At 37.0% G+C, this 57,671-nt stretch carries 48 protein-coding genes, 2 tRNA genes and 1 pseudogene (1 of these 51 running past the window's edge); 28 read left to right on the forward strand and 23 right to left on the reverse strand.

Features of this window, described 5'->3' with window-relative positions; genetic code table 11:
• Positions 1 to 2: 2 nt before the first annotated feature.
• A tRNA-Lys gene (locus tag AC4IF5_RS00005) sits at positions 3 to 75 on the reverse strand.
• 469 nt (positions 76 to 544) lie between these two features.
• Here AC4IF5_RS00005 and AC4IF5_RS00010 point away from each other — a divergent pair.
• The 7 genes from AC4IF5_RS00010 to AC4IF5_RS00040 all read left to right on the forward strand — a co-directional run bounded on the left by AC4IF5_RS00010 (position 545) and on the right by AC4IF5_RS00040 (position 6,184).
• Complete coding sequence (locus AC4IF5_RS00010; protein WP_490730592.1) at positions 545 to 889, forward strand: helix-turn-helix domain-containing protein; 345 nt, start codon at positions 545 to 547, stop codon at positions 887 to 889.
• Between the two features lie 140 nt (positions 890 to 1,029).
• Entirely contained in the window at positions 1,030 to 1,461 is a 432-nt protein-coding gene (locus AC4IF5_RS00015; protein ID WP_490730593.1) for an RrF2 family transcriptional regulator, read from the forward strand.
• Positions 1,462 to 1,518: 57 nt separating this feature from the next.
• Positions 1,519 to 1,980, forward strand: coding sequence for a hypothetical protein (locus tag AC4IF5_RS00020; protein ID WP_490730594.1), 462 nt, complete (start codon positions 1,519 to 1,521; stop codon positions 1,978 to 1,980).
• On the forward strand, positions 1,961 to 2,737 hold the full coding sequence (locus AC4IF5_RS00025; RefSeq protein ID WP_490730595.1) for a class I SAM-dependent methyltransferase: 777 nt from the start codon (positions 1,961 to 1,963) through the stop codon (positions 2,735 to 2,737). The genes AC4IF5_RS00020 and AC4IF5_RS00025 overlap by 20 nt, the downstream gene beginning before the upstream one ends.
• A 17-nt stretch (positions 2,738 to 2,754) precedes the next feature.
• Positions 2,755 to 3,159, forward strand: coding sequence for a c-type cytochrome (locus AC4IF5_RS00030; protein ID WP_490730596.1), 405 nt, complete (start codon positions 2,755 to 2,757; stop codon positions 3,157 to 3,159).
• Between the two features lie 43 nt (positions 3,160 to 3,202).
• On the forward strand, positions 3,203 to 3,928 hold the full coding sequence (gene ric / locus AC4IF5_RS00035; protein ID WP_490730597.1) for an iron-sulfur cluster repair di-iron protein: 726 nt from the start codon (positions 3,203 to 3,205) through the stop codon (positions 3,926 to 3,928).
• Between the two features lie 12 nt (positions 3,929 to 3,940).
• Positions 3,941 to 6,184, forward strand: coding sequence for a nitric-oxide reductase large subunit (locus tag AC4IF5_RS00040; RefSeq protein ID WP_490730598.1), 2,244 nt, complete (start codon positions 3,941 to 3,943; stop codon positions 6,182 to 6,184).
• A 302-nt stretch (positions 6,185 to 6,486) separates the two neighbouring features.
• Here AC4IF5_RS00040 and AC4IF5_RS00045 read toward each other — a convergent pair whose 3' ends face one another.
• The 7 genes from AC4IF5_RS00045 to AC4IF5_RS00075 form a co-directional block, all read right to left on the reverse strand.
• Complete coding sequence (locus tag AC4IF5_RS00045; protein ID WP_490730599.1) at positions 6,487 to 7,017, reverse strand: hypothetical protein; 531 nt, start codon at positions 7,015 to 7,017, stop codon at positions 6,487 to 6,489.
• Positions 7,018 to 7,114: 97 nt separating this feature from the next.
• The gene (locus tag AC4IF5_RS00050; protein WP_490730600.1) at positions 7,115 to 7,903 is read right to left on the reverse strand and encodes an SDR family oxidoreductase; all 789 of its coding nucleotides are present in this window, start codon (positions 7,901 to 7,903) and stop codon (positions 7,115 to 7,117) included.
• A 128-nt stretch (positions 7,904 to 8,031) separates the two neighbouring features.
• Positions 8,032 to 8,628: a TlpA family protein disulfide reductase gene (locus tag AC4IF5_RS00055; RefSeq protein WP_490730601.1), complete on the reverse strand. Its 597-nt coding sequence runs from the start codon at positions 8,626 to 8,628 to the stop codon at positions 8,032 to 8,034.
• Positions 8,629 to 8,789: 161 nt separating this feature from the next.
• On the reverse strand, positions 8,790 to 10,538 hold the full coding sequence (locus AC4IF5_RS00060; RefSeq protein ID WP_490730602.1) for an ABC transporter ATP-binding protein: 1,749 nt from the start codon (positions 10,536 to 10,538) through the stop codon (positions 8,790 to 8,792).
• Entirely contained in the window at positions 10,535 to 11,278 is a 744-nt protein-coding gene (locus AC4IF5_RS00065) for a DUF6796 family protein (RefSeq protein WP_490730603.1), read from the reverse strand. The genes AC4IF5_RS00060 and AC4IF5_RS00065 overlap by 4 nt, the downstream gene beginning before the upstream one ends.
• A 155-nt stretch (positions 11,279 to 11,433) precedes the next feature.
• Positions 11,434 to 12,246, reverse strand: coding sequence for a siderophore-interacting protein (locus AC4IF5_RS00070; protein ID WP_490730604.1), 813 nt, complete (start codon positions 12,244 to 12,246; stop codon positions 11,434 to 11,436).
• A gap of 35 nt (positions 12,247 to 12,281) precedes the next feature.
• Positions 12,282 to 14,036 (reverse strand): ABC transporter ATP-binding protein, encoded by a 1,755-nt coding sequence (locus AC4IF5_RS00075; RefSeq protein WP_490730605.1) that lies wholly within the window; start codon positions 14,034 to 14,036, stop codon positions 12,282 to 12,284.
• Between the two features lie 139 nt (positions 14,037 to 14,175).
• On the opposite strand from AC4IF5_RS00075, the gene AC4IF5_RS00080 reads away from it, so the two are divergent.
• The 4 genes and pseudogenes from AC4IF5_RS00080 to AC4IF5_RS00095 all read left to right on the forward strand — a co-directional run.
• Positions 14,176 to 15,162 carry a helix-turn-helix transcriptional regulator gene (locus AC4IF5_RS00080; RefSeq protein ID WP_490730606.1) on the forward strand — a complete coding sequence of 329 codons (987 nt, stop codon included), beginning with the start codon at positions 14,176 to 14,178 and terminating at the stop codon, positions 15,160 to 15,162.
• Between the two features lie 503 nt (positions 15,163 to 15,665).
• Positions 15,666 to 17,996, forward strand: coding sequence for a TonB-dependent receptor (locus AC4IF5_RS00085; protein WP_490730607.1), 2,331 nt, complete (start codon positions 15,666 to 15,668; stop codon positions 17,994 to 17,996).
• 3 nt (positions 17,997 to 17,999) lie between these two features.
• Positions 18,000 to 18,815, forward strand: a complete 816-nt coding sequence (locus AC4IF5_RS00090) for a DUF4249 domain-containing protein (RefSeq protein WP_490730608.1) — start codon at positions 18,000 to 18,002, stop codon at positions 18,813 to 18,815.
• 256 nt (positions 18,816 to 19,071) lie between these two features.
• Positions 19,072 to 19,332 (forward strand): annotated as a pseudogene (locus tag AC4IF5_RS00095) (IS5 family transposase); the annotation flags it as partial.
• Between the two features lie 537 nt (positions 19,333 to 19,869).
• On the opposite strand, the gene AC4IF5_RS00100 reads toward AC4IF5_RS00095, so the two are convergent.
• Positions 19,870 to 20,523 (reverse strand): LuxR C-terminal-related transcriptional regulator, encoded by a 654-nt coding sequence (locus tag AC4IF5_RS00100; protein WP_490730609.1) that lies wholly within the window; start codon positions 20,521 to 20,523, stop codon positions 19,870 to 19,872.
• The gene (locus AC4IF5_RS00105; protein WP_490730610.1) at positions 20,507 to 22,234 is read right to left on the reverse strand and encodes a sensor histidine kinase; all 1,728 of its coding nucleotides are present in this window, start codon (positions 22,232 to 22,234) and stop codon (positions 20,507 to 20,509) included. Before AC4IF5_RS00105 ends, AC4IF5_RS00100 begins: the two co-directional genes overlap by 17 nt.
• Positions 22,235 to 22,953: 719 nt before the next feature.
• On the opposite strand from AC4IF5_RS00105, the gene AC4IF5_RS00110 reads away from it, so the two are divergent.
• From AC4IF5_RS00110 to AC4IF5_RS00125, 4 genes are all read left to right on the forward strand, one after another.
• Positions 22,954 to 24,141: an FAD-dependent oxidoreductase gene (locus AC4IF5_RS00110; protein ID WP_490730611.1), complete on the forward strand. Its 1,188-nt coding sequence runs from the start codon at positions 22,954 to 22,956 to the stop codon at positions 24,139 to 24,141.
• 13 nt (positions 24,142 to 24,154) lie between these two features.
• On the forward strand, positions 24,155 to 25,915 hold the full coding sequence (locus tag AC4IF5_RS00115) for a flavin monoamine oxidase family protein (protein ID WP_490730612.1): 1,761 nt from the start codon (positions 24,155 to 24,157) through the stop codon (positions 25,913 to 25,915).
• Between the two features lie 430 nt (positions 25,916 to 26,345).
• A complete protein-coding gene (locus AC4IF5_RS00120; protein WP_490730613.1) occupies positions 26,346 to 27,485 on the forward strand; it encodes a vWA domain-containing protein in 1,140 nt (379 codons plus the stop codon).
• A gap of 94 nt (positions 27,486 to 27,579) precedes the next feature.
• Entirely contained in the window at positions 27,580 to 29,037 is a 1,458-nt protein-coding gene (locus AC4IF5_RS00125) for a sigma 54-interacting transcriptional regulator (protein WP_490730614.1), read from the forward strand.
• A 108-nt stretch (positions 29,038 to 29,145) separates the two neighbouring features.
• On the opposite strand, the gene AC4IF5_RS00130 is transcribed toward AC4IF5_RS00125, so the two are convergent.
• Positions 29,146 to 29,688 carry a hypothetical protein gene (locus tag AC4IF5_RS00130; protein WP_490730615.1) on the reverse strand — a complete coding sequence of 181 codons (543 nt, stop codon included), beginning with the start codon at positions 29,686 to 29,688 and terminating at the stop codon, positions 29,146 to 29,148.
• Positions 29,689 to 30,120: 432 nt separating this feature from the next.
• Between AC4IF5_RS00130 and AC4IF5_RS00135 the strand changes: the two genes are divergently transcribed.
• Positions 30,121 to 30,264 carry a bacteriocin-like protein gene (locus AC4IF5_RS00135; protein WP_490730616.1) on the forward strand — a complete coding sequence of 48 codons (144 nt, stop codon included), beginning with the start codon at positions 30,121 to 30,123 and terminating at the stop codon, positions 30,262 to 30,264.
• 25 nt (positions 30,265 to 30,289) lie between these two features.
• The gene (locus AC4IF5_RS00140) at positions 30,290 to 30,436 is read left to right on the forward strand and encodes a bacteriocin-like protein (RefSeq protein ID WP_490730617.1); all 147 of its coding nucleotides are present in this window, start codon (positions 30,290 to 30,292) and stop codon (positions 30,434 to 30,436) included.
• A 218-nt stretch (positions 30,437 to 30,654) separates the two neighbouring features.
• On the opposite strand, the gene AC4IF5_RS00145 is transcribed toward AC4IF5_RS00140, so the two are convergent.
• Positions 30,655 to 31,671, reverse strand: a complete 1,017-nt coding sequence (locus AC4IF5_RS00145) for a helix-turn-helix domain-containing protein (protein ID WP_490730618.1) — start codon at positions 31,669 to 31,671, stop codon at positions 30,655 to 30,657.
• Between the two features lie 464 nt (positions 31,672 to 32,135).
• Between AC4IF5_RS00145 and AC4IF5_RS00150 the strand changes: the two genes are divergently transcribed.
• The 3 genes from AC4IF5_RS00150 (at position 32,136) to AC4IF5_RS00160 (ending at position 38,860) form a co-directional block, all read left to right on the forward strand.
• Complete coding sequence (locus tag AC4IF5_RS00150) at positions 32,136 to 32,732, forward strand: hypothetical protein (RefSeq protein ID WP_490730619.1); 597 nt, start codon at positions 32,136 to 32,138, stop codon at positions 32,730 to 32,732.
• A gap of 75 nt (positions 32,733 to 32,807) precedes the next feature.
• On the forward strand, positions 32,808 to 38,339 hold the full coding sequence (locus AC4IF5_RS00155) for a DUF8202 domain-containing protein (protein WP_490730620.1): 5,532 nt from the start codon (positions 32,808 to 32,810) through the stop codon (positions 38,337 to 38,339).
• A gap of 20 nt (positions 38,340 to 38,359) precedes the next feature.
• Positions 38,360 to 38,860 carry a hypothetical protein gene (locus AC4IF5_RS00160; RefSeq protein WP_490730621.1) on the forward strand — a complete coding sequence of 167 codons (501 nt, stop codon included), beginning with the start codon at positions 38,360 to 38,362 and terminating at the stop codon, positions 38,858 to 38,860.
• A gap of 115 nt (positions 38,861 to 38,975) precedes the next feature.
• On the opposite strand, the gene AC4IF5_RS00165 is transcribed toward AC4IF5_RS00160, so the two are convergent.
• Complete coding sequence (locus AC4IF5_RS00165; protein WP_490730622.1) at positions 38,976 to 40,004, reverse strand: helix-turn-helix domain-containing protein; 1,029 nt, start codon at positions 40,002 to 40,004, stop codon at positions 38,976 to 38,978.
• Between the two features lie 479 nt (positions 40,005 to 40,483).
• On the opposite strand from AC4IF5_RS00165, the gene AC4IF5_RS00170 reads away from it, so the two are divergent.
• The 4 genes from AC4IF5_RS00170 to AC4IF5_RS00185 all read left to right on the forward strand — a co-directional run bounded on the left by AC4IF5_RS00170 (position 40,484) and on the right by AC4IF5_RS00185 (position 44,044).
• Positions 40,484 to 40,900: a helix-turn-helix domain-containing protein gene (locus AC4IF5_RS00170; RefSeq protein ID WP_490730623.1), complete on the forward strand. Its 417-nt coding sequence runs from the start codon at positions 40,484 to 40,486 to the stop codon at positions 40,898 to 40,900.
• Entirely contained in the window at positions 40,876 to 41,229 is a 354-nt protein-coding gene (locus tag AC4IF5_RS00175; protein ID WP_490730624.1) for a helix-turn-helix domain-containing protein, read from the forward strand. Before AC4IF5_RS00170 ends, AC4IF5_RS00175 begins: the two co-directional genes overlap by 25 nt.
• Positions 41,230 to 41,904: 675 nt before the next feature.
• Positions 41,905 to 42,390, forward strand: a complete 486-nt coding sequence (locus tag AC4IF5_RS00180) for a helix-turn-helix transcriptional regulator (protein ID WP_490730625.1) — start codon at positions 41,905 to 41,907, stop codon at positions 42,388 to 42,390.
• 163 nt (positions 42,391 to 42,553) lie between these two features.
• Positions 42,554 to 44,044, forward strand: coding sequence for a phage tail-like protein (locus tag AC4IF5_RS00185; protein ID WP_490730626.1), 1,491 nt, complete (start codon positions 42,554 to 42,556; stop codon positions 44,042 to 44,044).
• Positions 44,045 to 44,434: 390 nt separating this feature from the next.
• On the opposite strand, the gene AC4IF5_RS00190 is transcribed toward AC4IF5_RS00185, so the two are convergent.
• Together AC4IF5_RS00190 and AC4IF5_RS00195 are read right to left on the reverse strand one after the other, a co-directional pair.
• Positions 44,435 to 44,773 carry a YnfA family protein gene (locus tag AC4IF5_RS00190; protein WP_490730627.1) on the reverse strand — a complete coding sequence of 113 codons (339 nt, stop codon included), beginning with the start codon at positions 44,771 to 44,773 and terminating at the stop codon, positions 44,435 to 44,437.
• Between the two features lie 39 nt (positions 44,774 to 44,812).
• Positions 44,813 to 45,379: a GNAT family N-acetyltransferase gene (locus AC4IF5_RS00195; RefSeq protein ID WP_490730628.1), complete on the reverse strand. Its 567-nt coding sequence runs from the start codon at positions 45,377 to 45,379 to the stop codon at positions 44,813 to 44,815.
• 808 nt (positions 45,380 to 46,187) lie between these two features.
• Here AC4IF5_RS00195 and AC4IF5_RS00200 point away from each other — a divergent pair.
• A complete protein-coding gene (locus AC4IF5_RS00200; RefSeq protein ID WP_490730629.1) occupies positions 46,188 to 46,451 on the forward strand; it encodes a SemiSWEET family transporter in 264 nt (87 codons plus the stop codon).
• 1,119 nt (positions 46,452 to 47,570) lie between these two features.
• Here AC4IF5_RS00200 and AC4IF5_RS00205 read toward each other — a convergent pair.
• From AC4IF5_RS00205 to AC4IF5_RS00215, 3 genes are all read right to left on the reverse strand, one after another.
• Positions 47,571 to 48,785, reverse strand: a complete 1,215-nt coding sequence (locus AC4IF5_RS00205; RefSeq protein WP_490730630.1) for a multidrug effflux MFS transporter — start codon at positions 48,783 to 48,785, stop codon at positions 47,571 to 47,573.
• A 103-nt stretch (positions 48,786 to 48,888) separates the two neighbouring features.
• Entirely contained in the window at positions 48,889 to 49,707 is an 819-nt protein-coding gene (locus tag AC4IF5_RS00210; RefSeq protein WP_490730631.1) for a helix-turn-helix domain-containing protein, read from the reverse strand.
• Positions 49,708 to 49,885: 178 nt separating this feature from the next.
• On the reverse strand, positions 49,886 to 50,452 hold the full coding sequence (locus AC4IF5_RS00215; protein WP_490730632.1) for a Crp/Fnr family transcriptional regulator: 567 nt from the start codon (positions 50,450 to 50,452) through the stop codon (positions 49,886 to 49,888).
• 951 nt (positions 50,453 to 51,403) lie between these two features.
• Between AC4IF5_RS00215 and AC4IF5_RS00220 the strand changes: the two genes are divergently transcribed.
• The 3 genes from AC4IF5_RS00220 to AC4IF5_RS00230 all read left to right on the forward strand — a co-directional run bounded on the left by AC4IF5_RS00220 (position 51,404) and on the right by AC4IF5_RS00230 (position 53,992).
• Positions 51,404 to 52,159 carry a hypothetical protein gene (locus AC4IF5_RS00220; protein ID WP_490730633.1) on the forward strand — a complete coding sequence of 252 codons (756 nt, stop codon included), beginning with the start codon at positions 51,404 to 51,406 and terminating at the stop codon, positions 52,157 to 52,159.
• Between the two features lie 469 nt (positions 52,160 to 52,628).
• On the forward strand, positions 52,629 to 53,066 hold the full coding sequence (locus AC4IF5_RS00225) for a MoaF-related domain-containing protein (protein ID WP_490730634.1): 438 nt from the start codon (positions 52,629 to 52,631) through the stop codon (positions 53,064 to 53,066).
• A 158-nt stretch (positions 53,067 to 53,224) separates the two neighbouring features.
• Positions 53,225 to 53,992 carry a hypothetical protein gene (locus AC4IF5_RS00230; protein ID WP_490730635.1) on the forward strand — a complete coding sequence of 256 codons (768 nt, stop codon included), beginning with the start codon at positions 53,225 to 53,227 and terminating at the stop codon, positions 53,990 to 53,992.
• Between the two features lie 215 nt (positions 53,993 to 54,207).
• Here the strand turns inward: AC4IF5_RS00230 and AC4IF5_RS00235 are convergent, their stop codons facing one another.
• The 5 genes from AC4IF5_RS00235 to holA form a co-directional block, all read right to left on the reverse strand.
• On the reverse strand, positions 54,208 to 54,612 hold the full coding sequence (locus tag AC4IF5_RS00235; protein ID WP_490730636.1) for a helix-turn-helix domain-containing protein: 405 nt from the start codon (positions 54,610 to 54,612) through the stop codon (positions 54,208 to 54,210).
• A 330-nt stretch (positions 54,613 to 54,942) separates the two neighbouring features.
• Positions 54,943 to 55,030, reverse strand: a tRNA-Ser gene (locus AC4IF5_RS00240).
• A 377-nt stretch (positions 55,031 to 55,407) separates the two neighbouring features.
• On the reverse strand, positions 55,408 to 55,785 hold the full coding sequence (locus AC4IF5_RS00245; protein WP_490730637.1) for a VOC family protein: 378 nt from the start codon (positions 55,783 to 55,785) through the stop codon (positions 55,408 to 55,410).
• 429 nt (positions 55,786 to 56,214) lie between these two features.
• The gene (gene trxB / locus AC4IF5_RS00250; RefSeq protein WP_490730638.1) at positions 56,215 to 57,156 is read right to left on the reverse strand and encodes a thioredoxin-disulfide reductase; all 942 of its coding nucleotides are present in this window, start codon (positions 57,154 to 57,156) and stop codon (positions 56,215 to 56,217) included.
• Between the two features lie 136 nt (positions 57,157 to 57,292).
• On the reverse strand, positions 57,293 to 57,671 hold the 3' portion of the coding sequence (holA, locus tag AC4IF5_RS00255; protein WP_490730639.1) for a DNA polymerase III subunit delta. The gene runs 659 nt beyond the window's last position; the window shows 379 of its 1,038 coding nt (coding positions 660-1,038); its start codon lies beyond the right edge, outside the window; its stop codon occupies positions 57,293 to 57,295.

The following is a 57,671-nucleotide window of genomic DNA, read 5'->3' on the forward strand; positions in this document are numbered from 1 at the left end:
TGTGACCCGGCTGGGATTCGAACCCAGGACCCATACATTAAAAGTGTATTGCTCTACCAGCTGAGCTACCGAGTCGGTCACTTATTTTTTTAAGTAAATCCCTTTGTTTAAGGGACTGCAAAGATAGGAAAACCCTCTTTAATTCCAAATTTTCTTATGCTTTTTTCTCGTAAAATTTCTACCAAAACAATTAAACAATTGTTTATAAATTAATTACGAAAATTATTTTTTCAGCAAAAAGTTATCTTAAAATAACCGGGGTCACATCCTCGTATAGTTTTAGTACTAAAAATTATCACAGTTTTCAGTTTGTTAGCTGTCCGATATGTATCAAAAAGACTGCCTTCTCAAAGACAGTCTCACCACTCTACTATAAAATTAGCTAAACCAGCTATACTTTTTGATTTTGATATAGATTAAAAGAGTCTTCTGTAAATAGATATCAGAGAAGCTGATTCCTTTTCACAAGCATACAAAAGAAATCCTTCCTAAAACCCATAAACAGCCTCTCCCAATCATTCTTCCCGCCACTCACAGCAAGCAGATGATGAAAATAGTTTCCTATCTTGAATGGAATATCGGGGAAACGCTTACTTTAAGTAATGTAAGTGCCGGATTCGGATTGAGTGAGCGTTCCATGTCCCGTTTGTTTAAAGCAGATATGGATATTTCCTGCCTCCAGTACCTAAAATCCTTCAGGATCATCAAAGCTATTGAACTGCTGTTAAATACTGATAAACCCATTAACGAAATTGCTGATGATGTTGGCTATAGTTCGATTAGCGCCTTCAGTGATACCTTTACCTTTCGGAAATTTACCCAATCAAGACCGTCTGATCTAAGGAAAAGAAGTAAAGCATTCCATAATCCTCCGGTAACCATTCCGTAAAACTTTTATAATATACTCAACCTCTGCTTTTTTGTCACTTCAACTTTTTATGAAATTTATCAACCTTCAAGTAAAATAAAAGAGTTTTTTATCTTTTATTAAAAATAAGTTTATATATTTGTCCTATAAAATCAGATACAATGTTTTCCAAAACCTGCGAATATGCTTTAAGAGCTTTAATTTATATTGCCCAGCAATCTAAAAATGACAGCAGAGTCGGAATCAAGGATATCTCAAAAAACATTAATTCTCCTGAACATTTTATCGCTAAAATCCTTCAGGATTTGAGCAGAAAAGGATTTGTACAATCTGTAAAAGGGCCGAATGGAGGTTTCTATATGGATCAGAAAAACCTGGACACCAGTATTGCTGATATTGTAAGGGAAGTTGACGGTGATAAATTGTTTTCCGGTTGTGGACTTGGACTTGACCAGTGTTCTGAACTTCATCCTTGCCCCCTTCATGATCAATTTAAAAGTATCAGGCAGGAACTTCGTATTATGCTTGAAACGTCTAAAATACAAATGTTCGTTGATAACCTGGATTTAAAATTGACTCATCTTAAAGCATGAAAAAAATTTGAATAAATAAAAGATAAAAAGATCTTAATATATTGAATAATAAAAAAAATGAAACTCTATCTTAAAAATCCTGTTGTCCTCATGTTATTCTGTCTGATGACAGGAATGTTTATAACAGTAAGCTTTATAGAAACTCCCCTTAAGTTTCAGGTTCATGGAATCACCCTTTCAACCGCTTTGGGGCTGGGAAAAATAATGTTTGAAATCTCAACAAAAATACAGGCTATCTTTCTGATCCTGATTCTGATATTCATGACAATCAGTCATAGCAACTATAAAAAATTGGATTTTATACTACTCTTTATTTTATTCTTCATCCTGGCCTTAGAACAGTTTTGGATGCTTCCGGTTTTAGATGCACGGGCAGATCTTCTTTCATCCAGTAAACCATTACCTTCTACTCCGCTGCATGATTATTTTATCTATGCTGAAACAGTAAAGGCCATCACTCTGATTTTGACTGTCATATTCCAATTCAAAACCCCACCTAATGAAAACAGACCCTATTGAAAAAATGTCCGCACACTGGCTGTTAGCTAAGATCGGTAAAAAAGTTCTGCGTCCAGGAGGCGTAGCGCTTACCCGAGAGATGCTGGCTATACTGAATATTACCCCTGATGACCGTGTAGTCGAATTTGCTCCGGGTCTTGGTTTTACCGCAAAACTCACCTTGGAGAAAAATCCGGCATCCTATATAGGAATTGATGCTGAACAGGAGGCTGTAAACCTGTTGAAAAAAAAATTTAATTATACTTCTGCACAATTTCAACTGGGAAATGCAGCACACAGTCCATTACCTGAGCAATCTGCCGATAAAGTGTACGGTGAAGCTATGCTGAGTATGCATGCCGATCACAGAAAATCTGAGATTATTCAGGAAGCTTCGAGAATTTTGAGATCTCAGGGATTTTATGCCATTCATGAGCTGGCACTTACCCCTGATAGTCTGGATGAAAATGTAAAACTACAGATTCAGAAGGAGCTCGCTTTAACCCTGAAGGTAAATACCCGCCCACTCACCATTCCGGAATGGACTCATTTACTGGAAAAAGAGGGATTTAAGGTCTTAAAAACAGAAACAGCACCGATGCACCTTTTGGAGATTAAAAGACTAATCAGCGATGAAGGTTTTTCCGGATTCCTGAAAATTGCAGCAAATATAGTAACACAACCTAAAATCCGTTGCAGGGTAATACAAATGAGAAAAACATTTAAAAAGTTTGAAAACAACCTTTGTGCAGTATCCATTCTTGCACAAAAAATATAAATCAAACGACAATTATTATGAAAACACAACTTATAGGTACAGCAATGATATTGAGTTTATTAATGATAAACGTATCATGCTCCGAGAAAAGCGGAACGACTCCTATACCAATACCTGAGCCTTCTACAGAGCAACCGGTACCACAACCCGCTGTTTCATCAGATACCTCCAGTGATCCTGGCTTTACATTGATAGAAGGAGCTGACTGCCTTGCATGTCATAAAATAGATGCGAAATTAATTGGCCCTTCTTACCAGGAAGTAGCTGAAAAATATACCGAAAAAGATATTGATCAGCTGGCTCAGAAAATCATTGACGGAGGAAAAGGCAACTGGGGTGATATCCCGATGACCCCTCATGAAGGATTAAGCAAAGACGACGCTAAACAGATGGTAAAGTACATTCTTTCGCTCAAAAAGTAATCAAAAAAATTTAAAATAATAAAAGATAAAAAAGTATTATATTATGGATACAAGAACAGATTTAATAGGAAATATGGTAGCAGAAGACTTCAGAACCGCAGCCATTTTTAAAAGACACGGAATCGATTTCTGTTGCAAAGGCGGAAGAACTATAGAAGAAGCGTGCAGCAGCAAGAAGCTCGATCCTGAAAAAATTTACACAGAACTGGAAGCGCTCCCAAAAAATGAAGGTTCTTCTATTGATTTCAACAGCTGGCCACTGGACCTTCTGGCAGATTATATCGAGAAAACACACCACCGTTACGTAGAAGAAAAAACTCCTGTTTTGCAGGCTTTCCTGGATAAACTCTGTAAAGTTCACGGGGACAGACATCCTGAATTATTCGAGATCAATACTTTATTTAATGAATCAGCCCATGACCTGGCAGCTCATATGAAAAAAGAAGAGCTTATTCTGTTTCCTTTTGTAAGAAATATAGTCAAAGCTAAAATATCCGGTGGCAGTCTTCCACAACCAGCGTTCGGCACAGTGGAAAACCCGGTGAATATGATGCAACATGAACATACTGTGGAAGGAGAACGCTTCAGAAAAATAGCGGAGATCACAGATGAATATCTTCCGCCTGCCGATGCCTGTAACACATACAAAGTAGCCTTTGCCATGCTCCAGGATTTTGAAAATGATCTGCACAAGCATATTCATCTGGAAAACAATATTCTTTTCCCAAAGGCTATTCAGCTTGAAAAAGAATTTGCTGTTGAATCTTAAAAACCGATCTGAATGACACCTAAAAAACTTTGGATAGGACTTTCTATTGTAATGATTACCTCATTTGCAGTGCTTATATTTTACGGAACCGAAATCTATAGAAAAGTCCCTCCGATTCCGGAGCAAATAGTAAGTGCGGACGGGACAGTGATTGCCACAGGGCAGGATATTAAAGATGGTCAGAATGTATGGCAGTCTATTGGAGGACAAACCGTGGGAAGTATCTGGGGACATGGCGCTTATATTGCTCCTGACTGGACTGCTGATTATCTTCACCAGGAAGCGGATCTTCTGCTTAACGAACTGGCCAAAAAAGAGGGTAAAATATACAAAGAACTTCCTGATGATGAGCAGGCAAAATACCAGGTACTGCTGAAAAAAGAACTCCGTACCAACACTTTCAATGAAAAGAAAAATGAGATCGTTTTCTCTCCTGAAAGAGCAAAAGTACAAAAGCAACTTTCTCAATACTACTCCGGATTATTCATGAATGATCCTTCCATGTCGGAACTGCGTGGACAGTACGCCATTCCCAAAAATACCATCAAAGACAGCGTAAGAATGGCCAGGATGAATGCCTTTTTTGCATGGAGCACCTGGGTTTGTATCACAGAAAGACCTGGAGATGATGTTACCTATACTAACAACTGGCCGCATGATGAGGCAGTAGGGAATGTTCCGCCTCCATCACTCCACCTGTGGTCAGGATTCAGTGTATTATTACTGCTGGCTTGTGTCGGGCTTCTGGTATTCTATCACGCAAGGAATAAAGAGGAAGAAATCAACGAAGCGCTTCCTCTTGAAGATCCTCTACGGAATATAAAGCCTACTCCATCCATGAAAGCTACTTTGAAATATATCTGGGTGGTTGCGTTACTGATCCTGGTTCAGATGCTTGCCGGAGTCATTACAGCCCATTACGGAGTCGAAGGAAGCGGATTTTACGGAATTCCTTTGGATCAGTTTCTTCCGCAGTCAGTATCCAGAAGCTGGCATGTACAGCTGGCTATATTCTGGATTGCCACTTCATGGCTGGCTACAGGGTTGTATATAGCCCCGGCGGTTTCAGGATATGAGCCCAAATATCAAAAATTGGGTGTCAATGTATTGTTCGGAGCTTTATTGGTCGTCGTTTTGGGATCTCTGACCGGGCAATGGCTCGGTGTAATGCAAAAGCTGGGACTGGTAGATAATTTTCTTTGGGGGCACCAGGGGTACGAATATGTAGAGCTCGGAAGGATATGGCAGATTTTATTGCTGATCGGGCTGATTCTCTGGCTGATTTTAATGGTAAGAGCATTACTTCCTGCTTTAAGACGTAAAGACGGAGACCGTCACTTACTTCTTTTATTTACCCTTTCTTCTGTAGCAATTGCCATGTTCTATGGTGCCGGTCTGATGTATGGAAGACAAACTCATATGGCTATTGCCGAATATTGGAGATGGTGGGTTGTACACCTTTGGGTGGAGGGCTTCTTTGAGGTTTTTGCAACCGTAGTAGCCGCCTTCCTGTTTACAAGATTAGGACTATTAAGACTAAAATCAGCAACCCACGCAGTCTTATTTTCTACCATCATCTTCCTTGCAGGAGGTATTTTAGGAACATTCCATCATTTGTATTTCAGTGCCACCCCCACTGCTGTACTTGCTTTGGGAGCTACTTTCAGTGCATTGGAAATTGTACCTCTTGTCCTGATTGGTTATGAAGCATATCAAAACTATCAGCTCAGCAAATCGGCAAAGTGGATCAAGGCATATAAATGGCCAATATACTGTTTTATCGCCATGTGTTTCTGGAATTTCCTCGGAGCAGGAATCTTCGGATTTGCCATCAATCCCCCTATTGCATTGTACTATATCCAGGGACTGAACACAACGGCCGTTCATGGCCATGCCGCTCTGTTTGGGGTGTATGGAATTTTAGGAATCGGATTGATGATGTTTGTCCTCAGAGGTCTGTACCCGGACCGTCAATGGAATGATAAATTAATTGGCTGGGCTTTCTGGTTAACCAATATCGGATTACTGGTTATGGTGACGATAAGCCTTCTTCCTATAGGAATTATGCAATCGGTAGCCTCTATCAAAGAAGGATACTGGTATGCCCGTTCCGCAGAATTTATGCAGACTGATATCATGCATTTCTTAAGATGGATGCGGGTTCCCGGAGATATTTTACTTGCTGCCGGAGAACTGTTACTGGTTATTTTTATCATCGGATTAAAATTCGGCTGGTCATTGAAAGAAAAGCGTTAGCATATTTTTCATTACATCTTACAGGTTTTTAAAAACCTGTAAGATGTAATATTTTTCTTTTTAAAATTCAAGCCCATATATTATGTAACGTAATGAAAATATAATTCTTCTTTCCCGGGATCATCACTACGGGCTGCTTTGCAACCGGAAGATAAGATAAGGACCCCAGAAAAGGCGTTGAAACAGCCAGAATTAAAAGATATATTCTTTATTTTTGGATAAACCACCTGGAAAACCGTCAGGTAAAAAGGAACAGGAAGAAAGGAGCCAATCATTCTTAAAAGTTGATCTGCTGATATCTCTTATTGTGTCACTTTAATGATTGCTGTAGTGATCTGCTCTTCCTTCTTTTTTGAATAAGCAGAATCAAAAGGTTCCATTACTTCGAACAGATATTGATAAAAAGGTGTGATCTGCTGAACATTTTCAGCCTCAGTCATCGCTTTCTCTTTACCCATCTGCTGAAAACCCTTTACAAAAACATTGAATTTCTCATCAATCGGCTCTACTGGCTTCAAAAGATAAGCATGAGCCTTTTCATTCTGTCCCAATGTACGGTAAGCTTCTATAACAGCAGAAATTACAAGTGCATATTCCATCGGTTTCGATCTTATTTGCCTCCGGGCAACTGCCTGGAATTTTGGTGAAAGGCTCATATAATACCCATATTCATCAAATATTCCTTTTTTAAGGCTTTCTTGCCAGCTGAAGTCCATTCCTCCTGATGAGAAATTGACCGGACGCTTCCAGTCAAAGTTGGCCAGCATATCCAGCATCGTGAGATTACTTTTGTAAAGGACATTGGCTTTGTAGCTGATCATGATCTGATCCACAACATCCGGAAGTGGAGAATTGTGTTTTTCATTAAAAATAAAACCTTCAGATTATCAGCCTGAAGGTTTACATTTTCATAAAGAGTATTTTTCCCGCTTAATACGTATTATTCAACCCTCCATCCAAAGGAATATTTGCTCCGGTAAGGTATGATGCATATTCTGAAGCCAGGAAAGCAACCAGGTGTCCATATTCTTCAGGCTTACCCAGCCGTTTCATTGGAATTTTCTGTTCTCTGGCTTTTTTTATTTCTTCTGTAGAGGCTCCTGTTTGCTTTGCTTCATGCTGAATGAGATTTTGGATTCTTTCCGTATCGAAATATCCGGTAAGAATATTGTTGACCGTAATATTATGTTGTGCAATCTCATTGGATAATGTCTTTGCCCAGGCCATTACCGCTGAACGGATAGAATTGGAAAGCGCCAGATTACCGATCGGTTCTTTTACTGACAGTGAAGAAACATTAATGATCCGGCCGTTTTTCTGTGCAATCATATAGGGTAAAGCCAGCAATGTGGTTTCGCAAACGGTTTTAAAAAGAAGATCGAACGCTTTTTGATAATCCGCAACACTTTTATCAAGGGCTAAACCCGGCTCCGGTCCATTCGTATTATTGACCAGAATATCTATGGAATGGGTGCGGAAGTATTCTGAAATCACTTTTTTATAATTTTCAAAATCAGAAAAGTCAGCAACCAGATACCCGTGTTTCTGATCAGGGTTTACAACAGGCAGTGAAGACACAAAATCTTTAAGTTTAGTTTCATTGCGTGACATTATCGTGACATTGGCTCCGCATTTTGCCAGTTCTGTAGCAATTCCTGCTCCTATTCCCTGAGTAGCGGCTCCCACTAATGCATTTTTTGAGAAAAGTTGAATGTTCATAAAATCTTATGATAATTGATGATTGATAAATGTAAGAAAAAAACCTCCAAAAGTATATTGCAGAGGCTCTTTTTTTAATCGGATTCAACATGTCACTTCACGACTGTAGCTTTCTGTCGATTACGGTTTTATTTCAGTAGGGTATCTATCCCGGCATAAAAAGAATTTTTACTGTAGTCTGCAATACCTGTATGCCTAAGCCGGATCTCTCCCTGCTTATCCAGAACCACAGTAGTAGGCAATGATCCGTCATAAATTTCCTTCGGAATAGTACCAATAGTAATCAGGAATGGAACTGTAAATCCTTTTTCTTCCAGGTATGCTTTCCCCAAGGCTGGGTCATCATCTATATTTATCGTAAGAAACACCATATCCGGATGGGAACGGTATTTTTCATAAAACTTCTGAACGGATGGAAACTCAGCACGGCATGGCGGGCACCATGAGGCCCAAAAGTTGATAAATACAACTTTCCCTTTCAAATCTGAGACACTAATCAGTCCTCCCTTTTCATCTTTCAGGGTGAAATCAGCATAAGAAACCGGTGATACAGCTTCAGCATCTTGAGCTTTCGGCTTTGATATGCTGGAATTTAATAATCCGGTAGCTGCAACCTGTCTCATCAGCCATGCTTTGGCATCCGGGTTCACAAGTAATATAATGAACAGAAGGGCTAAGATCACTGTAGACCAGTTGCTTTGAAACCATTTTTTCAGTTGCTCCATATTCTCTTTCTGATAATTCTTTACAGCAATATAAGATTAATATTTGAACCGGTAGTTCGCAGGAAATGTTTCTGCACAAAAAAGCCTTTAAATCCGAAGATTTAAAGGCCACCTCCACATTGGATTTCTCTTCCTGAGAAGAAAAAACATCTGCTCCATCTTTAGCATACATCAAGAATTTCATTTGTGTTGTTTACCTTCCAGCCGTTAGATTTTTTTTGTATATCCCACATTTTACGATATATCCCATTTTTCTCCAAAAGCTCTTCATGGTTTCCTTTTTCTGCAATTTTCCCTTCATTCAGAACGATTATCTGCCGGGCATTTTGTATGGTAGACAGTTTATGAGCGATAACAACAACGGTTTTTGATCTCACCAGTTCCTGGATCGCCCTCTGAATGTAAATCTCATTTTCAGGATCAAGACTGGCGGTAGCTTCGTCCAGTAATACAATAGGCGCATCTTTCAGTAAAGCTCTTGCTATACTGATTCTCTGCTTTTGCCCTCCTGATAGCTTACATCCTCCCTCACCCACTTTGGTGTGAATACCTTCCGGAAATTCTTTGATAAATTCGAGACATTGAGCCTGCTCCATGGCATGATAGACTTCCTGCTCCGTAGCATCCGGTTTTCCGATCTTAATGTTATTATAAATAGTATCATCAAAAAGATAAACCTCCTGGAACACTTCACTGATCAGTTTATAAAAGGTATCCTGTTTTATATTTCTGATGTCCGTATCTCCTATCGTTATACCGCCCTGATTTACATCCCAGAATCTGGCGATCAGGGAAGCAATGGTCGTCTTACCTGATCCGGAATGTCCCACTAAAGCGAGCATTGATTTTTCAGGAACAGTAAAGCTGAGATTCTGCAGGGTCATTTTTTCCTGATAGCCAAAACTTACATTTTTAAAACTGATCTCATAGTGCTGAGGAAGCTCATTCTTTTCGGTTTCCATTGTAGGCTCTTCCAATACTCCGATGATGCGGTTCAGACTTTCATTCATATATCGAAGGACAAGATAATCTACCATCACTACCTTTAAAGGACCGTAGAGATTATATCCCATGATCAGAAAAGTAATCAGCACCGGAACCGTGATAGACTGATGAAACAAAAAATACAGTCCAAGCACTACCATTCCTATAAAACCGATCTCAAAAACGATAGCTGCCGTCACGATAAACGGTCCGGGAACCGCTTCCAGGCGGATACACTTGCGGCGAAGATCGTCAAAAGAGTCTTCCAGCCCTTTATGTTTCTTTCCTGTTAATCCATAGGATTTCAAATGACGGATTCCCTGTACATATTCCAGGAATTTAGCTCCTACGGTATTCCTGGCCTCAATCTGCTTTTTTCCTAAACGGCTGACCAGATAATTCGCAATCCTTAAAAAAGGATAGATCAGGGGTAAAGCCAGCAACAGGCAAAGGGCCAGCCTCCAGTCGTATATCAATAAAATTATCGACAGTAAAACTGTACCAAATGCCGCGGAAGCCAGATTACCGATGCTATGTCCGAATATTCCTTCAAAATTGGCAACATCCTGCAAAACAATAGAAGCAATCTCCCCGGGATCTTTTTGTTTAAAAAAGCCTAAAGAGAACTTCTGAATATGGTTTCCCAGCTTAATGCGCAGCTTTGTAGAAAGGTCATATACCAGGATGTTGGATCTCACCATCGAACGGGACGCTACAAAAAACTGGACCAGAAGCATCACTGCCATCAAAGCAACTACGGACCATATTCTCGTCATATCCGGATTTTCTGAAAACAGTTCCCAAATGATTACCAGTAAAATTCCTGAAGGAGCAGCAATAAAAAGGCTGTGCAGGATCTCTGTAAAAGCAACCTTCCGGGTATCTTTCGGATTGAAGGAAGTAACGTATTGTAAGTTTTTTATCATTGTAAGGCGCTTTTAAGAGTTTCACCCTGTTGTACCAGTTTTTTTCTGAACAGGAATAGCAATGAGCTGAAAAATATCAGATAGGCAATATTGAATATCGCTCCACCCACCCATCCTGAATAAGGAAGCGGCAGAAGATTTTTCACAGGAATGATAAGTAAAGTCAGCACAACCGGCGTCAACAGAGCCATCCATCCCGGAAGTAAGGTTTTGTTTAAAAGGATGCATACCGCAAATGAAATCCAGCCGATAGCCAGAACACCAATAGCTGCTCCCCAGGCGATATTCAGCATTTTCATAAAACCTCTTCCTGTATCTAAAAGGTAAGGATGAGCAACAGGATCTGTATGATAGACCGCTTTATAAATCTCTCCTACATAAAAGAACCCGGCATGACCCAAAGGAGACAAAACCGCTCCTGCTAATAATACCCAATAGACAAAAATGGCATACCATTTTTTGGTGTCCTTAAAAAACTGATGGACCAGCCAGGTTGCAGGCAGCAGCAGCGGACCTGTAAGAGCACCAATCAAAGCTCCGAACATCAGTCTGGAGGTCGATCCTTCCAGCATCAAAGTGGCCATTACAACATCCATCTGATCTGCGTACATTTTTGAAAACAAAGGATAATTCGCCGGATCCGGATCAAATCCGGCAACAAAAATATCACCGATCAGCCAACAAACAGACACCATGATTGCCGCTGCAAAAGACCAGTTTATTTTATTTGAATATTTCATGTATTTTTCTGTAAATAATTATTTTTAATAAGTTTTATCGTTCTAAAGATCAGACCTGAGCGCTTCGGTAGAAACTTTTACTACTCTATCATGAAACCCGCATTCTGAAATTTTTCAGGACAAGATGCGAATCAATTCCTGATACAGCATATGTTTTACTCTGCTGCATTTTCTTTATGTCTTTCTACGGCAGATTTATCTTCTGCAACTCCTGATTTCCAGTAAGAGTAGGCATACAGCTCTTCCTGCTTCCATTGTTTTTCTTTCCTGAGATAGCTGCGGATCTCTTTTACTGAAGAAAATTCTGCCGCTACATAGCCGGAACGTGAATCCTCAGGCAGCACCTGTTGTTTTACTACTTCTGCCAGCCTGCTGCCCTGTTGAGGATGCTCATTGTAGAGCCATATAAAATCAATATCCGCGAGAGTTTGCAAGTCCTGCTCATCTTCCTTACCATGAACTTCAATGATGCAGGTTCCTCTGGCAGTTGCCGGAAGGTCTTCCAGAATGGCTGCCAATACGGGAATTCCTGTGGCATCCGCTACCAGAAAGTAATTTTCAGCTTTACCATAGAGCTCTGTTTTGCCGTCTTTCATCAGGACTCCCAACACATCTCCTTTCTTAGCCTCCAGTGCCCATGCAGAAGCCGGGCCTTCGTCTCCGTGGGCCACAAAATCAATCCAGATCTCATTCTTTTCAAGATCAATCCCCCGATGGGTGTATGTTCTTATAGTCGGGCGGATCTCTTCAGGCTGAGGCTTCCAAAGCATCTTATCATAATCGAATTCCGGAAAATGGATCTGATCCGCTCTTTTGGGTGGAATAAGGATCTTGTTGTTTACTCCCACCGTAGTATTGGCTATTAAAGGAACCTGCTCTCCTGTCAGAAAGATCCTGATATAGTGCGGCGTGATATATTCTTTTCTGCTTACTCTAAATTCTGCCTCTATTGCTTTAAAATTTCTCATAATACTGTTTTATTGGGATATTCTCCTTTTATCATTTACATTACAAATTCTTTGGCTCTGATGTGAGCATTCCACATTCTCTGATAGATTTCACTTTCTTCCAGAAGATTTTCATGTTTTCCCTCTGAAACGAGTCTTCCTTTATCAAAGATCAGGATCTTGTCCGCATCGGTAATTGTGCTTAGTCTATGGGCAATAATCAATACGGTCTTAGCCCTGATCAGCCGGCTGAATGCCTGCTGGATCTTATATTCATTTTCAGGATCGGCAAATGCTGTCGCTTCATCCAGGATCAGGATCGGGGCATCTTTAAGGATCGCTCTCGCCAGCTGAAACCGCTGCTGCTCACCTCCACTCAGGTGTACTCCCGATTGTCCGAACAGTGTATCATAGCCGTTTGGAAGTCCCATGATCAGGTCGTGAATCTGAGCTGCTTTTGCAGCCTCTTCTACCTGTTCCTGAGTTTTATCCATTCCCATTCTTATATTTTCAAATAGAGTCTGCTGAAACATAAAGCTATCCTGGAATACGAAAGAAACCATCTGCATCAGCTTTTCCTGCGGGTAATCCTTAATATTGACACCGCCAATTTTAATATCTCCTTTACTGGTATCCCAGAAGCGGGCTAAAAGCTGTCCTACCGTACTTTTGCCTGCTCCTGAAGGACCTACCAGCGCTGTAATGGACCTCTCCCTGATTACAAAGTCAACATTTTCCAATACAAAATTATTCTCATCATACGCAAAGCTCACATTCTCAAATACAATGCTCAAATCTTCCGGCTGATGATTTTCATGGTTTTCTTTTAAATTATCGTGATACAGAAGGGCATCGATCTGCTCCACTCCACGGTTGATCACTGAGATCTGTATTCCCATATTGCTGAGCACAAAAAGGGGCTTGATATAGCCTGTACCCAATATCAGAAACAATAATAAAGTGGACAGCGTAACGCCATTCTTAAAATATAAATACAGTCCCAATGCCAATACCGGAAGCATCGCATTGCTGATAAAGCTCATGAATACGGCAAAAGCCGGTGTGCTGGATTTCACCCAATCATTCACAAAGCCATTGAACCGTTTCACTGTATTACCGTATTTATCAAAGGTTTCTGCCGACTGTCCGAATATTTTCATCACCGGCATAGCCCTCACATATTCTACAATTCCCGCATTCATATCTTCTAATGACTGATGATAGTTTTTCATCAGCACTTTTGACTTTTTACCTCCAAACATGACAGGGATCCAGATTCCCAGAATAATCAAGGGAACAAAGCTGATCGCCGCCAGCCGCCAGTCTTGTGAAAAAAGGAAAATAATCGTTACTACAGGCAATGCCACTCCTTTCACAAAATCCGGGATCTGATGGGCGATAAAATTTTCAATTCTCTCCACATCATCAGACAGAATCTTTTTCAGAGCTCCGGAGTTCCTGTTATTCAGATAGCCCATAGGAAGCTTACCGACTTTATCTACTATAAATCTTCTTAATTCAAACAGAATATTATATGCCGCGATATGTGACAAAATTCCTGAGATAAAGAACACAAACATGCTCACTACTGCTGCAATGACAGCATAGATTATATACTGGCGGGCCAGACTGAAGTCTACAGTCTCTCTCGTCAGCTCACGGATAATATAAAATACAAGCACATAAGGAACCAGACTCAAAAAAGCATGAATGACGGACAAGAATCCGGACAGAAACAGCATCATCTTTCTCCTTCCCGCTATTTCCAGCAACCTTGCAATTCCGTTTTTTCTTTTCTTAGATTCTTTCATGAAAAATAGACTTAGTTATTAAGAATGATTCTAAATAATCATTACCTTTGTGCAAAAGTAGATCGTACAGCCAACAGTTTGGGTATGCAGGACGGAATAAAAAGTCCGCAAAAAGGAAATTCTAACTAAAAGAAAGAAAATGACACTACGCCTATACGATGAAAATATCGGGGAAATCCTCATGGAGAGAAATTATCCTGATACTTATTACGACAATGACGGGGATATACAGGAGTGTATCACCCGATTGGTTCCTCCTTATGGTGACGGTTTTTATCATGAAATCTGTTTTGAGAACGTCCATATCAGTTTTGGAAATATTTCATTAGCCAACAAACTTCAGCTGTATTTCGAAAGTGATTTTGATACGGTGGAAATGCATTTTGCCCTGAAAGGTAAAAGTGTGGCCACTTCAGGAAACTTCCAGGATATTGTACAGTTTGACAGTTACCAGCACAATATCATTTATGCTCATCACATGCAGGGTAAAATGGAGTTTTTCGGTCCTGATCTTCATATACTGGAAATCAACCTGGCTCCTGCTTTTTTTAAAAAGTTTCTGCCTGAGCATTCCGGATTGTTTGAGGCTTTTAGAAATGCAATAGAAAAGCAGCGTTCAACCCTGATCAATCCTGACCACAACCTGATCAGTCTGGAAATGTATCAGATCATGAATGACCTTATGCACTGTGACAGAAAAGGGATCTTCAAACGGATCTATCTTGAAGCCAAAGTAAGTGAACTGCTGCTGCTTCAGCTGGAACAGCTTTTCCATAACAGCCCTTCTTCATCTTCCCTCCCTAAAAAAGATGAAGAAAAGATCTATGCCGTAAGGGATTATATCGTCAACAACCTGAATGCCACCTGTTCCCTGAACGAGCTTGCCCACCAGGTAGGAACCAATGAGTTTACTTTAAAGAAAGGATTTAAAGAGCTCTTCGGAACTACGGTTTTCGGGTTTTGGAATGACACTAAAATGGAGCTGGCCAAAAAAATGCTTCTCGACAGCGATATGAATATCAGCGAAATTTCGGATATGATCGGTTATAAAAATCCAAGGCATTTTTCAGCAGCTTTCAAAAGAAAGTATCATATTTTACCCAGTAAAGTGGGAAACAGATCATAGAATGATTATCTGAAATGGAATGAAGAATATTAAGTATTTGATTTAAGAGGCTCGAGGCTGGAAGAGGGAAGCTGGAAGTTGATATGACACAAATAGTTTCTGGTAGTTATCATAAAACCTGCTTAAATACGCCTTAAATATTTCAGATTTGATCTGCGAAGAAACGGAATTCACTATTATTCCGAGAACAAACACTATATAAAAGGAAGTTTTGGTTTTCATGGATTTGAGATTTAGCCCGTCAAAAGTATACCTTTATCAATATTCACTAAAATATATTTTCCCGTACTCCGTTTAATTAACTGAAAATTAAAATAAAAAGGATATTATATCATGCTTTACATAAGTTCTGTTATCTTTGCCCCTGGAGGTATTGTAGCTAAAAAATTAATTTATTCAATATTAAGCTTTTGGGTGTAACTAATCTCCTCTTCCTTCAACTAATCTTACATCAATAAACTATTTTAATATAGAAAAGATCTACTTCTTTTTAAACAAAACTAATGCAAACATCCTTTTTAAAGATTACCGCAGCCACCGCTGCGCTCTGCTTCAGCACCTTTGTAATCGCCCAGCAGACCTATTCCGTAAGCGGAACGGTAAAAGATAAAAAAAATGGTGAACTGCTGATCGGAGTAACGGTAAAAGTCCGTGAAAACCCTTCGATCAATGTAGCAGCCAATGAATATGGTTTTTATTCTTTATCTCTGCCGGAAGGTGACTATACTATTGTTATTTCCAACCCGGGATACCAGGATTTTGAACAGCAGATCAAGGTAAATCAGAATATAAAGCTCGACCTTCCGCTTATCCAGCAGGAAGCCATTTCAAAATCAATTGATGAGGTAGTCATAACAGGTATCAAGAAGGATAAAAACCTTTCTACCGCCCAAATGGGAACTGAAACATTAAATATTAAGAATATAGAAAAACTCCCCGTTCTTTTCGGTGAAAAGGATGTCATGAAAACCATACAATTATTGCCGGGAATTAAAAGCAACGGCGAAGGAAGCAGCGGATTCAGTGTAAGAGGGGGTGCTACGGACCAGAATCTCATCTTACTGGATGAAGCTCCGGTCTACAATGCTTCGCATTTACTTGGTTTTTTCAGTACATTCAACAGTGATGCGCTGAAAGATGCCAGCATTATCAAAGGAAACAGTCCTGCCCAGTATGGGGGGCGTCTTTCTTCCGTACTGGATGTGAAGATGAAGGATGGGAATAATCAGGACTATAATGTAAATGGAGGAATCGGTCTGATCAGCAGCAGATTAAGTGTAGAAGGACCTATCCAGAAGGAAAAATCATCATTCATTGTTTCAGGAAGAAGAACTTATGCTGATTTATTCCTGAAAACTTCTGAAGATTATAAAGACAACAAATTATATTTTTATGATCTGAACCTGAAAGCCAATTATCAGATCAACGAGAGTAACCGTCTTTATCTTTCAGGATATTTCGGAAGGGATGTATTAGGATTAGGCAATACCTTCTCAACAGACTGGGGAAATACAACCGCTACATTGAGATGGAACAGCATCATCAACAGCAAACTGTTTTCCAATACTTCATTCATCTACAGCAATTATGATTATAAGATCAGCCTGAAGAGTAATGACAATACTTTCGGTTTGAATTCGAAGATACAGGACTGGAACCTTAAGCAGGATTTTACATGGTTTGCCGGAAACAAACATTCGGTTCGTTTCGGTCTTCAGTCTATCTATCATACGATTACCCCAAGCAGCGCTTCAGGGACCAGCGTAAGCAGCTTCCCGAGAAATCCCAGAAAATCGTGGGAAAACGCATTGTACATCAATGATGATTTTAAAGCAACGGAAAAGCTGACAATCAACTATGGGGCAAGGCTTTCCATGTTCAGTGTGTTAGGAGGTGATACGTTTAATACCTATGAAAATGGAGCGCTCACTGACAGCAGATACCTGGAGAAAGGTAAATTCGGAAAGACCTATATCAACCTTGAGCCCAGAGTTTCAGCCAACTACCGTATCAATGAAGTAAGCAGTGTGAAAGGAGCTTATTCCCGGAATACCCAGAACCTGCATCTTTTAAGCAACTCCAACAGCGGGAATCCTACGGATCAATGGATCGGAAGCAGCTATACAGTAAAGCCTGAGATTGCAGACCAGATCAGTTTAGGATACAGCAGAAACTTCAACAATAACAATTATGAGCTGAATGCTGAGATCTATTATAAGTCCATGCAAAATCAGATCGATTTTAAAAATGGAGCGCAGATTACTTTTGATACGGCAGCGGATGTGGAAAGTGAACTTTTATTTGGAAAAGGAAGAGCCTACGGACTTGAGCTCATCGCTAAAAAGAAAAGCGGAAAGCTTACCGGATGGATCTCTTATACGTTATCCAAAACCGAGCGAAAGATCAACGGAATCAATGATAATGAATGGTACAATGCCAGAATGGACAAAACCCATGATCTGTCTATTGTAGCCACCTACCAGCTGAATCCAAAATGGTCTTTCTCGGGATTGTTTGTTTACAGCACAGGAAATGCAGTGACGTTCCCTACCGGAAAATATGAGCTGAACGGACAAACTGTTTTCCAGTACAGCAACAGAAATGCTGACAGGATGCCGGCTTACCACAGAATGGACCTTAGCGCTACTTATGAGCCGGAGTCTAATAAACGATTCCGCGGCTCATGGACCTTTGGAATTTATAACCTGTATGGCCGTGAAAATGCCTACATCATTACATTCGAGGATAATCCTAATAATCCGGGAACGACCCGTGCCATGCAGACTTCTTTATTCCGTTGGGTTCCTAACATCACTTACAATTTCAAATTTTAAATCATGAAAAATCCATTTTTTATCATATTATCCCTGTTTTTATTAACTTCTTGCCAGAAAGAAATTGACCTGGACCTGGATGACCAGAGTGGAAAAATCGTCATTGAGGGCAATGTAACCGATCAACCGGGGCCTTATACCGTAAGAATTACAAAGTCTGTAGCCGTTACACAGCCGAATCAGTATCCTGCAGTTACAGGTGCGGAAGTAGTACTGAGTGACAATACCGGACAGAGTGAAACTTTACAGTACATAGGAAATGGCCAATACCAGACCTCAACATTTGTGGGAGCATCAGGAAGAACGTATACCCTGAAAGTAGTCGCGGAAGGACAGCAGTACACCGCTCAGAGCACTATGCCGGAAGCTGTTGATTTTGAAGGCCTGCAGCAGGACTCTTTCAAATTCGGGGACAGAATAAGCTATACCCTTTTGCCGATCTTTACCGATCCTGCTGTATTGGGAAACCGCTATCTGTTTACTTTTACCATTAATAATTTAACAAAAAAATATATTAACGCGTTCTCAGACAACCTCAACAACGGATTACCCAACCAACGTCCTTTAATGCTTCCCAATGATGATAATGACGGGGCAGACCACGAAGTTGTAGCAGGTGACACCATCCATGTTGAGATGCAGAGCATTGACAACAATATATTTACTTATTACAGCGCGCTTCTTGATATTTCCGGAGGTGGCAGCGGTGTAACTCCGGCCAATCCTCCAAGCAATATCAGCAATGGTGCTTTGGGATATTTCTCCGCCCATACGGAAAGCAAACAGAGTTTCGTGATCCAGCAGCCTACAACTCCTTAGGTAAGAAAAAGGCTATCTCAAAGGTCTCATTCTGATGAAATGAAGAATATTGCAAACTCAGAATGATATACGTCAAATTACCGGCTTTTGAGATAGCTTTTTACTGATTATATTTGAAAATAAAATAAATATTCGCAATACACCATGAATCTGAAATCTTATCTGGAAACAACAACCGCCTATAATATCCTCTGTATAGAAATATTATACGAAAGAATAGCTATCTCTGGATCAACATCCAAACCATATGATATGTCTATTCAATATGACAGCATACTCAACTATAATATCCAATATTGCTCACAATAAGAGGAACTCAGGTACTGATAATGATCATCAGTTCGATTAGTTGTTATATAAAGAGCGATATACCATAAAAAGAACAAATGCCTGGCTGGATAGCTTCAGATCACTACTTAATCGATTTGATACCACAGTAACAAGCTGGATAGGGTTCAATTATTTAGCTTTTATAGTAATAATTCTTAGAAAATTTCAAAATGAAAAGTCGAGATGACTTCATGATCCGGTCCTCTCCTCAAAGACTATTTTCATTTTAAGATACTCTACTTTAAGGAAAGCATAGCATCTTACGTAAGGAAAAATGATTCATTTTAAATGAAACGTATAGCCATAAAAAAAGAGGCATTTCTGCCTCCTTTTTTTGTACTCATAACCCGTCTGAACCTCCCTTATATGAATTTGTGTTTTTTTTTATCATTTGTTTTTTTTCAAGAAGTTCTTGCTAAAGGTCATTCATACACTTCTATATTTTAATTCATCACTTGTATAATCTTCTCTCATCATTTGTGTTTTGTATAACTATAGTTTATTATTTATATAGTTATTATCATTGTGTGTGTTTTTATAAAACTTACGTTCCAAAAAAGTATTTTTTATTTACTTAATACCTTTTTTTCATTTGGTAAATTTTATACTACAAAGTAACAACATCGCAGAATAAAATCATCTACAAAACCCATCGATACATCTCGATTGAAGCATAGATATTTATCGATAAAATATATGAAGTGAGGAATAACCCTTAATAGGCCTATATTTTATGGTGCGTTTTGACAAGATCAATCAGTTCCACCAGATTTTCTATTTTTAATTTCTCAAAGATATTTTTTTTGATAGTACTTACTGTATTTTGCTTTATGTTTAAACTATTCGCAATTTCCAGGTTTCCATATCCATCAGCATACATTTCAGCAATTTCCATTTCTCTTTTGGTTAACTTGCTCAAAGGGCTGATCAGCCCCGGATTGAAAACAAACTGTACAAGTAAATTGCGGGCAAGCTCAGAAAAATACTCTCCTTTTTCTATAAAGGCAATCAGAGCATCTCTTATTTCATCCTCTTCACTCAATTTGCTCAGGTATCCATTGGCACCGGCTTTAATAAATTTAAGAGCATGAAGATCCTCCTCAAGGCCTGTAAAAATTAAAATCTTAATATCCGGGTTCACAGCCTTCAGCTGTGGTAGGATGTGCAAACTGTTTCCATCCGGAAAATGGGCATCAATGATAGCCATTTCTATCCCTTTAGTTTCTACAAGCTCCATTACCTGCTGCAAAGATGAGGTCTGATAAATTTTAGCATTCGGAACAATATCACTAATGACGATCTCCATTCCCTGCCGTACAATACTGTGATCATCCGCTAAAAGAAATATAATCTCTTTATTTTCAATTGGTAGCTCCATTGTTATTAATATTTAAATTGATCCTGAATGTTACTTTTGTTCCTTTATGCAGTTTACTTGCTACTGATATCTCACCGTCGAAAAGCTCTACGATCTCTTTTACCAGATTAAGCCCCAGGCCTGCTCCCAGGTTATCCACCTCATCAGATACCATTCCCTGATAGTAAGGGTCAAAAATTCTGCCAAGGTCAGATTCCGATATTCCGATTCCGGTATCTCCTACTGTTGTGATCAGTGATATCGTATTTTTATCTACAGGTTCTGTGAACATCGTAAGGTCGATCTGCCCGTTCTCTGTAAACTTGTTGGCATTCCCGATAATATTCATGAAGATCTGATTGATCCTGATATTATCTGAGTATACCACCACATCCGCCGGTATCCTGTCCGTTACCACAAATTTATTATTTCTGGTTTCCAGGTAAGGCTTGATCACCTTTACAATAGAATTGATCTCTTCTTTAAGATTAAAAACAGATTGTATCAGCTTCTTTTCAGCGTCCTGGTTCTTTGTGTATTCAAGGATCTGGTTAGACTGAAGCAGCAAAGTACTGTTGGTAAACTTTATCGATTTCAGATAGTCTTTGATCGTTTCATCACTGGTAGATCTGTGGATCTTATCAATAAAAATATTAATGATCTTCAGCGGGGATCTTAGATCATGGCTCAGCATTCCCAATATTCTGTTCTTGAAATTAAGGTTCTTTTTAATTTCACCATTAGCCGCATTAAGCTTTTGTTCATATATAAATGCAACCCTTGTAAAGTACATGATCAGAATGGATACAATGAACATCAGGACCATCAATCCAAGGACAAGATAAGTCCTGATCCTGTTATTATCAGAACTTTGCTTGTTGTATTCTTTTTCCAGCTCTGCTCTAAAGTCCTTGATGGCACTTTCATACACATCTATCAGTCCGTTACTGTAAACCAGCAGCTTACCGAAGGTACTGTAGAAGCGTAAATTATCCTTCTGATTCTGGGCCGCGTATTGCTGAACCTTTTTTACTTCGGCAGCATAATGCTTATCCATAGACTTGATGGTATTATCCATCTTTGACTTTACCTGCGAGATATCTATGGTTTTATTATTGGTTAAAGTGATAACGGTACTTTCCTTCTGGACATCCACTTTACCTGTCACAGCATCTTTTAGTCGTCCGAAAAAGCCTTTCTTCTTGATCGTATCAGCATAGGTGTGGGTCTGTATATTGAAGTCCTCAAAGTCATTTTTATACTTCTCCGGCTCATACTGCTTATCTTCTATTTTTGCTGGAGGGTTCAGAGATGTCTGAAATACCGAATCTATTAATGTTTTCAGCTTCGTGACCCTCATCGTATCTTTTTTATGCTGTGCCAGGCTCTTTTTCAGTCTCGGGCTTGTACTTTCATATTCGCTGATTTTATCAAAATTCAGCTTAAGCTTTTTCAGTGACTGAAAATACAGCTGCAGGTCCTTATCATCCTGGCTGGCCATATATCTCTGGAAATGATCCTGCGCAACCATAAAATCCTTTCTTGAGTTATCGGTTAATCCTCCCAATGCCCTGCTGTCATCCAGTTGATTCTTGATAAACTGCAGTTTTTTACCATTGACAAATTCGTTATAAAAAAAGATGGCGATAATAACCTGTATCAATAAAATACATATGATCAGTGAATAATGAACTACTTTCCTCAATTTGAAATTTAAGAATTTATTTTTCATATCTATTTGTCAGCTAAATTAATTATCCTGATAACTTAAGTTCACACTGTATTAGTTTTCAATGATATAATACTATTATCAAAAATTTAATAATAAGCATATATATACTAATTTACAAAGTTAAAGTAATTTTCACTTCTTTATAATAGTAAATATCGGATAAAATAAAGGATATTCAGTGTTAATTTTTATCAAAATGCTTTTACCAATCAAAAGTTTCATTCAGTCTGAGGATATTTTCAGAATTGGATGCAAAAATCAGGATTCAACAAAATATTTGATACTTTATTAATTTTCTTTATCAGGAGCTTTATCCCGCTATCCACTCATACTCCTCGCTCCAGTGTTCTCCAGCGCTCAGCCCCTCAACTTCTCCATCCTATGCTGTGGGGTAACCGTTGCTATCGGGGCTGGGAATAAATGATGAATAATGAACAGGATGAGGGCAAATATGGCAGTATTGAGCATACTTCATCAATATTAAGTATTTATACTCAAAATGATAATTGGTCATTTACACTATAAAATAACTGCCACCTTCTTTGTTACTTTGAAATGCTTATTGAATGTAATCCTGTTATACAACAGCAACAGTATTTAAATGTACCGGCCTGGCATTAGACCAGATGGCAGATCAGTAATGGTGTACATTCAAATAGATCATGACCTTACTTTTCTGTATTATCTGCTTACACTATAAAACTAAAAACTAATAACACATGATCACAGAAAACTACGACGTAATCGTCATTGGCGGAGGTGCAATAGGCTTAGCTACAGCCTACCATCTGGGTAAAAGAAAAGCCAGGACATTAGTGCTGGAACAGTTTACTTTCGTGAACCAGTTAGGAAGTTCCGCAGGAGTATCACGCCAGTTCCGTATCCCGTATCCCGACCAGTATATGGTACAGATGGCCCTGGATGCACAGCCTTATTGGGATGAGCTGCAAAAAGAAACCGATGTCCCGCTGCTGGATAAAGTGGGAACTCTCTGGTTCGGAGATCCTGAAGTACACTCCACTGAAGGAAATATTGCAGAAGCTGAAAAAGCGCTAAAAGCTTTAGGCGTTCCCTATTCCACCCTCACAGCAAAAGAGATCGAAGATCAATATCATTTCAGAAACCTTCCGGACAACTACACCGGATTATTTCAGCCTGACGGAGCCAGCATCAACTTTAAAGCAACCATTGAAACACTCTTAAACCTTTGTAAAAATGAAGAAACCGTTCAGCTGGAAGACAACTCACCTGTACTCCAGATCATTTCCAAAGGCAAACTCTTTGAGGTCATTACACCTAAAGGGATTTATACCGCTGAAAAACTGGCGATCATTCCCGGACCTTATATCAACAGTGTCATCAACCTGCTGGATTTTAAAATAGAAGCCACCTACTGGAACATGGCTTCGGCTTACTTTAAAAAGACTGATACAAACATACAGTATCCAACCTGGTTTGTGTTTCAGAATCCGATAGAGCAAAATGGCAATCAGTTTTACGGCTTTCCTTCGGTAGACTGGGATCATCCCGAATACATCCGCGTTGCCCCGGACTTTGTAATCGAGCCATTGGAAGAACCGAACGACAGGACATTCATTCCCAATCCACAGGAGCTGAGCTATACCTCTGGCTGGATCAAAGAGCACATGACAGGTTTGAATACAGAACCTGAATATACCTCTACATGCCTGATCTCACTGAGCAGAATCCCCAATAAAGAGCTGTTGATTGATTTTGCTCCCAGCTATGTTCCCAACCATAAAAACATTGTAGTATATGCCACGGGATGGGCCGCCAAATTCACTCCTTTTCTGGGGAAGATCATGTCTGACCTTGCCTTAGACGGGCGTACTGATTTTGACATCTCCCCTTTCCAGCTTGGACACAAATATTTCCTAGCCCTATAAAAACTTTGAAACCATGAATAAAAACACTCCCCTGAATCCGGGAATGCACCCCGATCTGAAAGTAGAAGTCGCTATTATCGGTGCCGGAACTTCCGGACTGTACACCGCTTACCGCCTGCTAACCGATAAAAAGTATAAAGCCCACGAGGTACAGATCTTTGACATGAGCCCAAAGCTCGGTGGAAGACTGGAATCCGTCATTATGCCCGGAATGAACTTCTGGGGCGAACTGGGAGGTATGCGCTACCTGACTTCTCAGAAAATTGTTACCACATTGATTGAAGGGTACCCTTCTCCAACAGATCCCGGGAAACTTATCCCTGTTCTGAAAGATAGAATGACCCCTGTAGATTTCCCCATGGGAAAACCTGAAGAGCTGCTGATGTACCTCAGAAAAGAACACTTTAAGCAAGATGCATGGGACGTTGCCCAGAAAAAAAATGAAAAGCTGAAAACCCGGTATTATCTGAATAATGATGATGAAGGTTTCAGCTCAGATCAGCTGTTCAACAAGATCATTTACAATGTTCTGATGGCAGACCCGTGGGTAGCCAAAACCTATGGAGATAAGATCATTGCAGGACCTCAGGTCTATGATTTTACTTTTAAACTGGACAGCCGTGACTGGGATGATATCAAGCCAAGATTGATGTACAATTTTCCCGGTTCCCCTTATCACAACCGCAAAGTAAATGATATTGGCTTCTGGAACCTGATCAAAGACCAGGTATCACAGGAAGGTTATGAATTTCTGGCCAATGCTGGCGGATATTATTCCAATACCATCAACTGGAACTCCGCGGAAGCCTTTCCTTACATGGTAGGAGATTTTTCGGCAGATACTCAGTACAAGACCATTAAGGAAGGCTACGACAGCATTGCCTACGCAGTAGCCAATGCCTATATGGAGAACGAAGGAGCCTGCATCTGGTCTGAAAATAAACTGATCACGTTCACCAAAGAGCATCCTCTGGCCCACACCCACAAATATCAGCTTACATTCCTTAATATCAGGACCAATACTCCATGGAAGGTCTATGCCAATACTTTGGTTCTTGCTATGCCGAGAAAATCTCTGGAGCTTTTGGATCAGGACAACTTCTTTTTCAATATCAATGAAAATACGGAGCTGAATGACAACATCCGGTCCATCATCATGGAACCGGCCTTTAAAATATTAATGGGCTTTGAATATCCCTGGTGGAAAGAACTGGGAATTCATTCCGGACATTCCATTACAGATCTGCCCATGAGACAATGTTATTATTTCGGGACAGACCCTGACAATGACCATTCAATGCTGTTGGGAAGTTACGGGGACATGGAAACAGAAACCTTCTGGAAAGCATTATCTGATGATAAAGTTCTTTTCAAAGTAAGGGGCATTAAGTCAGCATCTCTGCAAGAGCTTCATAAGTTGGATGATGTTCAGGCGACCCAATTCATGGTCAGCGAATTAATGAATCAGCTTAGAGAGCTTCATGGTAAAGCGGTAAAAATACCAGAGCCTTATGTAACCTATTTTAAAGACTGGACGGATGATCCTTATGGTGCAGGATACCATGCGTGGAAGGCCGGTTTCTCCGTAAAGGATGTAATGCCTTATATGAGAAAGCCGGTTGCTGATGAATCTATTCATATTATCGGTGAAGCCTATTCTGATCAGCAAGGCTGGGTGGAAGGCGCTTTCTGTGAAGCAGAAAAAATGCTGCAGGAACATTTCGGACTGAGCCGTCCCGAATGGCTGAGCCCGGATTATTATCTGGGATGGTAATCATAAATAAACATTAAACGCCATATAAACCAAAGAGGCTGTCTCAAAAGTGTCATTCTGAATGAAATGCATTGTAATGAAGAATCTCAAACAACTGATCATCAATGAGATTCTTCCTTCGTCAGAATGACAAAAGCCGAATTATTTGACTTTTGAGACAGCCTCTTTTTTATATATTATAAGCTAACAGTTATTTCCAAAAATGGGACACTTATACTGTATATTCATAGCCCAGAACATTTCTATAATATTCCGATTTCGTATCATTGTCATTAGTATTATCTATTTCGCAGAGGAAGCTATGATTTGATATTTTACTAACTTGTCTCATTAAAAAGTAAAGCAATAAAGAATACTGCCAAGTAATTTCATTTCTTAATTATCAGCAGATATTCAAAAGCAGATAACAGTAAAACAGCTTTATCATCCTATGGCAAATAAAGATATTAATTATCAGAGAGGTTTTACATTCAGCAAGCATATACCGGAAGAACTATCAAATTTTGACCGGGTCTTTGATGTGTTCAAAGATTTGCTTACCCACACTTCCGGTGATATTGAGGAAGCTTTCGAATGGCTCGATATGCTTGACAAGGAATATGACATCTTTAACGATGAATATTCTCTTCAGGATTTTGAAGAGGATTTAAGAAAACGGGGATACATCAGGAGAGAAGATCCTGAAGAAGGAAATTCAGGGAAAGGCCAGGGTAAAAATATCCTGACTCCCAAACTGGAAGCCGCTCTCAGAGAGTATGCCCTGGACCAGATCTTTGGAAAACTGAAAAAAAGCGGCACGGGAAATCATCGTACCACAAAAACAGGAATCGGAGATGAACGGGATGGCGAAAACCGTTCTTTTCAGTATGGTGATGACCTTTCTGCAGTAAATATGACTGAAAGTTTAAAAAACGCACAGATCAATAACGGAATTTCTGATTTACGTTTGACAGAAGAAGATCTTATTGTAGAGGAAACCAGGCATAAAGCGCAAATGAGCACCGTCCTGATGATCGATATCAGCCACTCCATGATCCTGTATGGTGAAGACCGCATCACTCCTGCCAAAAAAGTGGCAATGGCATTGGTGGAGCTAATCAAGAGAAAATATCCTAAGGATTCCATTGATATCATTGTATTTGGAAATGAGGCATGGCCTATTAAAATCAAAGACCTTCCCTATTTGAAAGTTGGTCCTTATCATACCAATACTGTTGCAGGATTGGAGCTCGCCATGGATATTCTGCGCAGAAAAAGAAATACCAATAAGCAGATCTTTATGATCACGGATGGAAAGCCAAGCTGTATCCAGCTTCCTACAGGAGAGTTCTATATGAACAGCTACGGTCTGGATGAAATAATCGTTAATCAATGCCTCAACAGAGCGGCACAGGCCAGAAAACTGAAAATTCCGATCACAACCTTTATGATCGCCCAGGATCCCTATCTCCGTCAGTTTGTGGAAGCATTTACCGCTCAGAATAAGGGCAAAGCCTTCTTAACAGGACTGTCAGGCTTAGGACAAATGATATTTGAAGATTATGAAAAAAACAGGATAAGAAGGATATAAGACTCCGGAGGTGAGACATCAGATATTAGACTTATAATCAAAAAAGCATTTAAAATTTTAAATTGCTCATCAGATAATTATTACTTTAAAGAAAATGAAAAACGATATTATTACATTCAAAGAATTAAAAGATTCCGGTTATACTCATAAAACGATCAGTGAGGAGCTTCAGGCCAATTTAATTTCTAAGATTAAAGCTAAAGAAGCCGTATTCGAAGGACTATGGGGCTATGAGGACACGGTGATTCCCCAATTGAAAAAAGCGATTCTTGCCGGGCATCACATCAACCTCTTAGGTTTACGCGGACAGGCAAAAACCAGAATTGCAAGGAGCATGGTAAGCCTGCTGGATGAATATATGCCTATCGTTAAAGGATCTGAGATCAATGACAGTCCGTTTCATCCTATCTCTAAATTTGCCAAAGATCTTATCGCAGAATTGGGTGATGATACTCCGATTTCATGGGTACACCGTTCTGACCGGTTCTTTGAAAAGCTGGCGACTCCGGATGTGAACGTTGCCGATCTGATTGGTGATATAGATCCCATCAAAGCTGCCACTTTAAAGCTGCCTTATTCCGACGAACGGGTCCTGCATTATGGAATGATCCCACGGGCCAACCGTTCTATATTTGTGCTTAATGAGCTTCCGGATCTACAGGCAAGAATCCAGGTTTCTTTATTTAACATTTTACAGGAAGGGGATATTCAGATCCGCGGATTCCAACTGAGAATGCCACTGGATATTCAGTTCGTCTTTACTGCCAATCCGGAGGATTATACCAACCGGGGAAGTATTGTAACACCTTTGAAAGACAGGATCGGATCACAGATTTTCACCCATTACCCTAAAACAATTACTCTTGCCCGCCAGATCACAGCACAGGAAGCAATGATTTCAGCTGAGGATCAGTCGAAGATTCAAATTCCTGATCTGGCTAAGGATCTTTTAGAAGAAGTTGCATTTGCAGCCCGTGACAGTGAATATGTAGATGTAAAAAGCGGCGTCAGTGCCCGTCTGACCATCAGCGCTATGGAGAATTTGGTGGCAGCCGCAAAATTACGTCTGATCGAATCAGGCGAAGAAAAAACGACTATCCGCCTGCTTGATTTTATGTCTATTATTCCATCGATCACAGGAAAAATCGAACTTGTGTATGAAGGCGAACAGGAAGGCGCCGATTATGTTGCCAAAATGCTGATTGACAAAGCAGTAATGAGACAGTTTGAAAGCCTGTTCCCACGCATCCCTAAGCTGGAAAAAGAAGATATCAAAACGCCTTACACCGATCTGATCAGATGGTTCAATAAGAATCACCTTGAACTCAATTATAATGATGCCGATGAAGAATTTTATGCTAAACTCAACAAAATAACTCCTCTGATCACGGTTGTTGAAGAGAATGCATCAGAACTCAGTACAGAAGATCAAAATTTCTGCAAAGAATTAGTGCTTTGGGCACTCACCATTAGCAGCAAAATCGATAAATCTGAAAACCAGTCTGTTTTCACTTTCGATTCTGCAGGGATTGGTCAGTTTTTACGTAACTAAAATTAAGATACAAAACAACAAAGCGGCTGTTTCATTTTGAAACAGCCGCTTTGTTGTTTTAACCAATGAACGAATCTTTTATCAGTACGTTCATGACTGAAAAAAATATTAATTTGCCGCAGGATCAATAAGTTCTTTCGTCATTCCTAAAAACTTTAAAAGATCCTTACTGTCAAAAAGTAATGTTGCATAGTGGGTTCCTTTTTTAAAAGTCATTCTTGAACCTTCTGAAAATTCACTGTCTGCACCAAGCTTTTGAACTTTAGCGCCATATTTACCATATTTGATCTTAGCCTCCTGTAATGTGGTTTTGTTCATCACAAGACCAAAAGGCAAGCCTTCAACAATTAAAAATTTATCCTCCGGAATATCAAAGAACATTTCGTTGATCATATTATTCTTTCCGAGACTGCAATAAAGTTCCAGCCCTGATGCGGTAAGCCATTTCGCATATTTTTCCTCATTGGCATCTTCATAGAAAACCGTTTCTGCATGCAAAACCTTCGAAATTTTATCAGGCGTCTGTGGGAAAACGAATTCCGAATTCTTATTCAGCAGGCTATTTAGATCTGCAGTTTTCTGTGAAAATGCAGTTAAACTTATCAACTGAAAAAGTACGGTCAGGATAAGGGTTAATGGTCTCATCTTCATAAGAGTAATTTAATTTAATAATCTGATGCCTAAAGGTATTAAAATTTACTCTGCTGAACAGAGAATAATGTAAAAAACATCCAATAAACAAATCATACCCTATAAGTAACTAAGGGATTTAAAATAATGGTCTTTACTTTGTCGTTTCTGCAATGAAAAAGTATCAAAAAATTTTATATTACCACTCTAATTCTCCGACCAGTCTGAAAATCAGATTGATTCTGGGGTTCATTTTTTTGAAGATCTGGCGATCCGGTGTTCCCATTTCTCCTGTGGATTACCCTTCGTTAACAAAAGTAAGCCGTGTTTTAAAGCAACGAATATTTTCAAGCATCATTCAGACCAAACTCATCATAAGTGATTATTTTTCAGTATAATTTACTTCAATTCATAAGAATTGATTAATTTCGAATAGAACTAAACCTAAATATTATGAAAAATTTAAAAAAAATCGAACGACAGGAAATGAAAGCCATTAACGGTGGTATTAACTGTACAGGTGGTCAGCTGTGCCTGATCAACGGAAAATGGCAATGTATGCCATACGACGGATGTGGCGGAGGAAATCAACCTTAAATTGCAATCTTAAAATTACTTGATTATGAAAAATTATAAGAAAATTTCAAGAGATCAGTTGAAGAATATTAATGGCGGAGCCCTTACTTGCTCCGAAGCATGCTGCCCACCTCCAGGAAAAAAAAGATGTCCCTGGGTGATCTGTGTAGCACCGTGTGATATATTAAGTTGACAACCTGATACTGTATCTTCATACACCGTATTAAAAATAGCAAAGCCTTAGAATCCTGGATCCTAAGGCTTTTTTGCAATACGTTTTCGTTCTTTATATTCAGCTGCTTTTGTTCCCCAATACATAAGCGTTCTGGTTATTGTAGTTAGTATCTGTTACAACAATAATAATCCCCTTATTTTCCTTTACGAGACCCTATAAAACAGACTTGAGAAAATCTAGTCTGCATTTTTTTGCATATTATATATATATTCCGTTGGAGTTATGCCTTCAACCTGTTTAAAAACTCTGTTAAAAGTTGATTGGCTGCTAAAACCCGATGATGTATAAATATGCATAAGAGTAATTTTGCCAAGATCATTCTCATCGATCAATTTCTTAACGTACTGTATTCTGCAAAAATTGATATAATGGCTAAAACTGGAATATCCATTCAGCTTAATAGATTTTGCAATATATAAATTATTGATTTTTATCAAATGAGACAGCTGTGAAATGGTAAAATCCGCATTCTTAAAATACAGTTGTTCTTCAACTATATTTTGTACATTTTGAAAAATTTCAGCATACTTATCAGTCTCTCTGTCGTAACCGGAAATATCTTCTTTTAAAATTTTATTTTTACCGGCTTCCGGCTTACATTCGGCAACGCTATCAGAAATTCTGTCTTGTTCAGAATTGACAGCAATTTTCACTGATTTTACTTTATCATTATAATATAACAGCAGGGCAACTATGATGATATTCGCACATCCCACTAATGCATCTGAAACATCAGTATTATTAAGACGTAAAGGAGCTTTTATTGTCAAAAATTTGCTTATAAAAGTTACAAGAGCTATAATTAAAATAATATATAACATATATATATACACATATTTCTTTTCGAGAAATACATAGGCACCTATCGGAACCGGCAGTACCCACAATGCTGTTCCTGCTGAATATCTCCAAAAATAGAGCATTACGAAAGCGGCAAAGAGCGGATCAAAAATCAAATAGAGATGGACTATTACCTTAATGTTATAGGTTTTTCTTATAAGGAGGAATGTATACAGCAGAATCAGGAAATAGACAAACATCACCCAGGCAAAATTCTTATCATTTAATGTAAAATAAATAATAATTGAATACAGGCATGAAGCGCCACACAATACATATACAATTAAAGATATACAGCGTCTCTTTAATTCATCCCCGGTATTTCCAGATATATTATCATTATGTAAAACCATACTAAATATAAAATCTAACTTAAATAAACACTTAATATACAGCCATTTAAAATCTTTAAGCTAAATTAAAAAATTGATTTGTGATTATAGATTATGATTACTACAAGCAACTATCTTTGTACGTAAAGATAATAACTAAATATTTTCCAACAATAAGATCATAATTCAATTTTTCAATTAAGATTCAGCATAAATCACATATTTATTTATGATATTAATTTCAAAAACCCAATATAAGTATTAAAAATTTATCAATTAAGCCATTAAGTTTAAAACACGACTTTCTTTATCACCAATCAGACATCAATAGCATTTAGCTGCCTAAAATTCCGCAGGTTTTAAGCATCTGAACTATTAATAGGAAAAACCTAATTCCCTCATTTTCATTCTGATTCAAAAATATACCGAATCAGAAAGTATTGAGACAAGTAAACCCTGTCTTACACTGTAATAAAGCACACATAATGAAAACCTTACAACAACAGCTAAAGCCTACTCTGCCCTCATACAAGAGCGCTTTAATGCTGTTGTTGTTATTTTCACTCACATTGACCCTCAATGCTCAGTCTTTTTATTTTGTAAAAGGCACCAAGATTACCATTGATGAAAATACAACATTCTTCGTTACAGACTCAGGAAAGGTAAACCAGGCAAGACTGAGGGCTTTTGAGGGGCAAATTTCAATAAAGAAACATTCTTTAAATGAAACAAAGCAGATTGCATTTAACAATAAAAAATCCAAATCCAGCTCCCAAAAAGATAAAAAGCAGTCCATTGCAAAATCCTCTAAAGAAAGAGCTGAAACCAGCCAAAAAGCAGAACCTATTGAATTTATAAGGTCCTGTCCGGATAATTTCTTTTCATCTTATCAACAGAGACTGGCAATTTCAGCATCAGTTCCCAATATCAAAAACAACCTGAAGTTTTTAATTGAACATATAGGATTAAAACTACTACACGGATATTCAGCAAATATTAATCATGAAATAATCAATAATAATTTTCTTTTTTTTAAGGATTATCATTTGTCACAATACATGACCCGCCCTCCTCCTTTTTGAATTTTATTTTAAAGAAACATATTCCAAATATTTAAAATTTAAAAGAAAATTAAGGTGAAAAAAAACAATACTTTAATGAGTATATTCCTAATGCTGAATATGCTCATGCTCACAAAAGCTCAAAGCCCCGGTGGAGTCACCGGACCTCAGCTATGGTATAAAGGTGATGCCGGAGTAATAACTGCAGGAAGCAGCGTAATCGCATGGAATAACAGTGCTTCTGCCTTATATAATTTGGTTCAACAGGGTGGGGTTACTACTTTGCCTACTTCAAGTCAGATTAATTTTAATCCGTCAGTAAGATTTGACGGTACAGATGACCGTTTAGCCACAAGCTCTAGTGTTCCTCAAACTGTAACAACAACAGCTTCTGCTCCTTATGAAACATCACAGTATATTATATACAGAAAACTGGGAACTGCAACAAACCCTCTTTACAGCCATTCAAATGGTTCAGGAGGAACCTGGAACGTAGGAAGCAGCGCAAACGGATCAATGTTAATAACAAACCGAAGCATTAGCACAGGTACTCCTGTAGCAAACGAAATCCGTTTACAGGAAATAGACGGAAACTCTGCCGCTGCATCGGCGTATCTCAATGGAGCTTTAATACCTTCTTCACTTACAGGGACTACATCAGCTATCGGAGCACAAAATTTCTGGGTGGGAGCCCAGGGTACCAATGGATTTTCCAATGCTGATATTGCAGAAATTGTAATTTATAACGCAGCGCAGCCAACAGGCCGTCCGCAAATAGAAAGTTATCTTTCCTTAAAATACGGAATTACAAAGTCTGGTAATTACACCTCTTCAGGAGCAACATCCACTTACTGGAATGCTACAACCAATACCGGATACAATAATAATATTGCCGGTATTGGAAGAGATGATAATTCTGCTCTTTACCAAAAACAATCGATGAGCTCTAATTCAGGACAGCAGATTTTGATTGGACTGACCGGTATGGCCAATACGAACGCTTCCAATTCCGGAACGTTGACTGATCAGCAATTTCTTGTCGTTGGAGATAATGGGTTAGCTAAATCACCTTCAGCTGCAATCAGTGGTATTGCCGGGGTTAATTATCGTTTCGCTTCTGTATGGAAAGTTCAGAATACAGGTTCGGTAGGTACGGTAAGAATCATGTGGCCACAAGGATTTAACAATTTAAAACTTGTTCAAAATAATTCAGATCCTACCTTTACGACGGGGAATACCGTTACTGATATGTCGGCCAATACGCAAACCATCAACGGGGTTGTTTATAACTACGCTGATGTTTCATTGGCAGACGGACAGTATTTTACGTTGGCAGCTTTCGTACAGGCTCCCGGAGGGATTGTTTCAGGTCTTAGGTTTTGGTTAAAATCAGATTTGGGAGTAACAACATCGGGAACTTCTGTTACAAACTGGAGTAACCAATCTATAGCAGGATTATCTGTGACACAGGCTACTGCAGCCAAGCAGCCGGTTTTTGTGAGTAACTATATGAACTTTAATCCGGGAATCAATTTTGCTTCAAACCAGGAAATGGCCCTTCTTAATGCCAACCCTGCTATCTTTGGAACAACAAGCCCGATGACAGCATTTTATTTAGGAAACTCAACCAGTGTGGCGGGCAGCCGGACAGTTATGGAAATGCATACAGGAACCGGTGATAATCCGACTTTTGAATGGAGAGGAACTTCATTTGGGATGGATCTCGACGGTACCGCATTCCAGGACAATGGCTATCATGCTTCTAAAACCGTTGCAGCCAACACGCCTTACATTATATCCTCAGGATTTAATAATCAGAATGCCGGCGGGCAGATATTCAATATGTTTAATGGAGGTTTCCAAAACATAAGAAATGGAAATGCATTGGTATCAAACATAGGAGCCAATATTTACATTGGAGGTGCCAGCGGAGGGGAATATTTCCAGGGGAATTTACCTGAAATAATAGGTTATAACACGTATGTTAATAATACTACTGATATTCAGAAAATTAACAGTTATCTGGCCGTTAAATACGGTATGACCCTTGACCAGACGACCCCTTTGGATTATCTTAATTCAGCAGGAACAGTGATCTGGAACGGAACAACCAATGCAGCATTTAATAATAACATTGCCGGAATTGAGAGAGACGATGCCTCTGCTTTGCATCAAAAGCAGTCAATGAGTGTGAATAGCGGTTCACAAGTTGCTATAGGAATAGCCGGTGCATTAGCAAATACAAACGCGCTCAATGCTAATAGCTTCTCTTCTGATCAACAAGCTGTAATGTGGGGTGATAACGGTCTTGCTAAATCTCCTGCAGTTCCTATTTCGGGAATAGCTGGGGCTAATTATCGTTTCGCTTCTGTATGGAAAGTTCAGAATACAGGTTCAGTAGGTACGGTAAGAGTGATGTGGCCACAGGGTATTACGAATCTGAAATTAATTCAAAGTACAGATGCAGTTTTTGATAATACAGATACTGTTACAAACATGACCTCTACACAGACCATTAATGGAGTAACTTATAATTATGCAGATGTAACATTGGCTGATGGCCAGTTCTTTACTTTTGCAGGATTAATCAATGCGCCTGCAGGTGTGGCGACAGGATTGGGGTATTGGTATGACGCAGGGGTTACTGCTACTTTAACCAACTGGTCAGACAGAGTAAACGGGTTTACCATAAGTAAAAACGGTACAGGGGCAATCGTATTATCCAACGGTGATACGAATAGTAACTTTAATCCGTTCTATACATTCTCTTCAACAGATTACGCGCACTTTACAGGGGTTATAAATCCTTCAGCATTAGGCAGATTGCATACAACTTTTGCAGTAGGTGCAAAATCAGGAGATATTAACCTTAATTACAATCATATTTTCAGGTTTGGAAATATAGCGGGAAGCGGAGCTGCTCACAGATATGGTTTGGGTATTGATAATATCAGTGCCGTAGGAGAGAATTTCCCAACGCTTCATTATATTGACAGCGGAGGTACAATAAACAGACAAAATACAACATCTACTGTGCCTTTAAATAAAATGGCTTTACTTGGAGGACAAGTAAGCTCGATTGTCAGTGGTAATAACAAGCAGGTAGGATATAATGGCAGCTTTGTTACTTTTTCGGATGCCATAACAGCTGATGTATATAATAATATGCAAATAGGCGGAAGTATTTATGGTTTTGCAGGTAGAATTCCTGAAGTCGCCTACTATAATGTAAGTCTGTCTACACAGGATAGAGATAAAGTAAATAGCTATTTTGCCATAAAGTATGGTATTACACTGATACAGCCATTGAATTATCTCAACTCTGACGCTACCATTGTCTGGAATGCTTCTACCAATACTGCCTTTAACAACAATATCTTCGGTATTGCAAGAGATGTTAATGGTAATCTGGATCAGAAAGTATCTCACAGTATCAATGCTAACAGCATACTTACCGCATCAACGATCAACGATTTTACATCACCTAATGCTAATGTAAGCAGAACATCACTGGCTGACAAAGGATTCATGATGTTTGGAGATAATAATATCCATACAGGTACTACTGCTGTAAATTCTGTGAACTGTCCTGCTTTGGCAGATGGTCTTATGAGAATCAACAAAACATGGCTTGTTCAGGAAACAGGAACTGTTGGCGCTTCTTATATTGAAGTTGATCTATCTTCTTATAATATTAATAGTGAAGTGTCTTTATACTTCTCGGATGACAGCGGTTTCACAACCAATACGGGAGTTTCCCCTGCAATAAGCATGTCCGGAGGTAAAGCAGTATTTTATTATAATTTTAAAAACGGGCAGTATTTTACTGTAGTGGGTAAAGTTGGCCCTATTGCCTGTCAGACCTGTTTGGGAGGAAAACAAACTCTGCAGAATGCCCAGGCCTGGTTAAACGGAGGAACAACAGGTGCCACAAACAATGCTTTAAATAATGTTCCATTAAGCGGAACAGCTCCTGCAAGTGGTGCTTTATCAGCAGATATAAGTGTTACCTATCCTGCAGATGTAGAATGGATTCCTACGATCTTTCCAAGAATGTTCGGTACATGGACGCAGTTGTCAAGATACGACAATTTGAGTGGTGCTGCCGGTAAAGTATCTTATACCGTAAATTTAAAAGATATCAGCGGAACCAAAGCTGCAAAAGCAAGCTTCCAGATCGCCGGTATCACCAAACTGGCGGGACAGTCTACCGTTGTAAAAGTAATCGGTTATTGTGGAGCAGATCAGGTGGTTCCAAAAATGAATTACGCTTACAACTCAACACCTTCTCTTAACAATATTCTGAGAAGATATACGATTGATGCTTCTACAGGTACAGCTTCGGGAACTCAGCCTTATTTAGACATTACAGATTTCGCGACTGTGAATGTGGATTTTGAAAAGCCTGTTGAAAGAATCGTGATAGAATGGACAATTGACAGAAGTCCGGTATTCAGTAAAGTTGATTTCCTTTATATTGGTAATATGTCATTTGTATGTGATAATCCGATTGAGCCAACTCCGGATAATGTGAGCATCATTGCTTCATATATTGAAAATCAATTGCCGACTTGTGAAGATGCTACTTTAAAATTAAATATTAAAAATAATAACTGTTCATCTAAAACAATTGATATCAATAATACCTTACCCGGAGGATTACAATATGTAGCGGACAGCTATGTAGGTCTTGGAACTGAAACGCCAACTTATGCAGGTCAAAATTTCTTGTTAAATGACCTGACGGTACCTTCAGGAGACTCTTATATTTATATAAAAGTAAGACCTTCAGCAGCAGGAACGTACGCCACCTATTTTAATTATACAGTAGATGGCGGAATCAATGATCCGAATCCGTACAGAAGTGACGACGACAGCGGAACTCCAGGCTATCAGGATACAAGTATTACCTATACTGCATCGACAGCGGTTACGAAACCTACAGTAACAAAATCTGTTGACAGATGTTTCGGAACCTCTTCCACAGAATTGGAATACACGGTTAATATCACGAATAATGATGCCAACCCTATTACCAATGTAGAGTTTACGGATAATCTGGATGCAGCTCAGACTTATATCGCAGGTTCTTTGGTTCAGACTAATTTTACAGCTAACGGAACAGCTATGTTTGACGGAGATCAGGTTTATATTTCGGGAATGAGCATAGCTCCCGGACAGACGGCAGTGATTAAATTTAAAGTTAACACCAACGCTTCGGCTACAATGGCGTATACAGATGAGAATGGAAGTAAATACTTCAACAATATCGCTTCTGTCACATTAGATCCTCAGTCTCAGTGTGGAGCGGCAAATTCTGTATCTTCCAATTTACTCAAAGTGCTTGCCTGCACTCACTGTACAAAAGATCCGAACACCTCTCCTGCCGATACCATTACGAAAATCGGTATTACGCTTCAGACTAAACAAAACGGATGGCCGGAAAATATTCCGAATGGCGCAGTAGCTCTGGAATCAAAAACAAAAGGTTTTGTCATTACACGTACACAAAGTTCTTCAATTGTGAATCCTGTGGAAGGTATGCTTATCTACGATACTGCAGATAATTGTATAAAGCTTTACAATGGAACAAGCTGGAATTGTATAGTAAGAAGCTGTAACGAATAATAATATTTAAATTAAAAAAAATGAAGAAAATAATAATATCAGCAGTTATTCTTGCCGGCTTTTCTTCCCTTCCGGCACAGGTGGGCATGGGCAAAGCTTCTGTAGACGGGGATGCCATTCTGGATTTTCCTTTATCGAATACCGGAATTATCCTGCCTATTGTAGATGCTCTCCCAACAGGAGCCGCGGCAAGCAACGGAACAATTTTGCTGGACAAAACAGACATTACAGTAAAAATGCGTGAGAATGATGTATGGGTTCCGCTATCAGACGCGGGAAGCCTTACTGGAACAATGCCAAATACGTCTGCAGAAACAGGAGGAGGTGTCATTATTGGTGCTCCGAGTTCTCCTGCACAAGGTGTATTGGTACTTGAATCAGCCAGCAAAGCATTGGTCTTACCAAAGGTCGATGATCCTGTAGCAAGCATGAAAAGCCCAGTCGCAGGAACGATATGTTACGATACAGTGAGTAAAACAATAGCTGTATTTGATGGATTAAAGTGGAGCTTTTGGAAATAAAAGCATTCTAATATAAGTATTCAGGTCGGCACAAATGTGCCGACCTTTTTTTGATTAAAGCAATTGAATTTTTGATTTGATTTAAAATAAATCCGTGAAAAACAAAAGGTAGTGACTAGAAAGCTACGTCTTTATTTTTTCCGTCGTTTAAAGTCAATATATATTCTGAAGGGGTTATCCCCTCAATCTGCTTAAATACCCTGTTAAAAGTAGACTGATTAGAAAATCCTGATTCCGTATAAATATACATCAGGGTTACTTTGCTGATATCATTTTCCCGAAGCAGCTTTTTCACATTCTCAATCCTGCAGGTATTCAGGTAATGGTTGAAGTTTGAGAACCCATTGAGCGTAATGGATTTGGATATATATAAATTATTGGATTTCAAAATATTGGATAATTGAGAAATCGTAAAACCTACATCTTTATAATAGGCTTTTTCTTCTACAACACTTCTCACTTCATTAAATATCGCACTATATTTTTCTACATTCTCATCATCTGTATAAGCGGTTTTATCTTTCTCAACAGACTGAATCTGCTCAACCTGATCCTTGGGTTCGGAAAACCTGATCTTATTAAGAAGGTTTTCCTCTATCTCTGCTTTTCTAATTTTTTCATTGTAATAGATCAGAAGACTGAATACGGCAATATTGGAAATCCCTACAAAAGTGTCTGAGGCTACAATTGTATTGACGTCATCCAGACTGAAATAATCAAAGGTAAATAGCCTGGTAAGAACACTTACGGCAGCTATGATCAGTAAAATATACAGAGAATAGATATATACATATTTTTTTCCAAGAAAAATATGAGCTCCAAGCGGCACGGGCAGAAGCCACATGGCTGTTGCTGCAGAAAACTTCCAGAAATCAAGCATGATAAACCCGGCAAATAAAGGTGCATAGGAAATATAAAGATGGACAAGCATTTTTATATTATAGTTTTTACGAATAATCATAAACGTATAAAGCATCAGCACAGAATAGGTAAGCGTACAGGCTGCGAAAAAAGAATCTTCAATAATAAAATAAAATACAACAGAATAGGCCAGTAATATACCAGACATCAGGTACACATATTGGGAAATAAGCTTCCTTTTCAGTGTATCTACGGATTTATTCAGAAATTCTTTATCAGCCACCATCCTAATTTTCAAAATAACTTATGCAAAATACTGAATTACAATATTTTGTAAACCTAAATGAAATTAAAAATTCTATTTAGATTCAAATTTTTTGATTGTTTTTATCCATTAATTTTGCACAGGTAAGTTACAAATTTAATAATAAATGGTCAAGTTGCAAATGATTGAAAATATAAATTAATTTTCACATTATTAAACATAATTCATTATATAAAGATAAATGATGATAAAAACAGCAATATTAAAATAAAAACAATAGTTATATAAAAAAATAGCATGTTTGTTAAAAAAACAAAAGCATACAGATTTTGACATATACTAGGAAAACAAAATTTTAATAGAAATATTTTTACAGTATAATAGCATCATCTTTTTTAATTAAAAGAATACTTTATAGTCTGTTTAACACAAATGATGAAACCTCTCAGGCATCAAAGACTCTATTCTTTTTCAACCTTTAATAAAACATAAATGAAATGAATTTTAAAGATATAAACATTGGTCTGATGATTCAAATGAGATCTCTGGAATGCAAAATAGAAATGCCTCGGCTTTGTAAATTTTTCAATTGTTCGGAACAGGATATTTTAGACATGTATAATGCTAAAAGCCTTGATTGTGAAATTCTTTTAAAATGGTCCCGGGTTCTGGAGTATGATTTTTTCAGAATTTATACTCAGAATCTCATACTTTATTCTCCGCCTTCAAGAACCAATAAAGAAAAAAACAGAACTCAGATGCCATACTTCCGTAAAAATATTTACACGAAAGAGGTCATTAACTTTATGCTCGAGCTTATTGAAAGCGGGGAGAAAACAAAAAGTCAGATTATTGAAGACTATAACATCCCAAAAACAACCTTATACAAATGGATAGAGAAAAACAGAAAATAAGCCAGCCTTATTATAAAAAAATTTATTTTGATATTCTTGTTAGAAAATTCCCGGAAAAGATTAATGAATGTACATCTATATTGTCAAAAGAAGAATTAAGTGTATTAGATATTATTCAGCTTAATCAAAGAATTTTTGGACGCCATGAAATATCTTCAGATAATCAGCGCCTTCGCTCTTATGATTATCAATCTATTTTTAAAATTCTGGAGTATCAAAAAAAATATAATCTGAATAATTCTCAGCTATCAATTCATTTCAAAATGAGCAGAAATACCATCGCGAAATGGAAGAAAGAGTTTACACTGAAAAAGAATCAGACACAATAGTACAGAATAAAATTATTTCAAAAGCAAGTTAGTCTGCACTATTAAATCTTGGGGAAGCTGATAATTCTATACCCAATCTCTAAGCCCCCTCCCCGCTCTTAACATGCTCTACTTTTTTATTTGATAATCTTAATTTTTTTCATAGCAATTAAATATCTGACTGCTAACTCATTGTTGCAATCAAGGCAATACAAGGGTTAGCATGAGGGTTTTTGAGTGATGCTTAGTTTTCACTCAGGCTCCCTAAACTATATGTTTGCTATAAAATTAATTCGCAAGAACTTCTATTACCAAAAGCACATGAAAGAAAAAATTACCCGTGAAGAATCAAAATTATTATTCAAAACAGTTATTACACTTTCTATCATCTTCTTTTTTATATCCGTAGCAGATTTCTTTTTCAGCAGTAAGAAAATGCTAATATATCCCACCTTATTCGTTTTAGTATTTAATGTAATCACACTATTCAATATTAACACATCAAACAGAGAAAAATTCAAGTTTGCGGATATGATTATTCTGATCATATATTTTTCTTTTTTGTGTCATTATTTTTTTTTGGACTTATTTTTTGTAGCAGTTTTTTGCCTGTTATTTTTATATGCTCTTTTTTTATTTAAAGATCTGCAAAGAATCATTATATGCTTTTTAATCATCTGCAGCATCACTTTCCTATTGTTTCTTTTCAGAGAACAAAACAATACGCTGAGATCACTTGGAGACAGTAATGTATATATCGGCTATCTTCGTGCTACAGCACTGTTCGCAATGGGATTGCTTTTCTATTATGTTGTTGGTTTCTGGTTTACAACCAAATCTTTATCAGAAGAGTCAGTCAAAATAATACAAAATGAAAATCATTCAGTAACAGCTTTAGCTGACATTTTTGAATCAATCAACAGAAAAGACAATTCCTTCATGCCTTTATTTTTGGCAACCCACTCAGTTTTCGTGAATAGAATTAAGGAGATTTGTCCTAAAATTAATGATACGGAGCTTGAGGTTTGCGCTTTAGTAAAACTGGGGCTTACCACAAAAGAGATTGCCATAGCAACAAATTCTACTTACAAAGCCATAGAATCTATCAAATACAGACTGCGAAAAAAGCTAAATCTGGAATCCAGCATAAATCTAATGTTATTCTTTAACGAAATTAAATAACCTAAAACACTTATATATCAGCACTTTATGATATTGAGGGACAATAAGGGGGACTCAAAGTGTTTTAACGTGAGCATTTTCTGCTGCTCTTCTTCTCAATCATGATAATTTCGCCGACTGAACACAAGCACATAAGATTTAATTAAATAAAAACATTTTAGAAATGAAAAAAGTATTATCAACAATTACCGTACTTTCATTAGGCACCTTTGCATTTGGACAAGTGGGAATTAATACACCAACTCCCGAATCTACATTAGATATCAGAGGAAAAAATCATCTTGGTCCTGTTACAGCAAATGACGGGGTTTTAGTACCCAGAGTTTCAGATTTAATTACCAACGGAGCTGTAAGCGGACAGTTGGTTTATCTGGTCGCAGATAGCGGAGCCTTTACAAAAGGTTTTTATTATTGGAACGGAATTGTCTGGACTGGCTTTGGAGGAAGCATTACAGGCTCTGACACCACAAATGATGCATGGATAAATGATTCTTCAAATACAATGGTAAAATTGGGGACTCTTTCAGACGGATCAACAGCAAGAGCAGCCGGAACCGAATTTGTTGCCAAAGACAATGGTGCCGTCGGAATCGGAACATCTCTCCCCGATTCATCTTCTATTCTGGATATCACGTCTGCTGACAAAGGTATTCTGATTCCAAGAGTATCACTTACCAGCGCTACCGACCAAACAACCATTCTTGCTCCCGCCGTAGGATTACTTGTCTATAATACAGGGGCATCAACTTTAACCTATAAAGGCTTTGTTTTCTGGAATGGCACAGAATGGCGTTCCATCAACAATACAACTACTATAAATCCCAGTATTTCAGGTTTAACTTGTAGTGGCGCGTCAGCATTTCCTCAAACATTTACATCAGGGGTTCCTTACAGTGGAACACTTACAGTTCCGTATTCCAATGGAAACGGGGGAAGCTATCAGGGAGCTTCATCTTTTACCCAAAATGGTTTAACATTCACCTTAAATCCCGGCACCCTCAACAACGGAAACGGTACGATCACCTACTCTGTAACCGGAACCCCGAATTTTAGTTCTCCAAGTACCGCTACAATTCCTTTAAGCTTTTTAGGATTTAACTGTAATGCCATTATTGGAAATAATAGCTCATCATTTGCTGTAGGAGAAGTTAAATCTGTGAGAATAGTGGTGCCCGCTTCTGAATTTACCAACAGGTCTACAGCAGGTACTATAAATGGTATGAATGGTAAACTCATAACCAATACATCAACTATAAGTAATAGAAATCAGGCATATACTTTAGCAAACGCAACGGATAAGTCAAGATTTATAGTGATCAACGGATTGAGAATGGATTTTCTGCAAAGCAGGGGAAGTGATAATAGTGTAAGCCCTAAGTTTTTCAACACCTTATCCAATGCGGTTTCATATAATGTATCATCACTTTCTACCAATGACGCTTACACACAAGGAGCCGGAACCAATATACAAGCCGGATATTACAGCTATAATATTGATGGTAATGATGATTTCGCATGTGGTTTCGGAACGCAGGCTGAATATGTAAATGCAATGATAACATTTGATAACGGTGAATGGTACAACTGTACCTGGCATGCTACAAGAGATGCCAATAACTATTACTTCTACATGACTGCACAGAGATTAAATTAAAAGATTCTAAATACACAAAATGGAAAACTAAAGCATTATTGCAGAATGTGAAGGCATCCCTTTCTTACAGTACTTTTTTAGAAGGACATTTTCATCAGATCAAGCCTTATCCTGAAACTGTTGTTGTGAAACACACTTGACTCAATAATTGGAAATGATAAATACTGTTCTGTAAGAGTCTTCACTTCTGCAATATTTTATTAAAAATTGGTTTTATATCTCTTTCAATATTATTTGAAAGAGATATTTTTTAATTTCCAGCCATAAAATTTAGAAAAACAGCATCAGGCTTACAGAAAAGCCTGACTGACCCTGAAATTAGAAGCCAAATATACAGGATTTACAAATATCGACAGCAGATGCCAGCAAAATATAAGTACACGCCTGAAACTACTGCTCCATAGAACGTGGTGCATAAAAGATAATACCAACACCTATAAGTGCAACCAATGCCCCGATAATATCATACCGGTCAGGTTTAAAGACATCTACCTTCCATGCCCACAGTAATGAAAGCACGATAAAAATACCTCCATAAGTCGCATAGGTTCGGGCGAAATTGGCAGTTTGCCATGTGGCTACTATCCCGTAAAAAGCAAGGATAAAAGCACCTAAAATACCGTACCAAAAAGGCCTATCTTCCCTTAGCCAAAGCCATACGAGATACCCGCCACCTATTTCACATATACCTGCCAGAAGGAATATAGATAATGATTTTAAAACTGTCATGTTGAGATAATTTTGTATTAGAATAATCCTTAAACAGGACTACTGTACACTTTCAGGTTTCTCCTGAGCAAAATTATCAAGCACATAAGTTTGCAATCCTTCTACATTTTGATGGCTATGTTGAAAGGTATCTGGCATTAATTTAAAATTCAGTTTTTCCAGTATATTAACAGATGTCGGGTTTTGGGAGGAAGGGAAAGCAGTGATCAGGTCTGCTCTCATATTTTCAAATCCAAAATTAATGACTGCAGATAAACTTTCTGCCATGATGCCTTTCTTTTGAAATTCAGGAAGCAGTTCATAACCGACTTCAATAGACTTATTATCCGTATCATAATTCCAAAAGCATATCGCACCAATCAGAGCAGAAGAATCTTTATAGGAAATTGCCCAAAACACACAACCATTCTCTTCAAACAGCCTTTCAATTTTTTGTATATACGCTACCGCTTCATCTACATTCGTGAAAGGTTCTTTTCCTGTTAATCGTGCTACTTCCGGATCTGATCGCAGTTCGTAAATAGCCTCAGCATCTGCAATCGATAATCTCCTCAGACTTAATCGGGCAGTTTCTATCACAGGAAATATTAAAAATTCAGTATGCATAATTTCTTAGATTATTGTTACAATCCAGTTATAAATCTCTTTTTACCAGATCAGCAGTTAACGTTTGGGTGTATCTTATTTTATCCATATTATTTTTAAAATACTAAATCCTGGATTTATAATACCTCTCACCAAACATAGCATAATCCAGTTTTACAATCTAATTCTGTAGGGATTTTCATACGTTTCTCCTGTGCCGTCCAACAAAAGTTTTTCCCATTAGTAAATTTAAGAAAAATTGACTTGCAAAAGCACTATCATCTGTTACAAAGTTTGCAGTACCCCAATTGATCATTATGTAAATATTATAATCCAGTCTATAAAATATTTATAGCAAATTCTGTTTCGGTTTCATTGCTATCAACCTCTTATTTTATAGATAGAACTTTTTTTTCTGCTCAGATTGACTCAATTTTTAGCCTGGTCTCCAAGTTTTGCGCCTGATCCGAAATAGTGGGGAATAAAATCTATAGAAAATAAAAAGAGGCTGTCTCAAAAGTGTCATTCTGAATGTAATGCAATGTAATGAAGAATCTCAAACAACTGACCATCAATGAGATTCTTCCTTCGTCAGAATGACAAAAGCCGAATTATTTGACTTTTGAGACAGCCTCTTTATTTTGTTTCTGCCGGGAGAGAGGACTCCAACCGAACACTTAATACCGCTTTTAACTTTTTTAGATTCTTTTTTATTTCCTAATCTGACTTTAGAATGCAACAGTATAGACTACTTGGATTGGCTTTTAAAAATCAACATTCTGGCACAAATTTCGTGTCATGCTAAAGCATATGTCCAAAATTAATGATTATGGAAAACAGTAGATTCTTTACAATTTTAGGTTGGGTCGCAACAATTACTGCTATGGCAATGTATATCTCCTATATTCCTCAGATCAGCAGCAACCTTAAAGGGGATAAAGGTGACTGGCTGCAACCATTGGTAGCTGCAGTTAACTGTAGCCTTTGGGTAATGTATGGCTTACTTAAGAAACCAAAACGTGACTGGCCTGTAGCAATAGCAAATTCACCAGGAATCATTTTCGGGTTAATTGCTTTCTATACTGCTCTTTAGGTATTTCTGTCAAAGTCCACACCAATATAGAGCTCAATTCAATTAATGTTTGCTTGACGGATTAATGAACTGTTGTGTTATCTTTATTTAAATTTTCGTTCGATAAACTGACTAAAGGATATTGCAGTTGTTGCAATACCTGCTAAGGTTACGGCTTGATATAAATCTTTAAGGCTAGAGACGTTTATCAGCGGCGGCGCCATCCAAAATAGAGCATCAACATCTTTTGTATTTGCAATCACCTCTTCTTTATTGGCTATGTCCGTATTAATCAGATGTACGGTATCATTTTTCAGATGTGTGGCAGCTTCAATATTTCAACTCAATAAAACCTGTTGATGTTCTGTGTTAGCGAGTTGGTTTACAATTCTAGCCCCTATATTTCCAGTTGCCCCTGCATTTCTCCCTTATTCTTAAATTCTATTTTCATTATTTTAAAATTATAATGCAAATTTAAATTCAATTTTATACTTTTGAAAGTAGGTACTCTAAAGTATAATATTAATCTGAAAGTATAAGTTGGATAGGATGGAGCTAATAGAAGAAAAAAAAGATGAAAATTTATTCAAATTGCAGCAAAGCTTATTGCTAAAGTCAAATTTGGATGAGTCTTGTATCCTCTAATTGCTAACGAATGAACTTTATTAATTTTAATGGCACTGAAATACATCAGTCCAACCAGCAATGAATGGGTTTTGTATGGGAAATTATTTCGAGAGGATGTACGAAGAAATATAAGATAGGATATAACCAAACATCAGCCGCTTATTTTACCTTAACGTTTAGATTTACAACACACTCATTATAAATCAATTAAATGTATTTTTGCAACGTTTTGTATTTTATTTTTGTGGCAATTTTAAAATCTCATTAAAATTGCCACAAACTTTTGGACTATTTTTGAAAACTATAGCAGTCGCTATATACAAAGAAATCCTGCAAATCATTGATTTTGTATGATTTATCTATTTTTTGATGCTTTTCTGAATACTCTAATAAAGTGAGATCTGATATATTCTTTTCTTGAAACTATGGCCACTATCTACCCGCTTTGCATTTTAGTCGTAATAAAATTCTAAAGAATGTGTTTATTTTTCGTTTATAAAGTATGAGCTTACATCATTTCATCTTTACAATTTTCCAATCCTCTTTTTTACTAAAATCAAATAATGATAGTACCACAGATAGAATTGCGCATAAAAGCAATCCAACTATCAGAGGGAGTTCTGATCCTTTTTGGAGAATGCCCATAATTGTAGAAAATACAAAAGCAACACTTAATTGAATAAATCCGAATAGGGCTGAGGCTCTTCCGCTTTTTTTACGGTGTCGTTCTAATGCGAGTTCTATTGTTGACGGTAAAAATATACCTACGGCCATTAAGTATAGAAATAGTAAAACTAAGACAGCGTAAATAGAATAATTCATATTAGCCATGAAGAGTATTGATAAGGCAAAAATTGTCTGTAAAATTGCTACCGTCTTTACTATGCTCTTTAATTTAAAGTGTTTTACGAGCAAATTGACTAAATAAGATGCACCAATTATTCCAACTGAATTTAAAGCAAATAAAAAGCTATACTGAGTTTCGTCAAAGCCTGCTTTTACCATCAGAAGAAAGGGAGAGCCCGAAATATAAATCATCAGCGCACTATAGCAAAGACTTCCAATAAGCGTATAAATGATAAACTGGCGGTCATGAAAGACATATTTAAAATCCGGGGCATCCGATAAGCTTTCCGTAGAATGTGTAGCGTTAAGATTTTGAAATGAACTCTCTTTTATGAAAGCTAAAATCATAACCTGCGCTGTCATTCCTATAAATCCAATCGCTACAAAGATGTACTGCCAATGGCCCATTTTCAAGAGGAAATTACCCAATATAGGGGCAATGATTGGAACAATCCCCATGAGCATATTTAGAATGGTAAAAACTGTAATTGTATTTTTATTATTAAAACTGTCTTTTACTATCGCTCGGGAGATTACCACACCAGCTGAACCACTAAAGGCTTGAATAAAACGCCAAAACCATAACTCTCCAATACTGGTGGCAAAAGAAATTGCAAAAGAGGCAATAATGAATATTAGTGTAGCCAGTAATAAAGGTTTCTTGCGTCCAAATTTATCCGAGATAAAGCCCCATATCAACTGACCTACTGCAAAACCTCCAATAAAGATGGATAGGGAAATCTGAATTTTTTCAACACTGGCATTAAAATCCTTTGCCATAGTATAAAAAGCAGGAAGATATAAATCTATACTCAATGCTTCTAAAGCTGTAAGTAAAGAGAGCGTGTAGATTACATTTAATTGGGATTTAGAAAATTTCATTTTTGAAAGTATTTAATAATACTGCAAAATTAGATAAATACCAACCTCTCTTACTTGCACAAATATGCGAAAATCGTGCACTAAAAAATCATTAATAGAACTTTTAACTATTTAGCATATTACGAAACTCTTGAGGTGCCAGGCCGCTTTTTTGCTTAAAAAATCTAGTGAAATACGCAGATTCATTAAAGTTTAGAAGATATGCAATCTGTGAAATTGTCAAAGATGGTACTGCGATTAATCTCTTGGCTTCAGCCATTAATCTATCTGCGGTTAATTGCTTTACAGTTTTACCCGTATTCTCTAAACAAATTTCATTTAATCTTCTAACACTAAGAGCTAGCTCAATCGCATAAAAATCGACTTTTCTTTGAGTTTTATAATTTTTATCTACAAGTTCTAAAAGCTGTGAAAGTCGATCATGATTTGAAACAAATTTTGAATCATAAAGTAATGGAAGATTAAGAAGAAATGCTGAACAATATGCTTGAAGAAGTTTTCTTCTGTTATCCTTTTTATATTCTTCTTCAGCAAGTGTTGTTATTTTATTTAATACTTCGGAAACTGAATTCTGTAATTGCTGTTCAAAAAAGAATGGCTTGAAAAGGAGCTTTGCTGGAAAATCTATTAAACTCTTGAAAAAATCAATGGAAAAAGTCATTACATAACCTTTCTTTTTTCCAACATCCATCTGATGAGTCTGATTGGGAGTAAGAATATAGATTTGATTATTTTGAATATCATATTTTTCAAAATCTATCCAATGAAAATCATGTTTATCGACTTGTAAAAACCATAAGAGCTCAAAAAAATCATGCCTATGAGTTTCTTTGAAAAAGTTTTCATCAGCATTTTCTATTCTTTCAATACTAAAGAATGTATCTGATTGCATTAAATGAAATGGTATAAGTCCAGATTTCATGTAAAAATATGTTTATGATTAAAACGTGACAATTTAATAAAAAGATATATTAGTTTTAATTAAATGTTTGTCATTTATAGATACTTATTTCAAATGATTTTTGTTTTTTTAGTAATGTTTTTTTTCAAATTTATATATGTTTTTTTTCATAAAACTTCACAATTGTGAAAAAATAAGATTATTTTATTTCTGTACGTATTCTACTTAAGCTGCCAACTGCAATACCAAGATAAGATGCAATATGAGAGAGCTGAACTCTTTTCAAAATATCCGGACTATCCATAATTAAATCTTTGTAACGTTCCGATGCTGTTTTAAATTGCCTGGAAATAATGAGTTCTTCTGTTCTCATCAGTTCTATCTCGGCTAATCTACGCCCCCAATTAGCTATATGAATATCCCTACCAAAAAGCACTCTAAGATCATTTATCTTAATCTTGTATAAAATAGAATTTTCCAATAATTCAATATTTTCATAGCCTGGCAGATCATCTACATAACTTCTCAGAGAAGCTATTACATTTCCCTCACACCCAAACCAGAAAGTAATATCCTTATCATCTCTAACTGAGTATCCACGAACTAATCCTTTCTTTAAAAAATAAACATAGGGAACAAACCTATCAGCTTCTATAAGTAAATAACCTTTTGGAAAAGAGACTTCAGTAATATGACTCTTAATGCTTTCAATTGAAGCTTCAGGTATACCGTATATATCATTAATGATGTAATCTATTGTGATCAAAAGACTAATTTTAAATTGGTTTAAATTAATTATAACAGATGACTTTTTAAATTTTCGTTGTTTGAAAGAATTTAATAGTACTGTAAAATTAGATAAATACTATCCTTAATTACTTGCACAAATAAGCGAAAATCATGCACTAAAAAATCATTAATAGAACTGTGTATTATGAAACTCTTGAGATACCAGGCCGCTTTTTGATTAAAAATCGAGTGAAATACGTGGGTTCATTAAAGTTTAGAAGGCATGCGATCTTGTTTGAACTAGCGACAATTTTTAAGACAAAATTTATATACTCTTTATGCTACATTTTTAGATTGATTAGACATTAAATTTTGATACTTTTTTATGGTTAAATTTCCTAAAGCTGAATGCCTTCTCTGAGCACTTAAAGATACTGCTTGGATCTTAAACTTTAAACTGTAAATTTTTTCTGATCCTTTTTATACTCTGTAAAGAAAAGAGTATAAAAATCATATCCTAACAAAGGAAACAACTCTACTACTACCTTTATTCATTATTATCACTATAAAATAACAAAAAAAATATTCTATTTATTCACAATTGTGAAGTTTAACCAAAAAAAATATATTGATTTTTGTAGAAAAATAACAAGATTAATATTGTATTGTCATCAATACATTTAATTGATTTGAATAAATCTTATAAACTTATTAATATGAAAATTATTTGCATAGAAGATCGTATTATAGAAGTATTTCCAATGCATCCATAGGGCTAGAAATAAATTATATAAACAATAAATATAGGTACTGATATTTCCTATAGCAGTACTGAACCCTAAATTATTTCTGGAGAAACAGCGTCTAATTATGTTTTTGTCATTGGAAATAAAAGTATTCCAGAAATGTCATTCAAATTTCAGGTAATTGTATAAATGATCAAATTAATTATAGATAATAGTATAATTGACTTAAAATATATATAAAAATGGAAAATCAAAATCTTGAACAAAATCAAAAATCTAAATTTAATCCAATTATTAAGTCGGTATTAACAATAAGAAAAACAGTTAATGAAATAGGTGATATTGAAACTGATATTTTACATTTTGACAAAGAAGTATTGGATTTGATAGAGGATGCCGGAAAAATTATAATTGCTGAAAAAGAGTTAATGAGTACATGGTTACAAGAAAAGAATATTTTAATTGAAAATGTTAATCTTTTAAAAGAGAGATTGCAGGTTTTATCACAAAAACTTAAGAATAAAGATACCGAAGGACTCTCAGATTCATGGAATAAATACAAAAGCAATGTTGACACTGTTAAAATAAAGCTGTCTGAAATGGAAAATCTAGGACAAGTTGTATTTGTTGGAGATAAACTTCAAAATTGGGACGAAATTTGGGGAAAAATTGGGGAAAATCTTGAAAATTTATTAGATATTGCTGAAACAGTTAATATTAAATTATCATTAATAGAAAAATTAAGACCCGAAGAAATTGATGAGCTTACAAGTGAAGTTTTAAAATATATGCCTAAAAATATTACTATTGAAGAAGGTTATAAATATGAAAAAGAATATATTCAAGCATATAATGAATTAAAACAAGAAGCCTCTAAGAAAAAAAATCTATGGGATAAATTTCTAGACATACTCGCAGGAGGAGTTCAAGAAACTCCAGCTCATAGAGTTCAAATGAGAAGATGGTTAGAGGGAGACTCAGAAGATAATCCTCTTTAATAATAAGGAATATTTTTTGAGAAGAAGATTTTTGATAGTCGAAAAAGAATGTTTAATCCAGGCAGTTGAAATGTTTTTTTAAATTGGCATTAATGACGAAGAATATATTGACGAAAATATATATATGAAGAAATTCAGTTGAATGTGCTCTGACTGCATTATAAGTCCCAATGTCATTACCAACCTTGTACAATAAAAACAGATTAAGAAAAGCCAAATATTTTAAAAGAAGCAGATATTTTAATCTATTAATAATTACTATTTGATCATTACACTTTTTTTGCTTTTCGTGAATTGATCTCAAATAAAAATTTGTTTCCTGAAATTTTTTGTTTAAAAAGTGCTTTAATTAGTCTTGGTATTTTATTCAATCCCTTAATGAAAGATCTATATATAGAAATATCTCTTAAAAAAACAGATCATTATATTTTTTATCCACAAATAATTTTAACCTCAAAAATATATACAAATGAAATATCCAAAAATTATTTTAAGTCTTTTTTTCGCTGCAGCAACATTAAGTTTACTTACATATTCATGTAATAAAAAACAAGAACCAGCAAATGCGACACTGTTCGATATTAAAGGAAAAACCATTGTCTGGCACTGGACAAAAGGTGATTATGCAGGAGGAATATATAAAAATACATTCAATCAAAATGGAACAGTAGCATGGCAAAGTCTTGCAGGTGGTGAAAAAGGAGACTCTGGTATAGAAAAGAATTATAACATCTTCAATATATCAGACAATATCGTTTGGGTGTCTTGGTATGAGACTAGTAATGAAAAAGTCAAAGGCACAACAGTTTCCGTTATCCTAAACATTAAGAATAAAAAAGCATATGGTATTATCTCAAATGGGGACGGAGCTGTATCTCTATCAGGTATAATTGAATCTATTAACTAAACAAGTGCTTCCATTTTTTATCCTCCTTTTCTTTTAATTTTTTCATAGCAGACTTCATATAAAACAAAAAAAACATAACTATAAAGAATGGGAGATTAAAGGGTTGAAGTAATAAAAAAGAAAAACATAAGAAAAAAATTAACAAAAAAAACATTCAAATGAAAAAAAAATTACAATTACTTCTTATTTTATTTTTTAGCTTATCAAATGCTCAGGTTGGAATACATACGTCTAATCCTCAAGGGGTTTTTAATGTTGATGCTGCAAAAGATAATCCTAGTTCAGGCGTACCCTCTGCAGCACAACAACTAAATGATTTTACTATAACAGCATCTGGGAATGTTGGAATTGGTACTACTACACCAACTACAAAACTTGACATTAATAATGGTAATATAAACGGAGCATTGAAAATTGTTGATGGTACTCAGGGTGAAGGCCGAGTATTAACATCTGATGCCAACGGTATAGGGACATGGAGAAATTCTACGGTAACCAATGTTAATGGTGTTACGCCGAGTATTAACACTCCTTATGGTACATCATCGGATAAATATATGAATGCATTTATAGATTTACCACAAGGGAAATGGTTTGTATTTTTAGGCTTTCTTGTAAATGGAGCCAGTGGGGCTAATAGCCGGTATGCCTCTAGATTTACCTTATCAAGTTCTACTACGGCAATACAAGAAGTTGGATTTACTTTTATCAACAATAACAAATTTGTATTAACTCAGATATCCAATGGTCCAGCTGGTGCTGGAGGTTTTGGAATGTTTTCTTCAGGAATTATTAGAGTTGATGTTACAGCAAATTCCCAAAGGCTATATGTCTGGGATGCAAATTCAAGAGGGTTTGGAAATACAGCATCAACATCCCTCAATGATAATGGGGAAAACTATATTTTTGCTATAAAGGCAAACTAATTGAAATGAATTCTATAGAGGTGGGTAATTGTATTTGGTATTTTCTTGTATATACAAATATATCAAATACAAATCCACTCTAGTATAAAATAATTTATAGAATATAAACAGTATTTAAATTTTATATCTAGATACTATGACTTAAAAATAATAAAAAGTTAGTGAAGCACTATCGAAAAACTTTCTTGTATTCTTCGGGGGTAAATTGCGTTTTCTTACGGAATAAATCTTGAAAAGTAAGCCGGATCATTGTCCCCTAGATGATATGCAATTTCTTTAACGGAATTTTTCTTGGAGGAAATCAAACGTTTGGCTTCGGTTATAGTACTGTCTATTAACAATTGCTTTACGATTTGTCCAGTGTTTTTCACACAGATTTCGTTCAATCTTCTTTCACTTAAGCTGACGGCATTTGCATAAGAACTTACTTTCTTTTCCTGATGAAATTCCTGGTTGATTAAACGTAAAGCTTTAACGATCCGATCCGAATATGTGTTATCTTTTTCCCCTTTCAAACTACTGATATACAGTATAAATGCAGTACAATTAGCTTCTAGAATTTTTTTTAATTTTTTTTGAGAATAAAACAAAAGAAGTAAAAAGAGTTTATTGATAATCATTTAACAGAACCACATTCTATAAAGAATTTGGCACATTTGGTTGGAATGAACGATTATCATCTGAAAAAAGGGTTTAAGCATCTTTATAAAATGACTGTTTATTCCTAATATTATCCATAAAAGAATGGAGCGTTCTAAAAATCTTCTTTTACATAAAAATGGAAACGCAAATGAAGTAGCCCATCTGCGTAAAGTCACAATATTACCACAAAGATTTCGAGTTTTTTGAAAACTGTAGCAGTCGCTATATACAAAGAAATCCTGCAAATCATTGATTTTGCAGGATTTATCTATTTTCTGATGCTTTTTGAAAACTTTCGTTTTCCCAACTGGCGGAGAGTGAGGGATTCGAACCCCCGGACCTGTTACAGTCAACAGTTTTCAAGACTGCCGCAATCGACCACTCTGCCAACTCTCCCTGAACTCCGGTAGTACCGTCGTTTTCAGTGGTGCAAATATAGAATGATTTTTAATTTCTGCAAAACTTTTAGAGAACAAATTTTAACAAAACTTAATAATAGACTAAAAATCAGGTGAATTATTTTTTCCCTAATTATTAATCTATAATTTTCTATAGCCCCATCCTATCGTAAATAAAAAGAGTTGTCAAAAATTTTATTATGGGTCATATATGAGTTCTCATCTACGAGGCCAGTAGAAGCATTACCGGCCTGGTAAAAGACAGGATTAAAATTATAAAAGGAAAATATATCTTTAAGATTAATGATTATTCAACCTATAAAAAACTGCCCCTTATGGAAGCAGCTCTTTATTTTGTAGGAGATCGGTTGATTTCTACTCTCCTGCCGGTTCAAACAGTTCTATCTTGTTTCCTTCCGGGTCCATAATGTGTACAAACTTCCCATATTCATAGGTTGACACCTCATCCAATAGGGTCACTCCTTCTTTTTTGAGCTCTTCTACCAATGCTTCAATATTTTCCACGTGGTAATTGATCATAAAATCCTTTGCTGATGGTTCAAAATATTGGGTAGATTCCTTAAAAGGACTCCATAGCGTATATCCTTTTTTATCAGAATCTACTTCTTTCCAGTCAAATTTGGCTCCATACGGGCTGGTTTCTACCCCAAGATGTGTTTTATACCAATCGTTTACCTGTTCAGGATCTTTACATTTAAAAAAAATACCTCCGATTGCCGTTACTTTTTTCATTTTTTATTCGTTTTGTTAAGTTATATTAATAGAATACTAAATTCAAATCGTTTTGAAATTTCACAAATATATCAATGTTTTTATATGATTATTGCACATTTCCCGAATTTAATTTTGAAAAAGAAAAATAAGAATAAAATGATAAAAAGAGACTGCTTTTTTTAAAACAAAGCTTCAGATATCAGACTGTTTTATATCTAAGAAAGCAAAGAGAAACAGCGGCTTTACCAGGATCTGTTTTTAATCAGTTCATTCTTAATAACATATCAGCAGTTAAGTTTTTAACCATAAGAAACGGATGATTACATATATAAGAACCACTAAAAGCTTGATCTTTTGCAACGAATCTTTTTATTCGTGTATTATTCATGCTGGGAAAGAAAAAAGCGCACCTATTGGTACGCTTTCTATCTTATCAACCGAATCCTATTAGTGTAACTCAGCTAAATATTTTTCGGCATCCATCGCAGCCATACATCCGCTTCCTGCAGCTGTAATAGCCTGTCTGTAGATATGGTCCTGAACATCTCCCGCAGCAAATACTCCCGGAAGATTTGTTCTTGAAGATCCTTTTTCAGTAAGGATATATCCGTTCTCATCAAGATCAATCTGACCTGCGAAAATATCTGTATTCGGTTTGTGTCCAATAGCGATAAAGATTCCCTCAACATCTACAGTAGACTTCTCCTGAGTCTGGTTATTGATGACCACAGCTCTTTCTACCAAGCTGTTTTCCCCTTCAATTCCGATCAGTTCGTGGTGGAACTTCACTTCTATATTCGGAGTATTTTCCACTCTGTGGATCATTGCTTTTGAGGCTCTGAAAACATCTTTTCTCACCAGCATTGTTACTTTCTTACATAATTTAGCAAGATAAGTAGCTTCTTCAGCAGCTGTATCTCCTGCCCCTACTACCACAACGTCTTTTCCTCTGTAGAAGAAACCGTCACATGTAGCACAGGCGGAAACCCCGCCCCCGGCATACTTTTTCTCATCTTCCAGTCCTAAATATTTCGCAGTAGCTCCGGTAGAAATAATAACTGTTTTTGCCAGGATTTCTTTATTTCCTGCATATAATTTATGAACACCGCCAACTTCTTTGGAGAACTCAGCTTTAGTGATCATTTCGTAATGTACTTTGGTTTCAAATCTTTCTGCCTGTTTTTGCAGATCCATCATCATTTCAGGACCTGTAATCCCGGCTGGATACCCTGGAAAGTTATCAACTTCTGTAGTGGTTGTTAATTGTCCGCCCGGCTCCAAACCTGTATACAATTCAGGTTTTAAGTCTGCTCTTGCTGCATAGATGGCAGCTGTGAAACCAGAAGGTCCAGATCCTACGATCACACAATCTAAAATGTTTTGCTCCATAAATTTATTTGTTCGAAAAGATTTTAATTAAATTAAGACCGCTAATTTCGTAATTTTTACCGGCTTTTTAAAGTTATTTTAATGATAGTTGTCAATAAGAGATATGCGGATTGTCAATGATTCTCACCCCTCCTAACTACACCTTCATCTTAATCTTATCCACATGAATGATCTTATACACTAGCTCTTTGATCAGTTCTGCCTCACCCATGTTCACCGCACCAAGCCCTTTTCCTTTCATATCAAATTCTCTTAAAATAGAAATGACTCTTGTAGCATGTTTTAAAGGATAAAGCCTTGCGCTTTCCGCATAGTCTTTAATAAAATAAGGATTCACTCCCATCTGGGAAGCAATAGTCTGCGGAGGCTGCCCCGCCATTGTCTGGTAAATGATGACATTGGAAAAATAATTGTAAAGGCTGGCCAGCATCATTACAAAAGGATTGTTCTTAGGGTTCTTCCCCATAAAATGGGCGATTTTAAAGGCCGCATTGGCATTTTTTGTTCCTAAGGCC

Source organism: Chryseobacterium sp. UF-290 (genome assembly GCF_058245615.1).

Bases quoted from the DNA above. Each gene is read 5' to 3' on its own strand.
- AC4IF5_RS00010 (WP_490730592.1), top strand. From the start codon at position 545: ATGATGAAAATAGTTTCCTATCTTGAATGGAATATCGGGGAAACGCTT.
- AC4IF5_RS00015 (WP_490730593.1), top strand. From the start codon at position 1,030: ATGTTTTCCAAAACCTGCGAATATGCTTTAAGAGCTTTAATTTATATT.
- AC4IF5_RS00020 (WP_490730594.1), top strand. From the start codon at position 1,519: ATGAAACTCTATCTTAAAAATCCTGTTGTCCTCATGTTATTCTGTCTG.
- AC4IF5_RS00025 (WP_490730595.1), top strand. From the start codon at position 1,961: ATGAAAACAGACCCTATTGAAAAAATGTCCGCACACTGGCTGTTAGCT.
- AC4IF5_RS00030 (WP_490730596.1), top strand. From the start codon at position 2,755: ATGAAAACACAACTTATAGGTACAGCAATGATATTGAGTTTATTAATG.
- ric (WP_490730597.1), top strand. From the start codon at position 3,203: ATGGATACAAGAACAGATTTAATAGGAAATATGGTAGCAGAAGACTTC.
- AC4IF5_RS00040 (WP_490730598.1), top strand. From the start codon at position 3,941: ATGACACCTAAAAAACTTTGGATAGGACTTTCTATTGTAATGATTACC.
- AC4IF5_RS00050 (WP_490730600.1), bottom strand. From the start codon at position 7,903: ATGAACATTCAACTTTTCTCAAAAAATGCATTAGTGGGAGCCGCTACT.
- AC4IF5_RS00055 (WP_490730601.1), bottom strand. From the start codon at position 8,628: ATGGAGCAACTGAAAAAATGGTTTCAAAGCAACTGGTCTACAGTGATC.
- AC4IF5_RS00060 (WP_490730602.1), bottom strand. From the start codon at position 10,538: ATGATAAAAAACTTACAATACGTTACTTCCTTCAATCCGAAAGATACC.
- AC4IF5_RS00065 (WP_490730603.1), bottom strand. From the start codon at position 11,278: ATGAAATATTCAAATAAAATAAACTGGTCTTTTGCAGCGGCAATCATG.
- AC4IF5_RS00070 (WP_490730604.1), bottom strand. From the start codon at position 12,246: ATGAGAAATTTTAAAGCAATAGAGGCAGAATTTAGAGTAAGCAGAAAA.
- AC4IF5_RS00075 (WP_490730605.1), bottom strand. From the start codon at position 14,036: ATGAAAGAATCTAAGAAAAGAAAAAACGGAATTGCAAGGTTGCTGGAA.
- AC4IF5_RS00080 (WP_490730606.1), top strand. From the start codon at position 14,176: ATGACACTACGCCTATACGATGAAAATATCGGGGAAATCCTCATGGAG.
- AC4IF5_RS00085 (WP_490730607.1), top strand. From the start codon at position 15,666: ATGCAAACATCCTTTTTAAAGATTACCGCAGCCACCGCTGCGCTCTGC.
- AC4IF5_RS00090 (WP_490730608.1), top strand. From the start codon at position 18,000: ATGAAAAATCCATTTTTTATCATATTATCCCTGTTTTTATTAACTTCT.
- AC4IF5_RS00100 (WP_490730609.1), bottom strand. From the start codon at position 20,523: ATGGAGCTACCAATTGAAAATAAAGAGATTATATTTCTTTTAGCGGAT.
- AC4IF5_RS00105 (WP_490730610.1), bottom strand. From the start codon at position 22,234: ATGAAAAATAAATTCTTAAATTTCAAATTGAGGAAAGTAGTTCATTAT.
- AC4IF5_RS00110 (WP_490730611.1), top strand. From the start codon at position 22,954: ATGATCACAGAAAACTACGACGTAATCGTCATTGGCGGAGGTGCAATA.
- AC4IF5_RS00115 (WP_490730612.1), top strand. From the start codon at position 24,155: ATGAATAAAAACACTCCCCTGAATCCGGGAATGCACCCCGATCTGAAA.
- AC4IF5_RS00120 (WP_490730613.1), top strand. From the start codon at position 26,346: ATGGCAAATAAAGATATTAATTATCAGAGAGGTTTTACATTCAGCAAG.
- AC4IF5_RS00125 (WP_490730614.1), top strand. From the start codon at position 27,580: ATGAAAAACGATATTATTACATTCAAAGAATTAAAAGATTCCGGTTAT.
- AC4IF5_RS00130 (WP_490730615.1), bottom strand. From the start codon at position 29,688: ATGAAGATGAGACCATTAACCCTTATCCTGACCGTACTTTTTCAGTTG.
- AC4IF5_RS00135 (WP_490730616.1), top strand. From the start codon at position 30,121: ATGAAAAATTTAAAAAAAATCGAACGACAGGAAATGAAAGCCATTAAC.
- AC4IF5_RS00140 (WP_490730617.1), top strand. From the start codon at position 30,290: ATGAAAAATTATAAGAAAATTTCAAGAGATCAGTTGAAGAATATTAAT.
- AC4IF5_RS00145 (WP_490730618.1), bottom strand. From the start codon at position 31,671: ATGGTTTTACATAATGATAATATATCTGGAAATACCGGGGATGAATTA.
- AC4IF5_RS00150 (WP_490730619.1), top strand. From the start codon at position 32,136: ATGAAAACCTTACAACAACAGCTAAAGCCTACTCTGCCCTCATACAAG.
- AC4IF5_RS00155 (WP_490730620.1), top strand. From the start codon at position 32,808: ATGAGTATATTCCTAATGCTGAATATGCTCATGCTCACAAAAGCTCAA.
- AC4IF5_RS00160 (WP_490730621.1), top strand. From the start codon at position 38,360: ATGAAGAAAATAATAATATCAGCAGTTATTCTTGCCGGCTTTTCTTCC.
- AC4IF5_RS00170 (WP_490730623.1), top strand. From the start codon at position 40,484: ATGAATTTTAAAGATATAAACATTGGTCTGATGATTCAAATGAGATCT.
- AC4IF5_RS00175 (WP_490730624.1), top strand. From the start codon at position 40,876: ATGGATAGAGAAAAACAGAAAATAAGCCAGCCTTATTATAAAAAAATT.
- AC4IF5_RS00185 (WP_490730626.1), top strand. From the start codon at position 42,554: ATGAAAAAAGTATTATCAACAATTACCGTACTTTCATTAGGCACCTTT.
- AC4IF5_RS00190 (WP_490730627.1), bottom strand. From the start codon at position 44,773: ATGACAGTTTTAAAATCATTATCTATATTCCTTCTGGCAGGTATATGT.
- AC4IF5_RS00195 (WP_490730628.1), bottom strand. From the start codon at position 45,379: ATGCATACTGAATTTTTAATATTTCCTGTGATAGAAACTGCCCGATTA.
- AC4IF5_RS00200 (WP_490730629.1), top strand. From the start codon at position 46,188: ATGGAAAACAGTAGATTCTTTACAATTTTAGGTTGGGTCGCAACAATT.
- AC4IF5_RS00205 (WP_490730630.1), bottom strand. From the start codon at position 48,785: ATGAAATTTTCTAAATCCCAATTAAATGTAATCTACACGCTCTCTTTA.
- AC4IF5_RS00210 (WP_490730631.1), bottom strand. From the start codon at position 49,707: ATGAAATCTGGACTTATACCATTTCATTTAATGCAATCAGATACATTC.
- AC4IF5_RS00220 (WP_490730633.1), top strand. From the start codon at position 51,404: ATGGAAAATCAAAATCTTGAACAAAATCAAAAATCTAAATTTAATCCA.
- AC4IF5_RS00225 (WP_490730634.1), top strand. From the start codon at position 52,629: ATGAAATATCCAAAAATTATTTTAAGTCTTTTTTTCGCTGCAGCAACA.
- AC4IF5_RS00230 (WP_490730635.1), top strand. From the start codon at position 53,225: ATGAAAAAAAAATTACAATTACTTCTTATTTTATTTTTTAGCTTATCA.
- AC4IF5_RS00235 (WP_490730636.1), bottom strand. From the start codon at position 54,612: ATGATTATCAATAAACTCTTTTTACTTCTTTTGTTTTATTCTCAAAAA.
- AC4IF5_RS00245 (WP_490730637.1), bottom strand. From the start codon at position 55,785: ATGAAAAAAGTAACGGCAATCGGAGGTATTTTTTTTAAATGTAAAGAT.
- trxB (WP_490730638.1), bottom strand. From the start codon at position 57,156: ATGGAGCAAAACATTTTAGATTGTGTGATCGTAGGATCTGGACCTTCT.